Genomic DNA, 42,822 nt, shown 5'->3' with positions numbered 1-42,822 from the left:
CAAAAAGTAACGTGGCGCCTACGCTGTTCGCTTGTAAACGCGCTCACGACGCTTTGGCTTGCTAACAACTTTTTGCGGGTGCGCCTGCGGCGTAAAAGATATCTAAATTGTTCACTATTTCCAACAAAGCGAACACACCATAAGGTGTGTTCGCTTTGTTTATTCTTAAATTTATGCCCGGCCAACGCGCGTTGTGTAAAAAACAGTTGTGCGGCTGTCCTCGAAGAGGTTCTCGTGCCCCGGAGGCATTTATGCCGGAGGGGTATAACTGATTCGAGCATGACCGCCGCCAGTGGCGGAGGAAGGGAATGCGAGAATGCGCAGAAACCGGAGTCGCAGGCAAGAGCTTCGCGGCTTGACGAGACGACTTGGTTTCAAGACGCGCGGGGCCGCAGGTATCCGACCACAATTTGAGGTGACAAAAAAAGAGGCATATACATTTTGTATATGCCTCTTTTCTTTTCCTTAAAATTATGAATTAGTATTATCCCTACTATCGTTCGCTATTATCCCCGTGCCGTCCTTTAGATTTGGACTTGTACTCAATTGCCGCCGTATGGCAACCTCCTATACAGGCAGTGCTTAGAAAATATCTTTATTTGTAGGTTTCTGACGAAACCTCACTCAAGTAAAAATGAGCCTGGTCTTTCTCTGTAAAACCTTCATTTAATCCTGATACTACTACAACAGCACTGGTTAATTCGGATACTTTATCAATCCAAACGGTTGGCTTGCTGTCTTCTTCCGTATCGTTTTTCAGATTTTCCGCAGAACCAATCAGTTTCGGTATAGATTCTACGCCGGAGCCTTTTGAAACCTCAATTCCACCGAATTCATTGCCGCTGACGTCAACCACGCCTTCTAAGGTTACTTCAGCGCCGTTTACCAAAATACCGCCATCCGCACCGGTGACCGAAACGTTTCTTAAAGTGACGTTTGTTGTGCCATATGCCTGCAATGCGTAAAGTCCTTGCCATCCTGCTTTATTTCCACTGATTTCGACTATCAGATTTTCAAGCGTCACTTCACCGGCATGCACCAGCTGAATCGCATTTTTATTATCGAAAGAAAGCTTTTTCATGTGATCTTTGCCGTTTATTATAACAGAACGGTTTACCACCAGCGTTTTGTCTAATGTTAACTCTGTCAGAATGTTAATTACCTTTATATCTTCATTAGCTAAAGCTGCTTCAAGTTCCTGCTGGCTAGAAACATTGGCTGTTGTTTCTGCTAGATTCTGTCTGAGGAAGAAATAGGTCTGGTCATTGTCAGTCGGTACTTCGTTCAGGCCAGAAATGGCCACAACAGCATTGGTCAATTCGGATACTTTATCAATCCAAACGGTTGGCTTGCCGTCTTCTTCCGTATCGTTTTTCAGATTTTCCGCAGAACCAATCAGTTCCGGCATAGATTCTACGCCGTAACCTTTTGAAACCTCAATTCCACCGAATTCATTGCCGCTGACGTCAACCACGCCTTCTAAAGTTACTTCGGCGCCGTTTACCAAAATACCGCCATCCGCACCAGTAACCGAAATATTTTTCAACGTAACTTTAGATTGATATGCTTGAATCCCATAAGAGCCGTTCCATTTGTTTATTTCATCGTTCATTACAACTGAAAGGTTTCTTAACACAACATCTTGCCCATTTTCTATTTGAATGCCATCTTTAACTCCCTGACGGTAGGAAAGCGTGTGTCCATTACCGTCCAGTGTCAGGCTGTCTGCTTTTAGGACAACTGTTTGTTCTATATTCAAGTTACTCATCAGTGTTACGCTTGCTTTTTTATTCAGAGTCTGTGCCTGTGCAACTGCCTTTTCCAGTGTATCAAATGCATTTTCACCAATGGTATACCGTTTTCCGCTTACAGTAACCCTGCCGGTTTCGTCTTCATATGCACTGTTTACAATGATATCTGTAGCAGCCGCGTTTTGAATAGTTGAACCGCCCCCGCCTGAACTTCCGCCAGAACCGCCGTTTGAGCCTCCATTTGAGCCATCGCCGGAACCATTATCAGAATCACCGCCAGGATTTGAAGTACCCGGTTTGGATTCCACGTTTCCGCCCATAACGATTTGCTGGCCGGATACCGTCGTTCCCTGCAGGGTAACCGTACCTTCTTTTACACCGGGGGTAACAATCAGGTCACCGTTGATTGTCATTCCTTCCAGGATGACATCTGGTGAGTTAACGATTACAATGCCGTTTATTTCCTCTTCGACTTTATACGTTCCCGGCTTGTTATAAAAACCTTTAACAGCATTATTTACTACAGTTACAGAGCAGGCTCTCGTCATTTTGTCCTGCGGCCGGAATGAACCGTCTTCATATCCATTAATAAACCCTTTTTCTGTCATTGCTTGAATTGCGCCAACAGCCCATTCACTGATGTTGCCAGAATCGATGAAAGAAGCAGACTTGTTCTGATTCTCTTCAATACCTAACGCTCTTGCAATCATAACTAGGGCTTCTTCGCGGGTAACAGGATCTTCAGGACGAATCTGGTTATCATGCCCAAGCATGACTCCTTGTTTCACTAGTTTTAGAATTGCATCGGTGTACCAGTTATCATCTAAATCTATAAACGTATTTTCAGCCCTAACCTGATAATTCATAATACGATTTATCATAACAGCCATTTCTGCTCTGGTAATCGTATCGTCAGGACGGAACAATCCGTCAAACCCTTGTATTACTTCGTGGTCTGCCCATATTGTAATTGCATCCTTTGCCCAGTGAATGTCTGCGTCATTAAACTTTGCTGCAAAAATGTTTCCCGGCGCAGATGCCAGTATAGACAAACAAACAGCCGGTACAATCATACATTTCGTAAATTTCTTGTTCATAATCATCGCTCCTTATTTTTTTGGTTGTTTGATTGGAATACCAACATTTCTAAGTTTACATGGAAATACTATTTGATGTCAATAGAAATTAATTCTACAGCTTACAAAAGTAACCAATTTTCGGCGTTTTTTTCCATACAATGGATATACTTACAGATATTTTATAGTATATTTATGGGGATATATATTTTTTGGGGAGGCAATCATCACTAAAATAGACTGAAAAATAGAAATTTCAGGGAGAGCTGTCTGTTCTCGGAAATGTTCAGGGTTATCAAACTATTTATCGCATTTTACAAGATCTGATGGTTTAAAGACTATTAACCACTATTATCCCTGCCAAATTGACATGCTGTTTGCCGAATCTTTTTACGATTGCACCATAGCTGTTCCGCATTTTGCTTGCTTAAATTTGTTGTAACAAAAAATCGAGAAAAATAGACATAAAAATGATGTATTTAAGAAATACAGCTTCAAAATATTCAATTATTTTAACTTTTATGATACAATATGACTTGTTTTTTGTTAACTTATTTGATATAATTAATGTTACTCAGGGGGAGTAAATTGAAAAAGAGGTGATTTTATGCCGAAAATTCGACTGTTAAAAGAACCAGGGTATATTTATGATTTACTTTTTATTTTTATTCTTCGGTTCAACAAGCAGTTCTTGCTTAATGAACTTAACACCAATGGGAAGCAATCAGAAAATATTGAGTATTTTGACGATTTGCTGGAACAATTTTCTGATATTCCCGAGGATTTATACATTTTTTTTCATACTCTTGAACACGGCCGATGTTTTTTAACTACTCAGTATTTTTATCCATATAAAGAACAGTTTACGACAACCTTTAATTTTAAATTTTTTCAGAATGAATTATTGGACAAAGAAAGATTAATACGGAATTTAATTCGCTTTTATTTTTGCGAACTTTCAGAAGAAAAGCTTATTGAATGTATAAATTCAGAGACTGCAATTTTTTTATGCATCAAAAACTCAAACTATTCCGATACGGAAAAAAGCAGACTATATGAATTTTTTCTAGACCCTGAGCCATATTTACAAACGCTTCAATTTGAGTTGATGGCGAAAGAACTTATGCTTTCTCAATATTACAAAAAAAATTATCAAAAAATACTTGACGTTAACAATCAGAACCCATTTGAAACTTTGAGTGAAAATGTGAAAAAGCTAAGGGACTTAAGCTTTATTAAAAAAAACAACCAGAATTTATACGTTTCTTACTGTCTTATATCAAAATACGTCATTAACTTTTTTGGCATTCAGGAGGGTGCAGTATTTCTTCTTGGCTATGATTATCTTTCTGTTGTAGATCTCGCGAAAAGCAGAAAGGAATTGAGTCTTCTAGACTTCGGCAATGCACTATGCGAAGCAAGCCGGGTTAAAATATTAGAATTATTATTGGAGAGAGAGGAAGTTACCTGCAAGGACCTAGAAAAGATTTTCAGCTTCTCCGGCTCCACGGCATATCATCACATTACCATGATGATGAAAATTGGGCTTGTAAAAACGCGAGAAGAAGGAAAAACCATACTTTATAGTCTGAACGGGAAGTATTTTGACGCCGTTATCGGCGTATTAAGCAAATTTTCAAAAAAGCATAAAGATTTAAATAATTCTGCGTATAGGTTGGTAAAAATATAGATAATATGTCAAACCGATGTATATTAGACTAAAGTTGATGAGAACCAACCGAAAGGGCGTTTCAAAACGCCCTTTCGGTTGGTTCTTCTTTGTGTGGAGAACGTTTCTTGACTCCGAAAAGACATTCATGCGTTTTTATATGGCTTCAATATCATTATCAATCTGTTCCGGCGTTATTTGGGATTGCTTTTCTTCCGGCGCGGTATCCAATAAAAACCCAAACCGGATTAAATTGACTGTAATGACAAGTAGGCTCAGAAAGACCTCTTTCTCCTCAGGGCCGGCTTCTGAACCCGCATTTTTTGCCTCTTTTGCGGTTTGCTCTGCGATTTTATGAAACTCAAGTAAAGCATAAAGAACAAGTATTGATGCAGCAACTTGTAAGTCTAATACATCGGGGTAATTAGCCTGTGCAAATTCCTCCGGACAGAGCGCACTTGTTAGCAGCATATCTCGCTGAACATCTATGACCTTAAACCGAATCAGGAGTGACGCAAGAATGAAAGCAAGATTTTGTTCCGCACTGTCCAATAAATTGAGCTGCTGACGGACGTCATCTGGCAAACTATTCAAATTAGGTGTTTCACCGGAATTTACAAAACTTTCTATGCGTATCCCCTCCATATTATTTCATATATACATTATATGCAAGGCGGCGATAAATCGTTATAAAAACCGCAAAATAGACTGTGTTTTACATCCTTTTGCTGCGTTAACAGACCATAAGTTTTACAAAATATTTTTTATCTTATTCATAAAAATTTTCACCGGGGGAGAGAAAGCCTGATATTTTTTCATTACAATATAGGATTTTATCGACAGTTCAGGAGCAATCGGACGAAACGTTAATTTTCTATTGCCATCTATATTTACAAGATTGTCAAGACATAGCGCATAGCCTAGGCCTTTTTCAACCATAAATGTCGCGTTAAAAATCAAGTTATAGGTGGCAACCACATTCAACGCGGAGTAATCGACTCCAAACCATTCAAGCTCCTGATGCCCTAAAAAGGCTTGTTGAGAAAAAATAAGCGGCAGGTCTTTCATTTGTTCGACTGTTATGGCAGACTGTGAAGCAAGGGTGCAGTTCTTCGGCATAAGCAGTCCGTAGGTATCTTTTTGGTGAATGTCAATATAGTCATATTTTTCCCGCCGGAGAGGGCCGAGCAGCAAACCGATATCTAAAAGTCCTTTATCAAGTTTTTCTAGAACATTGTCGGCATCTGCGCTGTAAATATGAAAATGGATTTTGGGATATTCCAAATGTATTTGTTTAAACACATCTGTGATATACTCCATAACTCGGGTCTCACCGCAGCCTAAATGTATATCACCGCTGACGGTCTTGTTATCCTCATGAAACGCTGCTTCCGTTTTTTCCATCAGGTCAATCATTTCCTGTGCCTTGCTGCGCAGATATGTTCCTTCCTCTGTAAGTGTAACCGTTCTTTTTCCTCTGATGAACAGCTGTTTGCCGAGTTGATGCTCTAAATCCATAAGTTGTTTTGAAAGCGTGGGTTGCGTTATGTGCAGTGTATCCGCCGCTCTTGTTATATTCTGTTCGCGGGCAACTGCAAGAAAATAATATAAATGTCTTGTTTCAATCATAAAAAAACCCCCTCCTTTTAACAATTTACATCATAATTTTATCATTTGGGATTATTCTTGTCAACTATGGTTAGTCATTCATAATAGGTATTTGCAATTTTTTAAGACTGGTTATAAAATAAAAATAACAAATGAATTGCACAGAAGATTGGAGGAGATTCCTTTGAAAAAATAGCAGGATTTATTTTGTCAATGATCATGATGACGGCAATCGTAATGGCCTGCCCGCTGGCCCAGAGCAATGTTGCAAATCTGGCAGACAACAGCAATGTTCTTGTCGTATATTTTTCCTGCACCAAAACAACAGAGGGAGTGGCAAAAGGAATTCAAGCGGAATACCTTGAAACTATTCATCAGGAAATGAATGACGGCGCAGAAAACGGTGCAGATTTTTCTGAAGCGGAATTTAAATCGGAACTGGCTCAGGAAATTACACTGATGCCGCAAGGCTAAATTGAGATGACAGTAAAAAAGAGGCAGATATTTTCTGCCTCTTTTTTACATTTTATGAAAATAAACTTCAAGTGCCATGCCCAAAAAATGAGATACGCCGGCACCATGCCGCTTGTCAACGCCGCTTATCATCTGTGGATTGTGCAGGTAGCTGGCGATCACGATACTCCAATAATTTTTTCCATATCCAGTGTTGGACGGTGCTGTTCGTCCAGCAGATTAATCAACTCTTTTACCATTTTCTGAACGTCACTTGCGGCAACATCTTTCGTTACATCTGCTGCCAGCCGCCGTGTCAGTTCCTCATTTTTTTCTACAAAACCTTTTTCTTTAATCCGTTCCATCTTTTCCATTATCATACTGTATCATACGGCGTGAGAGTCAATCGTTTTTTGAAAAAATAAACATTCCGAAACGGACTGTTTTGGTTACCGCTTGCGCGCCTAAAAAATGTTATGTTTTGTCAGGTGTTCTTTTATTTTTTCAAAGCTTAACGAACTGATATCATGTTCAATTTTACAACTGTCCTCATAGGCGGTTTCTTCGTCAACCCCCAGAGCCATAAGCGCCTTTGCAATAATTTGGTGCCGTTCAAACATTTTTTCGGCAATGGCAAGCCCCTTTTCGGTAAGCAAAATTCCCCCGTCTGCGTCGACTGTGATGTAGCCCTCCTCACGGAATGACTTCATTGCCACGGAAACGCTGGGTTTAGTAAAATTTAAATAGTTTGCAATGTCAATGCTGCGCACGTTGCCGTTTTTGCTTTTTAGCATTAAAATTGCTTCAAGATAATTTTCAGCAGATTCTTTTATCTTCATAATCAATTGCCTTTCAAACTTTTTCGTTATGTCCAGTATAGCATATAGGGTTAGGATTGTCAAACCGAAAAAAGTAAAATACCTATTGACAAATTTAGTTAGTTATGTTAAACTAACTGTAGAAGTTAGAAATGACTAACTTAAACTGCTTAATAAAGACGGAGGGAAAATAGGATGCCATTAACACTTGCAAATGTTGGAGAAGACAACATCATTAAAAAAGTCGGCGGCAGACCCGAGGTGAAAAAACATCTTGAAAATCTTGGATTTGTGGTTGGCGGAACTGTTACGGTTATCAATGCCCTAGGCGGAAATGTAATTGTAAATATAAAAGAGGCAAGGGTTGCAATCAGCCGGGAAATGGCGCAGAAAATTATGGTTTAATTTCATTAAAATAGCAGGGAGGAATTTTTTATGCAAACACTAAGACAGGCGAAAATCGGCGACACGGTAAAGGTTGTAAAGCTTCATGGCGAAGGTGCGGTGAAACGCAGAATCATGGATATGGGCATTACCAAAGGCGTGGACATACATATTCGCAAAGTTGCACCGCTGGGCGACCCGGTGGAGGTAACGGTGCGGGGCTATGAACTGTCTTTGCGCAAGGCAGATGCGGAAATGATTGAAGTGGAGTAACCGGATAAATTTTTTTGCTTTATGGTTAGACATAACTAATTTTAAAGGAGAGACATAGAAATATGAATGTAAGAATTGCCCTTGCGGGGAACCCAAACAGCGGAAAAACAACGCTTTTTAACGCGCTGACGGGCTCGAACCAGTTTGTGGGGAACTGGCCGGGCGTTACGGTGGAGAAGAAGGAAGGAAAGCTAAAAAAGCACGAAGGTGTGACCATAACAGACCTTCCGGGAATTTATTCCCTTTCGCCTTACACCCTTGAGGAAGTTGTGGCCAGAAACTATTTAATTGACCAGCGGCCGGACGCCATTTTAAACATTGTAGACGGAACAAATTTAGAGCGTAACCTCTATCTTACCACGCAGCTTACGGAATTGGGAATTCCTGTTGTCATTGCCATTAACATGATGGATATTGTTAAAAAGAATGGGGACCAAATTAACATAACTGAGTTATCCAGAGAGCTTGGCTGTAAAATTGTTGAAATTTCCGCACTGAAAGGAACAGGCATTATGGAAGCGGCAGAGTCGGCAATTGCGGCGGCTGAAACTGGAAAGACTGTTCCCATGCACACCTTTTCCGGCGCAGTTGAGCACGCCATTGCACACATTGAAGAAGCGGCCGTGCACGACATGCCGGAGGAACAGCAACGCTGGTATGCAATCAAGATTTTTGAACGGGACGAAAAAGCTTTGGAAAAATTAAATATTTCCAAAGAGACCTTTGCACACATTGAGGCGGACATTCAAGCGGCGGAGGAAGAGTTAGACGACGACGCGGAAAGCATTATTACAAACGAACGATATGTTTATATTGCTCAGTTGATGAAAGGAAGTTACAAAAAAAGAAGTGCCGGTCACCTTTCAACGTCGGACAAAATTGACAAGGTTGTGACAAACCGGTTTGCGGCGCTTCCGATTTTTGCAGTAGTTATGTTTTTTGTTTACTACATATCGGTAACGACCGTGGGCACGTGGGCCACCGACTGGACCAACGACGGGCTGTTCGGCGACGGCTGGCATCTGTTTGGAATTGGCGCCGGCCAGTATGAGGAAGCCATTACGGATTATGCGAAGGAGAATATTTGGACAGAGGAGCTTTCCGCAACGGTGGAGGACGCTGCCGCTGCCGGTGTTGTTGGTGCCGGCGACTTATTAGGAGCAATTGAGGAAGAGGATTTCGGCGGATTTGACGAAGCCTATGGCACCTTTGGCGACTCTCTTGCCGAGGCAGGGTTTGACATATCAGAAACAGTGGAGGCGGCCATGGAGGAAGCGCCTGACACATCGGAATACGGCGTTTGGGTGCCGGGAATTCCTGTGCTGGTAGAAAGCGGCCTGAATGCCATTGGATGTGCTGACTGGCTTAGCGGCCTGATTTTAGACGGCATTGTCGGCGGTGTGGGCGCTGTTTTAGGATTTGTCCCGCAAATGCTGGTGCTCTTTATTTTCCTTGCGTTTTTAGAGTCCTGCGGATACATGGCACGTATCGCGTTTGTTATGGACCGGATTTTCCGCAAATTTGGCCTATCTGGTAAATCCTTTATTCCAATGTTGATTGGAACGGGCTGCGGTGTTCCGGGCATTATGGCTTCCAGAACAATTGAAAACGACCGCGACAGAAAAATGACCATTATGACCACCACCTTCATTCCCTGCGGCGCTAAGGTGCCGATTATCGCGCTGATTGCGTCGGCCTTGTTCGGCGGCGCATGGTGGGTTGCCCCCTCCGCTTACTTCGTTGGAGTTGCGGCCATTGTAATTTCCGGCATTATGCTGAAAAAAACAAAAATGTTTGCCGGCGATCCTGCGCCGTTTGTTATGGAGCTTCCGGCATACCACATGCCTACTTTTGGAAATATTATGCGCTCAATGTGGGAGCGGGGCAGTTCTTTCATCAGAAAAGCGGGCACCATCATCTTGCTGTCGTCTATCGTAATCTGGGCAGGCTCGTGTTTTGGGTTTGTTGACGGAAGTTTTGGATTTAGCAGCGAAATGGAATTGGAAAATAGCGTTCTTGGGTTAATTGGCGGCGCAATCAGCTGGATTTTTGCACCGCTGGGATTTAACAACATTAAAGCAACCATCGCAACCATTATGGGCCTTGTTGCCAAAGAAGAGGTGGTTGGCGTATTCGGTGTGTTAGACTTTGAGGAAATGACCCGTCTTGCGGCTTACTCCTTCCTCATTTTCAATCTGCTCTGCGCTCCTTGCTTTGCGGCAATCGGGGCCATCAGGCGGGAAATGAACAGCGCAAAATGGACGTGGTTTGCAATTGGGTATCAGTGTGTATTTGCATATGCAATGTCGCTGATTGTGTATCAGCTGGGGATGTTATTTACAGGTGCCGGAAGTGTAATTGGCGTTATATTTGCCGCCGCGGTGCTTGCATTTATCCTTTACATGCTGTTCCGTCCATATAAAGAATCGAATGTTTTAAATGCAGACAGCATGAAAATGAACGCGTGAAAAAGCTTAGCTAAAGGAGGATTTTACAATGCTGATTTGGTTACAGAATAATTTATCAACACTGATTGTGGGCGTTGTTCTGCTTGCAATTGTGGCATTTGTTTGCCTTTCTATGGTAAGAAACAAACGAAAAGGAAAATCCTCCTGCGGCTGCGGCTGCAAAGATTGTGCGCTGTCGGACAAATGCCATGGCGCCGGCAATCACGGAGGTTAATATGAGCATTGTAATTGTGGGCGGTCATGACAGAATGCACTGCCGATATAAAGAAATATGTAAGAGGTTTGGATGTAAATGTAAGGTGTTTACCCAGTGCCCCGCCAATTTTAAAAATCAAATTGGAAACCCCGACATTGTAATTGTTTTTACCGGAACGGTGGCACACAAAATGGTAAACGTGGCATCGGACCAGGCAGAAAAAGCAGGGGCTTTTTTAAAACACTGCCACTCGTCCAGCGCATGTGCGCTAAGCGATGCGCTAACAGAATATTTTGACCAGGCAAATTAATTTTTACACAGAGGTTAGCTGAAACTAACCGAAAAAGGGCGGGAACAGTTCGGCACTGGCCGACATGAAACCCGCAAAAACAAAATTAATTAGGAGGTTTTATAAATTGAGCAAAACTGCAATTATTTATTGGAGCGGCACAGGTAACACAGAGTCTATGGCCACAGCAATTTTAGAAGGAGCAAAGGAAGTAAATCCCGATACAAAGTTTTTTGCAGTGTCGGAAATTTCTGCCGCCGACGCAGCATCTTATGACACGCTGATTTTAGGATGCCCGGCAATGGGGGCAGAGGTTTTGGAGGAAGGTGAATTTGAGCCTTTCTTTGCCGAACTTGAACCAAACCTTTCGGGGAAAAATGTTGCTCTCTTCGGCTCTTACGGCTGGGGAGACGGTGAATGGATGAGAGAATGGACAGAAAGAACGGCAAACAGCGGCGCAAAATTAGTTGAGTCCGAAGGGTTAATGGCAAACGAAGCGCCCGACGATGACGCATTGTCCGCTTGCCGCGCTCTTGGGAAAAAGGCGGCTGCACTGTAACAGAAAAAAGATATTTCAACAGGACTTGACTTTTATCGCGTTTTCGATTATGCTGGAAATATCACGAAATAAACGGCACGATAAAGGAGAAACAGTCCATGGAGGATATTTTACAGGGATTAAACGATGCACAGCGGGAAGCGGTTACGTCAACCGAAGGGTTCATCCGCGTGATTGCCGGGGCGGGCTCGGGCAAAACGCGGGCCCTTTCCCGCCGTTTTGCATATTTGGTGAATGAGGTTGGAATTCTTCCGGGAAATATTCTATGCGTCACGTTTACCAACAAGTCGGCCAACGAAATGCGCCAGCGAATTCACGCACTCACAGGGGACAACGATACGGGGTTTATCTCAACGTTCCACAGTTTCTGCGTGTCTGTTCTGCAGGAGGACAGCTATGCGGTGCAGTATCCCAAAAGCTTTTTGGTGCTGGATAATTCCGATATAGATGCCATGCTGGCAATCATTTATGAAGAACGCGGGCTGACACTGAGAAACATGACCTTTTCCAATGCCCGGGACATGATAGAAATTCGTAAAATCTTTAAGGAGCCGGACTATTATCTGGACATGCTGGCTATGCCGCTTAATACCCTCTATCAAAAATATTTAAACGCGAAAAATACGTCGGACATTATTTTTTACGGCTATTTATATCAGGAAAAAAAGTGTTTTGGGCTTGACTACAACGATTTAATTAAGTTCACTCTATATATTTTTCAGCAGGATGAGGAGATAAAATTAAAGTGGCAAAAGCGGCTGGAATATATTATGATTGACGAGTTTCAGGACATTGACGAGCTGCAGTATAAGCTGATGGAGGTTTTGTGCGGCTATCACGGCAATTTGTTTGTGGTTGGAGACCCGGATCAGACCATTTATACCTGGCGCGGGGCCAACATTCGTTATCTTTTAGAGTTTAACAATGCGTTTCCCAACGTAAAAACCATTATGATGATGGAAAACTACCGCTCAACCCCGCAAATTTTGTCGGTGGCGAACTCTTTGATTGACAAAAACAAAAACCGCATAAAAAAGGATTTAATTCCTACACTGCCTAAGGGCAGCGAAGTGCTGTGCCACCACGCCGCCACTTCAGAGCAGGAAGCCGAGTGGATAGCCGTAAAAATGAAAGAGCTTCACGGGCAAAACGTTTCATATCGGGATATGACGGTGCTTTACCGCGCTCACCATTTGACCAGAACCATTGAAGAGGTGCTTTTGCGGGAGAAAATACCTTATACCATTTACAGCGGCGTTCAATTTTTCGGGCGCAAAGAAATTAAAGACGCGCTTTCTTATCTGCGCATCCTTGCATATAAGGACGATCTTTCTTTTCTGCGCATTGCCAATAGTCCAAAACGGAACTTAGGAAAGCGGCGCATGCAGTTTTTGCAGGAGATTGCTGCAACAAGGGGATGCTCGCTTTATGAAGCACTGTCGCAGGAGATTGACAACGAAATTTTTAAAGGCACGAAAGCTACTCAGTTTTTGTCCTTAGTGGAAGCCTTCGCCGCGGACTATTCGGTGCGGCCGATTTCAGAGCTTTTGTCGGCAATTTTAAATGAGAGCGGATATGAAGAAATGCTTCGCACAGAAGGCGGCCAGGAACGGCTGGACAATTTGGCGGAACTGAAACAGTCGGTTTATGAATATGAAACAAGCTGCGGCGAAGAAAGCACCTTAGAGCACTATTTGGCCCACGTGGCGCTGTTTACCAACAGCGACGCCGAAACAGACAGCGACAAGGTAAAATTAATGACGGTGCACACCGCAAAGGGGTTAGAGTTTCCCCATGTGTTCCTCTGTGCCATGAACGAAGGAATTTTTCCCTCAAAAAAGACCAACACCATTCAGGGAATGGAGGAGGAGCGGCGGCTGGCGTTTGTGGCAATGACAAGAGCGAAAACCGCGCTGTATCTTTCAGAGGCGGAGGGCCGGAATTTTGACGGCTCACCCAGATTTCCCTCCCGCTTTTTGTTTGACATTGACGAAGGGCTTCTCACCTACACCCAAAAGCCGGAGGACGAATTGGTAAAAGAGGCGCAAAGCTTTATTGCAATCAGCGACCGGCATTTAAAGCAAGACACAGAGCAAACCGCCTTTGCCGTGCAGCAGCGGGTGAAACACCCTATTTTTGGGTTGGGAACGGTGACCGATGTGGATTTTGTAAAAGGCGCCCACATTGTTCAGTTTGACGAAATAGACACGCCCCGGGCAATTTCCTTCCGGGCAAAACTGGATAAATGTTAAAACCAGCAGGCACTTTCGCCTGCTGGTTTTTTGCTGTTTATTTGCGCTCTACAAACCACTGGTCGTCGTCCCGCCACAGATAGGTGTTATGTCCCCCGATGCAGACAGTGTAGCGGATACCCAGCCCGCCGCCCTTGATTGATGCGGCGCGGCGCACATCTGCAACACTGTCGACGGTAAATACGCGCCCGTCCTCCCACTTCACGCGGAGGGGCATAACATTCCCGTCACGTTCAAATTTTGCTAAAACATCCACATAGGTTTTACAGGGCTTTGACATAACTTACAACTCCTGATGAAATCGTTTTATGTCAAATGCCACTGGTGTCAGGTTATCTTACAAAAACTTCGGGGTGAATTATGTGCTCACCCTTGGGGTCGAATCCGGAAAGCTTGGTGTCTAACAGCATAATGCCGCGCTGAATGGAAAAGTGTCCGTAGCGCCGGCGGATGGAGTCGATTACCGCTTCCTCCGCCTCGCGCCTGTGAACCTGCTGAAGCTCCGGCAGAAGGGAAAGCTGCGTTCCATTCTCCGGCACAAGCTTTAAGGCCCGCACGCCAATGCTGCGGATTGGATTGTTCGACAGGTGGTTTCCGCGGTAGAGTGCAAACGCCTTTTCAAACATCACTTGGGCCGAGCAGGTGGGACAAATCAGCGGGCCTTGCCGCTCATATTGAAACAGCCCGTTGTCCCGGAGGGAAAGCTGCACAGAGCAGCATTTTAGGCTGTGGTCGCGAAGCCGCTCTGCAACGCTTTCGCACAGGATATATAAGGGAATTTTCACATCTTCTTCTGAGATTAAATCCCGGGGCAGGGTAGAACTGTTGCCAATGGTTTTTATTTTTTGCGCCGCGTCTGCCTCGCTCACCCTCGATTCGTCGCGCCCGTTGGCAAAGTTCCAAAGCATTTCGCCCGGCTTGCCGAACTTACGCCGCAGCGCGTTTACATTCGTCTGAGCCAGGTCGCCAATGGTGCAAACGCCGGTGGATTTCAGCTTCCGGGTGGTAGCCCGGCCCACAAACAGCAAATTTTCCACAGGCAGGGGCCACACAATTTCTTGAAAGGTTTCGCGGGGAATAACCGTTGTTGCGTCCGGCTTTTTCATGTCGCTTCCTAATTTTGCAAAGATTTTGTTAAAGCTGACGCCGATAGACACCGTAACCCCCAGCTCCCGTTTTACACGCAGGCGGATTTCGTCGGCAATGCGTTTCCCATCGCCCCACAGCGTTTCGCTGTTGGTTACATCGAGCCAACACTCGTCTAAACCAAAGCTTTCCACCTGGCTGGTATATTCCTCATAAAGGCTGCGCGCCAGACGGGAATATTTTACATATAAATCATAGCGGGGCTTTACAAAAATCAGGTCGGGACACTTTTGCCGTGCCTGCCACAATGTTTCGCCGGTTTTTACACCAAAAGCCTTCGCTTCATTGTTTTTTGCCAAAATAATTCCGTGCCGCTTTTCCGCGTCGCCGCCCACAGCCACAGGTTTTCCACGCAGACCGGGGTTGTAAAGGCACTCTACCGACGCATAAAAATTATTGAGGTCGGCATGGAGGATAATTCGGTTCTTTTTCATTTTTTCGCCTCTAAATAGAACAAATGTTCGATAAACTTATTATAGCACAAGCATATGGGATTATGCAAGAGGAAAATATATGATTTTTCAAAAATTTGAAGCTTGACAGAATTTTATGAAACAGGTAGAATTGAAACAAAAAGAGGAGGGAAGCAGATTGATTATCAACACGGGAGCGCGGACAGACACGGCGCAGTATTATACAGAATGGCTGTTAAACAGGTTTCGGGAAGGGTATGTGCTCACGCGCAACCCTATGTTTCCCAATAAGGTAACGCGGTATGAGCTTTGCCCTGAAACGGTGGATTGTGTGGTGTTTTGCTCAAAAAACTATGCGCCGCTGCTGCCGCACATAGATGAGATTAAAAATAGGTTTCATATTTATTGCCACTATACCATTACGGCATATGGAAAAGATGTAGAGCCCGGTGTGCCGGACATTGAAACGAGCATTGAAACGCTGAAAAAGCTTTCCAAAGCCGTGGGCAGGCAAAGAATTTCGTGGCGGTATGACCCGATTTTGCTGACGGAAACCTATACCATAGAGCGGCACATAAAAACCTTTGAAGCAATGGCAGAGCGCCTGTCCGGCCACATTGACCGCTGCATTTTCAGCTTTGTGGAGCTGTATAAAAAGCTAAAATACAACATGCCGGAAATTATTCCCATGACAGAGAAAGATAAAGATATTTTGGCACAAAACCTTGGCGCAATTGCAAAAAAATATGGCATGACAATTCAAACCTGCGGCACCAACGGCGATTTCAGCAGATATGGAATTGCGTCTTCGGGCTGCTTGACGCTGGACATCATCGGCAGAGCCAACAACATTGCGTTCCGCAGTTTGAAGCACAAAGGCATGCGGGAGGGATGTCACTGCATAGAAAGCCGCGACATTGGCGCCTATGACACCTGTCCCAATGGGTGCCGATATTGCTATGCCAACCAAAGCCCGCAAAAAGCGCTGGAAAACTACCGGCGGCACGACCCGAATTCGCCCCTTCTGCTGGGCAGCCTGGGGCCTGACGACGTGGTAACAGCCGGCTGTCAGAAAAGTTTTCTCGTAAAAAAGTAATTATTCTTTGTGGTTTACCATGTTCTGATAGCTTGTGCCCCACAGTTCCATGGAGTTGAGAATGGGGCGCATAGACTCCCCAAGAGGCGACAAGGCATATTCTACCCGCGGCGGAACCACGGGATATGCTGTGCGCGTAATAATTCCGTCCTTTTCCATAGAGCGCAGGCTGTCGGTCAGCACCTTTTGGCTGATGCCTTCTAACGACCTGTGAAGTTCGTTAAAACGCCACGGGCGCTCAAGCAGGTTTCTTAATATGAGCAGCTTCCACTTGTTCCCGATGATTTGCACAGTTGTGGCCACCGGACAAGCCGGAAGCTCTTCTTTTGTCAGCATGAAAATGCATCCCCTTTTTTTATGTAACGTTCAAAAATGATGTTATATTAATATTATAATGCAGCAGTTTGCTCCTCCTCAAACAATTAAAAATGAGCCGGCAAATGAGTATGTTAAGGCCTTGCTCACGCGGGCCGGCAGTTAACGGCGGAGGCTAAAACATGGAAAAAACTGAATTGGTTTTAAAATTAAATGCCATGCTTTTAAACGAAATGCCGCAATACCAGGCGTTTGCGGCAGACTTTTCCGGCAATGCAGTTTCTCAAAGAAGGCTTTTGCGTTCTTTGATGAACCTGCGCCCGCCTATGCCGCTTGACGGTTCGTTTGTGAATTTGCAGGACGAACTTCTAAAAGCTGAGCGGGAAGAAAAAGGCGTGGTTTATGTTTCAGACATTACTATGAGTTTTGGTGAAAACATTTTGCTGTGGAAAGGAGACATTACCCGACTTGCGGCAGACGCCATTGTGAACGCGGCCAACAGTGCGCTTCTGGGCTGTTTTCATCCCTGTCACGGCTGCATTGACAATGCCATTCATTCGGCGGCGGGACTTCAGCTTCGAATGGAATGCGACAGCTTAATGAAGCAGCAAGGCCACAGCGAGCCTGTGGGGCAGGCAAAACGAACAAAAGCATATAACCTGCCCTGCCGCTATGTGCTGCACACGGTGGGGCCAATGGTTTTGGGCGAGGTAAGCCGCACAGACCGGGAGCTGCTTGCCTCGTGCTACCGCTCCTGCTTAACGCTTTCTGAAGAGTTGGGGCTTCAATCTGTGTCCTTTTGCTGCATTTCGACAGGGGAGTTCCGGTTTCCGCCGGAGGAGGCGGCGCACATTGCGGTGCGCACCGTGCGGGAATATTTAATAAAAGGCAAACAAGAATTAAAGGTGATATTTAATGTATTTAAAGAATCGGACTTTGACTTATACAAAAACCTGCTCGCCAAAGGAGCAGATTGAAAAACTAAAGGAACTGCTAAAAACTGCCGATGCAGTGTTAATTGGCGCAGGAGCTGGGCTTTCGGCCTCAGCCGGGCTGACCTATTCGGGCGAGCGGTTTTTAAAGGAGTTTCGCGGGTACAAAACGCGGTATGGGTTTAGCGACATGTATTCGGGCAGCTTTTATCCGTTTGAAACGCCGGAGGAATATTGGGCATATATGAGCCGGTTTATTTTAGTAAACCGCTATGACGTGCCGCAATTAAAGGTATATCAGGACCTTTTGGAAGCAGTTCAGGATAAGGACTATTTTGTGCTGACCACCAATGTGGACCACCAGTTTCAATTGTCAGGCTTTTCAAAGCGGCGCCTGTTCTACACCCAGGGGGATTATGGCCTGTTTCAGTGCTCCGTGCCCTGTTGCCAGGAAACGTATGACAACGAACCAATCATTTTGCGCATGGCGGCGGAGCAGAAGGATTTTAAAATTCCACCGGAGCTGATTCCTAAGTGCCCGGTTTGCGCACGGCCCATGATGATGAACCTGCGGTCGGACGGCAGGTTTGTAGAGGACAGCGGCTGGCATAAAGCCTTTCGCCGCTATGAAGCATATTTAAAAGCGCATAAAAACAGCGCTTGTTTATTTTTGGAGCTGGGCGTGGGGAATAACACGCCGGGCATTATTAAATATCCCTTTTGGCAAATGACTGCGGAAAATGCAAACACAGCGTATGCCTGTGTGAACTTGGGCGAGGCATTTTGTCCCAATGAAATTGCAGACAGGGCCCTCTGTATTAACGGGGATATTGGTTTTGTTTTACAGGAACTGAAAAAAATCTTGTGATTTTTTTATTTTTCGGATATACTGAAAGAGAGGTGGTTTTGTATGTGCGGAAGATATAATTTTGATAGCGATGACGACAATTTATTTGAGATTTTAAACGCGTTAAACGGCCAGGTGTTTCATACAGGCGAAATTTTTCCTACGAACAGCGCCCCGGTGCTTGTTTCAAGGGGCAATTCCCTGACTCCGGAGGTTATGTCGTGGGGATTTCCGCAGTTTGGAGGCAGAAGCGGTGTGATTATCAATGCGCGGGCAGAAACGGCGTTGGAGAAAAAAATGTTTCAAAAAGCGGTGATAGAGCGGCGGTGTGTTATTCCCAGCTCGGGCTTTTACGAGTGGAAGCACGACAAAACCAAACAAAAGTTCTTGTTCACCCTGCCGGAGAAAAGCGCTTTATACATGGCGGGAATTTTTGGTGAGTTTAACGGCGCAAAAAAGTATGTAATTTTAACCACTGAACCCAACGAATCTATAGCGGACGTGCACAACCGCATGCCGCTGGTGATAGAAAAGTCCAACCTTTTGGATTGGGTGTTTAACAACGAAGCTGCGGTTAAACTGCTGCACCAAACGCCGCCGGAGCTGATTCGCAGAGCGGTATCATAAACGCGGGGCGCTTATTGCGCCCCGCGTTGTTTTTCAAGATACAAAAAGACGGCCGCACTAAAAGGTGCGACCGTCTTGCTTCTTTCTTTTTTATTGGATTGGAGTAAATGTGGTCTTTGCAGCACATTCGATGCGATATCCATCCCCCAAAGAGCAGACATAATCTCCAACACCAATACTGGAATTTCCGAGGATGGTATTGACCTTTAAAGAACCTGATTTGTCCCACGCAAAAAAGTTGCGCGAACCAGACACGCTGTACCTGCCGGCCGGAATATCTACGCCGACGGTATATTCACCGGCCGGCAGTACCTTTGGTTCACTTTTAGCTTTCACCACATTTCCTGTCAGGATGTCTAATTCGCTCTGCTTTGCGCTGATCTGCGAATCCAGATTCTCCACCGTGGAAGTTTTTTCTGCAATTTTTTCATCTAATGTGGCTTTATTTGTTTCATATTCCTTTGCGGCTGAAATAACGCCGCTTTTATCTTTAATTTCGTTTTCAAGATTTGAAAGTTCTTCTTTTTTGGTATTAATCTGTTCATCCTGAGCCTGGCGTTCAGCCAGTAACTGTGCATTTATTTTCGCATTTACACCAGCGAAATATCCACATAATGTGCCTACGAGAAGTCCCCCGACAAGAACGGCAATAACCAAAATTATTTTTTTCTTACCAGACTGCGGCGCGGCCTGCATTCCGCCAAATTCACCATTTACATTTCCTATTTCCATAACAACCTCTCCTTTTTTATTTTTGTAGTTTTTTTTCATCACTACAATTGTGATAATATCATATGAATTTCATTTTTTCAAGCCTTTTTGTCAAAAAATATAGAAATTTATCAACTGGTGTGATGAAAAGGGACAAAAGTAATTCGTTTTTGTCCTTTGCGGCAGTTGCAAAGCGGGGAGCGGCCGTATATAATAAAAGTAAACTTGAAGAAAGGCGGTTTTCAAACATGAAAAAAGTGTTTGTTCATGAAATGAAAACAATTATTCAAAACCCCGATTCTAAATTTAATTATTTTGCCTGGCCGTCGGTGGCGCGTCTTCATGACGGAACTCTTGCCGCTGTGTGTTCGGGCTTTCGCATTGGCCATGTATGCCCTTTTGGAAAGGTGGTTATGGCGAAAAGTACTGACGACGGCAAAACGTGGAGCAGTCCTTGTGTGGTGATAGACACTCCGTTAGACGACAGGGATGCCGGAATTTTGCCGTTTGGCGATAGCAGCGTAATGATTACCTCATTTAACAACACTGTGGCGTTTCAGCAAAATACCAACAAAATGCGGGAGCAGGGAAGCCCGGAACAGAGGCTGGTTGAAGGCTATCTGGCAGGCATTGACGCAAAGAAAGCAGAAAGCAGATATTTGGGCTATACATATGTAATCAGCAATGACAATGGTGTCACGTTCGGCGACATCGGTTTTTCGCCTGTGACCGCACCCCACGGCCCCTGCCTTTTGGAAAACGGAGACATTTTATATGTGGGCCGTTCTGCGTCAGATGGTATTGCGCAAAAGGAAGACAGGATTGAGTGCCACAAGTTTGTGAACGGGGAATTTGAGTTTGTTTCTGCAATTGAAGCAATTCCAGGCGTGCTATCCTGCGAGCCGGCGGCAATTGACATTGGCGGAAAAATCATTGTCCATATTCGTGTGCAAAACGAAAAGCAGAGTGAAGACGGCGGCATGTTTACAATTTTTCAGAGCGAATCGTCAGACGGCGGAAAAACGTTTTCAAAGCCCCGGCAGATTTTATCTGACACAGGCGGCGCGCCGGCCCACCTGATGAAACATTCCTCCGGCGCGTTGGTTTCGGTTTATGGATACCGAAAAAAGCCTTTTGGCATTAAAGCCATGATAAGCTATGACGGCGGAGAAAACTGGGACACAGATTATGTGCTCTATGACGGGGCTAGTTCCTTAGATTTGGGATATCCGGCCTCGGTTGAACGAAAGGACGGAACCATTCTCACCGTTTTTTATGAGCGGGAGGAAAGCTGGGAAAACTTTTATGAAGAAACGAACGGCGGTTCTGCGATTAAACAAATTGTGTGGAGCCTGCCGCAATAAACGAAACGTTTCCTATTTGAAAAAATAGGAAGCGTTTTTTAATTTGGCGGTTGAAAACAGACTGAATTTAGCGTATAATAACGGTAAGGAACGACGAAAGGATGAAAATAATGGATTTAATTGCACACAGGGGTGCATCGCTGGTAAAGCAGGAAAATTCGGTGGAGAGCTTGGAATATGCCGCGCACATCGGTGCCTCTGCTACAGAATGCGACATCAGACAAACGTCAGACGGCGTGTTCGTTATTTTCCATGATGACAGTTTAGAGCGCCTGACAGGGGAACCCATTTTAGTAAAAGATCTTACATACTGCGAAATGAAGGAAAAGCTTGCGGAAAAGAACTACGCGCTTTTAACCTTTGAAGAGCTTGCCCGCCGGTATCGGGAAAAGACGCCGATTTTACTTCACATTAAGTTTGAAACGTTAGACGACGGGTTTGTTAACATGCTGGAAAAATCCGGCCTGCCGTTTATCTGCGGCGTGGTGAGTCCCCAGGCGGCAAACAAAATCAGCACGGCGTTTTCAAAGGAAAACGTGTTGGCATTTATGCCGGATTATCACAATATCGGCGAATTTGTGGAAAACGGCGCGGGCATCATTCGGCTTTGGGAGCCGTGGCTAAGTGAAATAAAGCCTATGGATGTGAAAATGAAGTATGATGTTAAGGTTTGGGTAATGTGCCGGGATTTATCGTGCACGGACGAAACAAGTTCCATGAACGGGAGCCCGGAGTCTTTAGATTTTATTCAGTCGCTGTCTGCCGACGGCGCACTTTTAAACGACATTGAATTGGGAATAAGGTGGAAAACAAAACAGGAAAAGGAGTGAAACTATGCTGAACATTGCAATGGTAAGCCGGTGGCATGTGCATGCCGACCAGTATGCCAAGGAGATTGGGGAAACGCCCGGTGTGAAAATTGCCGCGGTGTGGGACGACGACATATCCCGTGGGGAGCAGTGGGCTTCGGCGCTGGGCTGTGATTTTTATGAGGATTATGATGCGCTATTGGCAAACCCGGAAATCGACGGAGTGGCGGTGGTATCCTCAACAAATTTGCACCCGCAGCTGTTAATGAAAGCCGCAAATGCGAAAAAGCACATTTACACCGAAAAGGTTTTGGCCTTTTCCAAAAGTGACGCTGAAAAAATTCGGGAAGCGGTTGTGAAAAACAACATTCATTTTACCATCTCTCTGCCTCACAAAACCATGGCCGGCGTGCTTCAAGCTAAGAAAATGGTAGACGGCGGCGAAATCGGCCAGGTGACCTATATGCGGGTTAGAAACGTTCATGGGGGAAGCATTTTAGGCTGGCTGCCGGACTATTTTTATGACAAAACCCTTTGCGGCGGCGGTGCCATGATGGATTTGGGTGCGCACCCCATGTATCTTTTAGAGTGGTTTTTGGGAACGCCTCAAAAAATGGCATCGGCCTTTACACAGGTAACCGGCCGCGGCGTTGAGGACAACGCCGTTAGTGTAATGAGTTTTGAAAACGGTGCAATTGGCGTTTCGGAAACCGGGTTCGTGTCATATTGCGACCCGTTTACGCTGGAAATTAGCGGCACGAAGGGATATATCCATGTGCAGGATGGCTTCCGCTATAAAAACGAAGCATCAAACAAAGAGTGGGTGACGGAAGAACATTTGGAGCTGACCTTAGAGCGCCCCATTGCATATTGGATTTCAAGCATTTTAAACAACACGGAAAATAAGCTATATGGCATTGACGAGGCTGTGGCACTGACAGAGTTTATGGAAGCGGCCTACCGTTCCTGGGAAGAAGATAAAATTATATCATTGTGAGAAAAGGAGAGGGAACATGAAAAAAGTTTTTTGTTTATGGTTGGCGGCTGTGGTGCTGTTGATGTCCTGCATATCCATTGCGGGGGCGGAAGATTATTTTGTGTCAGATTTTTTGTATGCAGACTTTGAAACCCCACAAGCCTCCGGCACTGCCATTTACTCCGCAGAAAAGACTTGGGTTGCCGAGGGCTTCGGCGGCAGCCGCGGCGCGGTGAAAATGAAAAATAATGCAAACAACATGGGCGGGGTGCAGTTTGACAGAAACCGCTCTGTGGTGGGAGAAACCTATGAACTTTCCATTTGCGCCAAGCCGCCGGCAGACAATATAAACGCCTTAGACGGCGGATATGTAGTGTCGTATTACCGGTGTTTAACAGATGACGGAAGCGGAACATTGGTGCCGTCAAAAAACTATAGCGGCTATCATATTACATATTTAAAAAACAAAGAAGATTTGGGCGGCGGGTGGTACCGTTACTATGCAAATTATACTGTTGGCGAAAACTGTACCATTTCCGGTTCAACGCAGGCTCCGGTGTTTGGAACAGATTGTAACTTTCAATATCGTGCAAAGGCAACAGACATTGAATATATGCTGGATGAGTTTGTGTGCAGGCCGGCTTATAGCACAACCTCTGACGAGCCGGTGGTGTTAAACGCAAATTTTGACTTTAACAATCCGGAATATACGCTGTTTTCAAAAACTGCCGTTACGGTAAAAAACAACGGCGGGGCAAACCAAACGGCGAAATATGCCTATGTGGAAGCTCAAGACAAATATTCTTCCATGAAATATTCCAATCTTGCCGTTATGCCGGCCACGGCCTATAAGCTGACGTGGTACGCCAAAATCGGAAAATCAGAGAACGCGGGAAAGTATTATCTTAGAGGATATTTGGATTTTACCGGGGCGGACACTTCAGAAATGACATTGTATCAAAAAATTAATGTGGACAAACCGTTAACGGAGGAATGGCAGAAGTTTGAATGCATAATTCGGCCCTCAAAAAACGCACAAAACTATGTGGTGAATTCCCTGTCTGTCCGCCCGTCTTTTTATTTCAGAATGTCCGGCCAGGGCGATGGTTACACCGAGGTCATTGCAGACTATTGCGTGGACGAACTGAAAATAGAACGCTTAAATGTACCCTTTGGCGGCAGCTTTGACGATGGGTTCGCAGCAAAAGCCGTTTACGATGGCACCACCCAGGTGCAGGCGTGGACTGCCGGCAGCGGGGCTGTCGCGGCGGACCAGACAGAGGAGCAAAATGCATTTATTCAGGTGACCCAGGCGGCGAACAGCGGAGAAAACGGCAGGATTGCCCAGAATATTTATCTAAAGCCCAACACGGATTATTGTTTAAGCTTCCGCGCAAAATCGGACAGCGCGGGGGCGGTTTTAACGCCCTCTGTTTCAACCTATGACGGAACACAAGAAACAGTAAATGCGCTCACACCCGTACAGCTTCAAGAGGGGTGGACAGAGCATCAAATACCGTTTTCGCTTGCGTCTGCTCCTAGCACCTGCCTGTTGGGGCTGTCTTTGCTAGGCGGGGAAAACACAGAGGAAGTGCGCTATTGCATTGACGATATTCAGATTACGGAGCCGGGACTGAAAAATGCCTCGGTCAGCGGCGATTTTTCCTGCGGCAGCACAGTAACCGCAAGCGTTGAAAATGACACGGGCGCAGCAGTGGAATACCGGCTGATGACCTCTACAGACGGCGTGCATTTTGCAAGGCTCTCCGGCGGCGTTTTAAACGGCAGTGCGGTGAGCTACACCATTTCGGACAGCGATGCAGGAGCGTTTTTGCGGTTTGACTTTTTTGCAGTATCCGGCGGCGCGGTTTCAAATCTTGTTTCCACGCAGCCGCGGGAGGTTACGGGCACAAGAGTTTATTTTATCACAGACGATTTTGACACAGCCGAGACCCTCTCCGCCCGGGCGGTGATAAAAAACAAAGCGTTAGAGGGAAAAAACATGACGCTTATACTCGCAGTTTACGGCAGAAAAAATACGCTGATAAGCGTTACCAGTAAGCCGCTGTCCGGCGCGGAAACAGCGGCGGGCGAAGCTGAAATCAGCGCCGATAAGCCTGCGGGCGCGATGAGCGCAAAGGTATTTTTATGGGAGGATTTTAAAACGGTGACGCCTTATACAGAGTCTGCTGAAATTACCGCAGGGCTGTCCCTTGAGCAGATTGTTGACACCCTGCAGGCAAAAGCGGTGACAAAAACGCCGGAATATGAGGTGGTGAACACAATAGAAACAGGATATGACGATGTTTCGGCTATTTTGTTTGAAGGTCTTCCGCATAAGGGGGAAAACACCCAGGTTTTCGCCTATATGGGTGTTCCCAAAACGGCCAGCGCGGTCAATCAGGTTCCGGCAGTTGTGCTGATTCACGGCAACGCCAGCAGACTATATCCCTCCTGGGTGAAATCGTGGGTAGACAAAGGCTATGCGGCAATTGCCTGTTACATGGTGGACAGAAACACCGATTTAGACCCGGACGTTGTCTACAACATGGGGGCAAGACAGCCGTCGGGCTACTATACCGATATCGACCAGCCGCTTCAGGACCAGTATATGTATCAGGCGGTGGCAAAACCAATTCTTGCGAAAAATCTTTTGGCAAGTCTGCCTGAGGTAAACGAAAACGCCATTGGTATCACGGGAATTTCAAACGGCAGCATGATTACAAGCTATGCCATTGGTGTTGACCCCGGGTTCGCCTTTGCCGTGCCGGTTTACAACAGCGGCTATTTAAACGAGGGCGGCGTGAACAAGGGCCTTTCCGGCAAACGCCTGCTGTGGGACGCGAAAAACGTGCTTTCTAATGTGAAAATTCCTACGTTATTTATAAACGGCAACGCGGCGAACATGTATGCCATTGACCAAAACACAAAATCGGCGCTTGATGTTGAAAATTCTGTGATTTCTTATAAATATGGACTGACACACAGCCAGCCTGCGGGAGAAGCGGTGCCGGAGATTTTCACCTTTGCAGACAGCGTTGTGCGGGGCGGCCCACGCTTTACAGAGGTTGGACGGGTGTCTGTTGAGGGGAACACAGCGTCGTTTTCTTTCAAAACAGAAAACAACATCAGCAAAATCAGGCTGGTTTACAACATCTCCGGAATCAGTTACGACGGAAGCACGTCGAAAACGGTTTGGGAGCAGCCCAAGGAGATAACCGTCCCTCAAAACAAAACTGTTACCTTAACGCTTCCATCAGGGACAAAGGGTTTTTATTTTGAGTTGACGGACGATGCCTGCGGTGTTGTCACAACGGAATATGTAGAGCTTGAAACGGCAGTACAATAAAAGCAAACGGGGTGCTGATTTATGACTTGGAGCGAAAAATATACACAGGAATTTCAGCCGGATTTAAATGCAGTTGCAGAATATATAAATAGCCCGCTGTGGACGGAACTACTTAGATTTATGGAAGAAACCTATGGAGTTACGCCGAAGATTGAATACAGTAAATGCAGCGGAGCGCCAGGCTGGAACGTAAAGTTAAAAAAAGGAGGCCGCGCGCTTTGCACGCTGTATCCGGAAAAAGATGTCTTTACGTGTCTGATATGCATCGGCAGGAGAGAAGTGGCAGAGGCTGAATTGGTTTTGTCTTCGCATGAGGCGCTAAGAGTGCTTTATGAGAACACAAAACCGTTTAACGGTGCAAGATGGTTAATGATTGCGGTAACTGATGGCGATGTGTTAAATGTGGTAAAAAAATTAATCACTATTCGGGCCTGTGTGAAAAAATAAATAAAAAAGCGGCGGTTTTCATACCGCCGTTTTTTTATTTTAGCTGTTGATATAAATTCTTTAAGCTGGGGTAAAGGGACTGATAAAGCCCATATACTGCTTGATAAGCCCCATGTTCCGTTTCATTTGGCACAAAGGTTTTGCCGCCTCGAATCAGCGCCTTGCAGGCGCTTTCAACAGTGTCAAACGCCCCTGCCGAAACAGAGGCTAAAATTGCCGCGCCGTAGGCCGGGCCTTCAGAGCAGGCAACGGTTTTTATTTCTGTTCTGTAAACGTTTGAGAGCATTTGGCTCCAAAATGGACTTTTTCCGCCGCCGCCGCAAATCGTCATGTCGGAAACCTCGGCTCCGGTTTCCTTTAAAAGGTTTACACAGTCGTAAAGCGAAAAGGACACGCCCTCTAAAATAGCCCGCAGTAAATCGGCCTTGGTGTGCATGGCGGAAAGACCGAAAAATACGCCCCGTGCGTCTGGGTCTAAGTGCGGTGTGCGCTCACCCATTAAATAGGGCAGGTAAACCAAATGGTTTGCCCCGATGGGGGAGGTTTTTGCCTTTTCGTCTAATAGCACATACACGTCGGTGTTTTGTTTTTCTGCATTCATTGTTTCTAACTCACAAAAGTTGTCGCGGAACCATTTTAAAGAAAGCCCTGCCGCCTGGGTAACACCCATAACGTGCCACTTGCCCGGCACGGCGCAGCAAAAGGTGTGAATGCGCCCCTTAGGGTCAATCAGCGGCTCGTCGGTGTGGGCAAACACCACGCCGCTGGTGCCGATGGTGGTAAACGCCCTGCCGTTTTCTACAATGCCCGTTCCCACAGCGGCTGCGGCATTGTCGCCTGCACCGGCTGCCACCGGCACGCCGCGGAGACACGCAGGCACATCGGTTGATTTCACAAAGCCTGAAACCTCGGGGCTTTCATAAATTTTGGGAAGAAGTGATTTGTCAATTTCTAAAGCGTCCAGCACCTCGTCGCTCCAGGTTCTGTTTTTTATGTCCATCAACTGCATGCCGCCTGCGTCGGACACATCAGTGGCAAACTTACCGGTAAGCATAAAACGGATATAATCCTTTGGCAATAGGATATGACGGCATTTTTTAAAGTTTTCCGGCTCGTTATTCTTTACCCACAGAATTTTTGCGGCCGTAAAGCCCGACATGGCCGGAGCGGCTGTAATGGAGAACAGCTTATCTACACCTACTGTTTCCGTCATTTCAGCGCACTCTTTTCCTGTGCGCTGGTCGCACCAGATAATGGCCGGGCGGATTACCGCGTTGTTTTCGTTCAGCATTACCAAACCGTGCATCTGCCCGGTGAGGCCGATGCCGCAGATTTTGTCAATGCCCTCGCACACGGCAGACAACGAAAGCTTGGTTGCCTCCCACCAGTCTGACGGGTTTTGTTCCGCCCAGCCGTTCTTCGGCTGCTGCATGGGATATTCCTCTGTGTGGGTGCGGTGAACTGCGCCTGTTTCGTCAATTAAAACCGCTTTTGTGCCGGAGGTTCCCACGTCAATTCCAATGAAATACATGCTATCCCTCCCTGTCAAATTTAATCGTAACTGTTTCGCCTTTCTTTAAGAACACCTTTTGAAATCCGCACAGATTTTTGTGGGGAATATATTCAAACTTAAGGGCGGAATACCAGGTGTCGAAAGGCCCTTTGTTCGTCAGCTTCACGGTGTTTTCGTCAATTGGCTCTTCCGTGATTTCAGAATAGGTCAGCCCGTGGCCGAACGGGTAGAGCGGTGTTCCGCGGAAAAATTTATACGTTCTGTTTTCCATAGAATAATTTTCAAAATCGGGCAGGTCTTCTGTAGTTTTGTAAAAGGTTACAGGCAGCCTGCCGCTGGGTGAGGTTTTGCCAAAAATAATATTCGCTAAAGCTTCGCCGCCCATTGCTCCGGGATAAAAGCACTGGAGCACCGCATGGCAGTCTTTGTCCTGCTCGGTTAGGGCGATGCAGCTTCCGCTGACGTTTACAAAGATAACGGGCTTGCCCAGTTTTATAATTTCGCGGTACAGCGTTCTCTGGGAAGGCGGCAGTTCAATGTCTATCTTGTCGCCGCCGGCAGAGCCGTTGTAATTGTCGGTTTCCTCCCCTTCTAAAGATGGATTTAAGCCGCACATCATAATTACTACATCTGCATGCCGCGCAGCAATAATGGCCTCACGCAGGGGGCGCTCCACCGCACGGTGCACCTCGTCGTCAAACAGGTGGCTGCCGCGGGCATAATAAACCTTGCCCTTTGCCTGGCTTTGAATGCCGGCGAGCAGTGTTGTATAGCGGGAGGGCGTGCCGTTATAGTTGCCCAAAAGCACAGTTACATCGTCTGCAACCGGGCCGATTACCGCAATGTTTTGATTGGGCGACAGGGGCAAAATGCCGTCGTTTTTTAACAGCACAATGCTTTCCTCCGCCATTTGAAGATTCAGTTTCGTGTGCGCTTCGCACTCCACCACGTCGTAGGGAATGGCGTCATACTCACAGTCGTCATCAAACATGCCCAAACGGAAGCGGGCGGCAAACAAACGTTCCACCGCGGTGGTTATGGTTTCTTCTGAAATCAGCCCCAAGGCCACCGAGGTTTTCAGCCACTTATAGGTTTCGCCGCAGTTTAAGTCGCACCCGTTGTTCACCGCTAAGGCCGCGCTCTCGGCTTCGTTGTTCGTAATGTGGTGGTGCTGGTGAATGTCGCAGATGGCGGCGCAGTCTGACACCACATAGCCGGAAAATCCAAACTCGCCCCGCAAAATGTCTTCTAAAAGGGTTTTGCTGGCACAGCATGCTTCCCCGTTTACACGGTTATATGCTCCCATAACTGCCGACGGGTCGGCATGGTCAACGCAATATTTGAATGCCCAGAGATAGGTTTCATATAAATCTTTGTCGCTCACCTCGGCATTAAAACCGTGGCGCAGGGTTTCCGGGCCGCTGTGCACGGCATAGTGCTTAATGGTGGCGTCAAGCTTTCTGTATTTTCCCTCGCCTTGCAGGCCCTTAACAAAGGAAACGCCCATTCTGGCGGTAAGGTAAGGGTCTTCGCCGTAGGTTTCGTGTCCGCGGCCCCATCTGGGATCGCGGAAAATGTTGATGTTGGGCGACCAATAGGTAAGCCCCTGATAAATTTGCGTGTCGCCAAAGGTTTTATATTCATTATATTTTGCTCTTGCCTCGTCGGAAATGGCAGTGGCAACATCGAACATTAAGTCGGTATTAAAGCTTGCCGCCATGCCGATTGCCTGGGGAAAAACCGTTGCCGCGCCGGAGCGGGCTACGCCGTGCAGACACTCGTTCCACCAGTTGTAGGCCGGAACGCCCAGGCGCTCGATTGCCGGGGCTTCATACTGCATTTGGGCAATTTTTTCTGCCAGCGTCATTTTTGAAACCAGGTCTTTTGCGCGTTCTTCAAAAGTCATATAAAAAATCCGCCTTTCTGTTTGTTTTTACCGTTTCATTTCGTCATAACACATCAGTTCCGTAAAGGTGAGCAGCAGGCTGGTTTCGCACCAACAGGAGCAGCAAAACACACCGCCGATGTTTTGTTTTCCCTCCCAGTCGCTCATGTTGACGCGTTCACAAATAAATCCTTCAGGGAGCAGTTTTGGCGTATCGTCCCAGGAATAAATCGGACGTTTCTTTGTTGAAACGCATTGGGGAATGAAAAATGCAATATCTTTAATCAGTTCTAAATATTCGTGGTTTCCCGTATAGCGCCAAAGCTTATAAAGACTGTCGCCCGACAGGGTGCAGATACCCGGTGCAGAATGCTTATTCTGAATATTTGCAAACACACTGCCCACCGTGTTGATGCCAAGTCTGTAAAACTCACTGTTTTTTGGGAAAAGATAAGGGTATGTTACCACCCAGCTTGCGGCCAGATGCGCGCAGCTTTCGGCATAACGCAGCCATTTTTCCTCCTTTGTGACCTCGAAAAGCGTCACACAGCTTTCCAGCATGGCGAAGGCGCTTTCCGAGTCAGGTGCTCCTAAAATTTCACCCGGGCCTCCTGTGGTAACGCCGTTTTCAATATCTCTGTGATAGTAAAAATCACAGGCGCGTTTTGCGGTTTCAAGATAGACAGGTTCGCCGAAAAATTCCCATGCAAGGGCCAAACCGCCGATTGCCATTGCTCCTGCGGTGCTGCTTTTTACCACGAGTTCGCCGGTTTCGATGTTGATAAACTGACCGAAGGTTCCGAACTGCTGAAAAAGCGTTACAAAGGCGTCGGCACATTTTTTTGTGCCTGTGATCCAATGAGGTTTCGGATTCATAACCCGAAAGTGCCGGAACAGATGATACAGCACATCTGCGCTTTTTCGTATCATGTGGAGATGTTCCATACCCGGTGTGTGAAAACTGTCGTCTTCGGTAATGCCGTTTTTGATGTAACCATAGAAAAAACCGCTGTTTGCCTGGTGGGCAAACAAATAGTCTAAAGTGTTAATTGCCCGTTCCTTTGAAAGCGCGTTTCCGCACATGAACAGAGGAAGACTGGAGATGGCGCCGCCGCACCAGCCGCACTGCCAGATTTTTGTGATTTCGGCATAATATTCGCCGGAATAATTATAGCTGTTAAATTTATCCTCCTGCATGTCCCACAGTGCGTCGGTGTATAAGTTTTCGGGACGGGGACCGGAAAGCAGGCATTTTCTGTTTTTAAAAAAGCAAGTAAACAGCGCAATTATGTTTTCACAGGGAAAGGAAACTATTTTGTGTTCCAGCGTGAAGGTTTCGCCTTTTTTTACCGCAATGCCGCTGTCGCAGTTCGTTTCGTGTTCCCGGCAAAAACGGTAAGCGGTTGTTCTGTTTGCAGGATAGGAAACGGTGATGCGGCCTTTTTCTACCCGGAATCCTAAATTTTCGCCCTTTATCTCCTGTTTTGTAAACAACATAAACGCCTGTTTTTCTTTTGGATTCAGCACACAAACGCAGGGAACCGACATATCTCCTGCGGTAACTTCAATGATTCCGCTGCCGTCGGGAGCGAGTGCAGGCACATCGGTAATGAGCTGCCTGTCGGTTTCCTCCGGCTTGTACATAGGCGGATAAGACCGTTTTACTTTTTCGTATCGATTGCCGTTATAGGCACAGGCAGGCATAAGAAGATAGAATTCGTCTTCCCAGTGGTCAAAGGTGACGTTCATTTCAAAGAAGCATTGGTTCGTATCTTCTGCTGCAGTAAATGTGGTTTTGCTGCTGTCTGCCCGGCAGATTCCAAAAGAGGAAAAAGCGGTGATTTCGTAGTTCATAGGAGCACTCCTTTTTTATTTTCCGAACATAATATCGTTTAAAATGCTTTCTAAATATTCCTGCCTGCCGCTGGCTTCGTCTGCAACGCTGCCTAAAGACAGCGCATAGTCGGATAGTGCGCAAAGGTCGGTTTGTTTGTTTTTAATTTTTTCACCGATCCCCATATCAAACGAAGCATAGCGGTTTTTTGCGAACGCGTCGATGCGGCCGTCTTTTATCATTTTGTCCGCAATTTTCAGTCCCAAGGCAAAGGTGTCCATTCCGGCGATATAGGCAAGGAACAAATCCTCGTATGTATGGGAAGCACGGCGTACTTTTGCATCAAAATTCAAGCCGCCGTTGGTAAAGCCGCCATTTTTTAACACCTCATACATGGCCAGGGCCGCGTCATACACGTTTGTGGGGAACTGGTCGGTGTCCCACCCCAAAAGCGGGTCGCCCTGGTTGGCGTCGATAGATCCGAACGCACCGTTAATCCGTGCCACGCGCAGCTCGTGCTGAAAGGTGTGGGCGGAAAGGGTAGCGTGGTTTGCCTCAATGTTCAGCTTAAAGTCTTTTTCTAAACCATATTTGCGCAAAAATGCCAAAACGGTGGAAGCGTCAAAATCATACTGGTGTTTGGTGGGCTCTTTTGGCTTAGGCTCAATGTAAAAATCGCCCTTGTAGCCCTTGCCCCGGGCATAATCCACCGCCATTTCCATTAAATATGCCATGTTGTCAAGCTCAAAGCCCATGTCGGTGTTAAGCAGTGTTTCATAGCCTTCCCGGCCGCCCCAGAACACATATCCCATGCCGCCCAGCTCAAGGGTAATGTCAATTGTTTTTTTTATCTGCGCCGCGGCATAGCAATAAACGTCTGCGTTGCAGGTGGTTCCTGCCCCGTGGGTGTAGCGCGGGTGGTTAAACAGGTTTGCCGTGCCCCACAGGCACTTGATATGATATTTCTCCATTTGTTCTTTAATAAGCGGAACAATTTCGTCTAAATTCTGCTGAAATTCCTGTAAAGAATTTCCCTCGGGCGCTAAGTCCTTGTCGTGAAAACAGAAGTATTCAATTCCCAGCTTGTGCATAAACTCAAACCCGGCCAAAACTTTGTTTTTGGCAACCTCCATGGGCGTTTTACCGCCGAATGTTTTGTCTGCTGTGCCAATGCCGAACATGTCGGTTCCGTCGCCGCAGAGTGTGTGCCACCAGCTCATGGCAAACTTTAAATGCTCCTTCATAGGCTTTCCGCAGATTTCCTCCTCGGGGTTATAGTGGCGGAACGCAAACATATTTTCAGAATTTGCGCCTTCATAGGCAATTTTGGGTACGTTAAAAAACTCGTTCATATTTACTCTCCTTTTTATTCAATGAAATTCTTGTTATAAGTCAATCATACCATTGTGTTTCATTGAAGTAAACACAATTATTGTTTAATTTGCGACACTTATTGCTTTTTTATAAAAAGTGCGGTACAATGGAACATAAGAGGTGTGGCAGATGGAAAATGCTTATTTTGAAGAGGTTCACAGGGCAGAAAAAGGATATCCTTACATCAATCCCGACACGGGGAACCTAAGCTATGTGGTTCATTTTCACGACGAGGCGGAAATTGACTGCGTGCGGGAGGGGGAAACGGTTGTCGTTTGCGAAAGCGGAAGTTTTGAGGCAAAGCAAGGCGACATTTGCCTGTTTATGCCCGGCGAGCTTCACGGATTTGTGAGCCGGGGCGAAAACAATATTTTTGTAATGAAAGCGGTGGTAACGGGCGCTGAGGGACAGGAAGGTTTTTTAGACCTTTCTAAAATCAGGCTGCTGAAAAACGTTATCACAAAACGGGATGCGGTGTATCAGAAATTGCTTTCCTATGTGCAGGATATTCAAACGGAGCACGCGGGAAAAAAGCCTGGTTTTGAATATGCGGTGAACGCGCTGTCGCTGTCGGCTTTTGTGGAGGCACTGCGGGGCGTGGGATTTCGCGCCGTAACCACAAAGCAGTCGGCACAAATTGCAGAGAGCATGAAGCTTTTGCGCCACGCGGAGCGGTTTGTGGAACAGAACTATATGCGGCCGGTATCTTTAGAGGAAATGGCGGACTACTGCAACTTTTCAAAATATTATTTTTCCCACTACTTTAAAAAGGTGACGGGGGTAAGCTTTTTTTATTACCTAACGGTATATCGTTTAGAGCGTGCCATGGGTCTGATGAAATCTACAAACCACAGTATGACAGAAATTTCTTATCAGTGCGGGTTTGGCAGCACGCGGTCGTTTAACAGGCTGTTTAAAAAGCATTTTGGAGTAACGCCCACAGAGTTTCGTGACCAGTGAAATATATCTTTGTTTTACACAAAAAATAATGTGAAATGTTATGGAAGCAAGTTGAAGAACGCGATATAATGAATGGCAAATAAAAAAGAGAGCAGGTGGCATTTTGTTTGAAAATATTACCCTGGAAATGAGCCTAAAGCCGTTTAAAAAGACAGACGCTCCATTTATCAAAACCGTTTGCGAAACTGCATTTTCGCAGTGGAAACCGCTTTTAAAGAACGCCGAAACCGTTTCGGTGCTGCTTTGGTGTGCCGACGGGTCGGAGCTTTTAGACTACCGCGGCAGCTTAAACGACGAATTTGAATGGTGTTATTTTTTAGGCGGCGCCAATCAGCGGGAGAACCACCCGCCGGAAATTGACCCCGAGGGCAAGGGACTGCACACCAGAAACTATCTTTACACAAAAAATCCTCCCAAAATGACCTACCAAATTTTAAAAGAAATTATCTGCGCGTTAAAAACTGCGGGGAAAAAAGTGCTGGGGGAGGACAAACAGATTTTGGTTGGCGAAACGGTGGACCCCGGGCCGGAGTTTGCCGTTTCAGATTTTAAATATAACCGCCATAACGAAATTTGTCTGGGGCAGGACATGGGCAAGGGAACCATGATTTGCGCCCACGCGCGCCTGAAAGGCGACAACGTTCACTATGCCGGTTTTCCAAACGGCATACCCAACGGGCTTCCGTTCGGCACGTTTTTGGGCCGGCAGGCTCAGGCGTTTTTAAGCGACCTGGGGTTCGACTATTTGTGGCTTTCTAACGGATTGGGCTTTGGACGCGAAACCTGGAGCACACACGGCGCAATTTTTGATGGCGAGCGGTTCGACGCCACAGCGCTTCCTGCTGTGAAAAAGGAGGTGCTGGAATTTTGGAACCTGTTTCGTGCCGAGTGCCCCGACTTTCCGGTTCAGACCCGTGGCACAAACATGTCTTGCGGCATTGACATGGCTTCAGACGGCGTGCCTCTTTCTGCAATTTACAAAAACGCCAAAGGCGTTCTTCCGCCGCCAAACTCGCCCTGGGCGGCCCTGAATTTTGATTTTGGCTTAGAGCTTATGGGGCACATGTCGCGAATTGCGGAGCTGCCGGCCAACGAGTTTATGTTCCGCTACTACATTCACGACCCCTGGTGGGTGAACTCGCCGTGGTATGACCGGTATGGCGGCCAGCCCCACGACATTTATCTTCCCGGGGCGTTGTCGCGGATTGATGAAAACGGGAAAATTGGCCTGCCGACGCATTTTAACATTTTATCTATTGACAACTCCTTCGGCGACATGCCGGAAAGCTGTGTATATGAGCCGCTGCCCCACATTTTAAAGGCAAGAAAAGACGCCCCCGACGGGGTTTCGCCGTTGGTTTGGGTATATCCCTTTGCAGAATATGGCGAAGCAGACAGCGCAGAAGCGCTTTCCGCCATGTATCACGGCGACTGGTTCGTTCGCGGCGCAATTAATTGCGGCATGCCGTTAAACCAGGTGGTTTCCGGCGACATTTTTGCCGGGCTCAACAAGCAAATGTTTTGTGAAAGCGTGGTTATCACCCCTGTTCCCTTGGCGGGCAGCAGACACGAGCGCACGATGATAGACTATGCAAAAAACGGGGGAAAGGTAATCTTTTACGGCGGCGGGGGAAATGTGCCGGAGGCGTTTTGCGGGCTGTTTCCTACAGGGACGAAAGAGCAAAACGGCGTGGTTTGCCGCGGCAGCGCAGTTTGGGTGCAGTTCGGCGCAGAAGAAAAGCAAATGGTTTTTGCCTTAAAACACTTCGGAATGGAGCTGAGTTTCAGCAAGGCAAACAGTGCAAAGCCCCCGGTAATGACAATTCACAGGCACGACAACGCTTATATGTTTTCGGTATATTCGCCCAACACCACGGTGGAAACAAAACTGAAAATGCCCTTGGGCGCGCCGGTATTGATGGGATATGAAACCGAGGTGGAAGGCGGCACAGCCAGCTACCATTTTCCGAAGGCGGAGCACCGGGAATGCAGGGCTTTTGTAACCCAGAAAAGCGGCACGGTTGGCGCCCGTGAGGTTGCGCCGGTGAGCGCACAGTTCCGGCGCAGAATTGAGCTTTCCGGCTTAAACCACGCCACGGTGCGGCTGTTTGGTGAGCAATATTGCGCAGACAATCTTACCTGCGTGTTAAATTCCCAGCCGGATTTCTATTTTGTAGGCGACCCGTGTGAGGGAACGTATGTAACAGACGGCCACGGAACCTATTATGAACTTCGCGACGTTACGGGAACGCTGGTGTTTTCCATGCCCGTAAGGGAAGAAAGAAGTTAATAAGTTTTATTTGCATATGTCAGGTCTGCTTCACTGGGGAGTTTTGCGGAATATGCTTCGCTCATCAGCTTCACGGCAAGGTTAAAACCGTGCTGAAACATTTCTTCGCTTTCTATGGCTGACATGCGGGTATAAATAGACAGCATTTCATCAAAAAGGTCAAGTTGTTCTTCTTGGCCTATTTTTTTTGCCCATTTTTTCAAAATATTATTAACAGCTTCATCCTGTTTCCAAAATTCTATATTTTTTGGCACGTAATATTTTGTAGGGTCTAATTCTCCGCTGTAAAGTTTTTGTAAAAGTGTTTTCATTTTTTTTCACCTCAAAATTATTATAAACCTATACAAAAATTATTAACAGCGGTATTATTCTGCTGTATAATTAAATACACAGTAAATGGTATAATAAACTTGACTTAACTTTCGTTTCAAATGCTCTTAATGTCGCGTCTAGTTTATTATACCATTTTTATTTACCGTTTAAAATTGTCTAACTTTTTTGGGTGCTACATTCACGCTGCGTAGTATTTACAATATAGTTTCCATTCCAAACTTTTGCGGCTTTAAGCCGCACTTTTCATAAAATTTCTTTGCACTTTCATTACACGCCCACACGTTCAGCGTTACGTTGTAACACCCGCTATTTTTCGCAAAGTCTACAACAAATTCATAAAGCTGTTTGCCAATGTGCTGTCCGCGGAGGGCTTCGTCCACGCAGAGGTCGTCAATATACAGCGTTTTAATATCTGTCAGAATATTGTCGCCGATATGCTGCTGAAAAATGCAGAACGCATAGCCGAGAACGTTTTCACCGTCTGCGGCCACAAAAACCGGCCTTGCGTCGTCTGACAAAATTTGTTTTAGCTGGTTGTCGGTATATTTTTTTGCGTCCGGCTGAAACAAGTCCGGCCTGCCGTTGTGGTGCACCGCAAGTACTTGGCAAAGCAAACGGTTAATTCCGGCCATGTCCTTTTCTTCTGCGCGTCTAATCATCATTTGCAACCGCTCCTTTTTTACCCATATTATAGCACAAACCCACCCGAAACACAAGGGCTTCGAGTGGGTTTTACCGGGAAAAATTTATACTTCGCCCTGAATGACATTTGCGCACATGGGCGGGGTCTTTTCGTAACGGGACTCCATTTTATGATATAGCTTTTGCGTGTCGCTGGTTTTGAAAAATTCCATCATTTCTAAAACATGCAGGGCCAGCGCTCCCGACGCTTTGTTTTCTCCGCTGGACAAAATGCATTTTGCCATGTCGCTCACCCCAAGCCCACGGCTGTTTTCTGAATAGTTGTGGGTGAGGGGCACTTCGCGAAAACCCGACCCGTCTTTCGTAGCGAGCAGAACCGGCCCGCCAAAGGTGTTGGGGTCGGGAACCAGCAGGGTTCCCCGGGTGCCGTAAAGCTCAATTCTGGGAAGGCTGGTTTTCGTTACGTCAAAACTGGTGGTTATGGTGCCGATTGCGCCGTTTTCAAACCGAATCATACCGGAAATATGGGTGTCGGTTTCAACGGCCATCTTCGTGCCAAACTTCTTTTCGCTGGTTATGGTGCGGTTTGGGAACGTAATTGAACCCATGCCGCAAACTTCTTCGGCGCCGCCCATTAAGTTCACCAGCGCGGTTAAATAGTAGGGGCCCATGTCAAACATTGGGCCGCCGCCCGTTTTATAATAAAATTCCGGGTCGGGGTGCCAGCTCTCGTGGCCGGGGCAAAGCATAAACGCCGCCGCACCCACCAAATCGCCGATGAAGCCGCTGTCAATCAGCTTGCGGCAGGTTTGAATGCCCGCACCCAAAAACGTGTCTGGTGCACAGCCTATGAGCAGCCCCTTTTTCTCCGCCAGGCGAACCAGCTCTTTCCCCTCGTCAAAGTGCAGGCTTAAGGGCTTTTCCGTATATACATGTTTTCCGGCCTCTAACGCCTTTTTGCAAATGGGGTAGTGGGACTGGGGTGTAGTGAGGTTTAAAATAATTTGAATTTCAGGGCATGCAAGCATTTCGTCCAACGTCATGATGTGCGGAATTCCATATTTTTCCGCCGCCTCTTTTGCACGGGCTTCGTCTAAGTCGGCGCAGGCATAAACATTGGTGTTTAAAAACACCGTAGTGAGATTTTGAAAATATATTCCGCTGATGTTGCCGCAGCCGACAACGCCAATGTTCACTTTTTCCATTATTCTGCTCCCTCCTTTATCGCGCTGCCCAGATAAGGCCGCGCTTCATCAGTTCTTTTGCTTCCGGAATGTCGAAAATGTCCGGCGTGTGGCCTAAGGAGTTATAATAAATTTTGCCCTTGCCCCATTTTTTTGTGAACACCACGGGCACGTCAACGTGTCCGTTTGCTGCGTGGGGGCCGTCGATAACGGGGAACGAGGTGGTGGCTAAAACATGCACCGCAGGGTCTGTGTGTATGTAATATTGCTCGCTGGTAACGTCAAAATCGCATATGCCCTCCGTCAGCGGACTGTCTGCGCTTTTTAAAATGTTAACGGTGTAGTGCGCCTCGGCATTGCCCGGGTGCGCCACCCACTGTGCGCCGGTGATGAACTGCCATGTGGTGTTGTTTCGAAACGCGTCGCACATGCCGCCGTGACAGCCGGCCATGCCAACTCCTGCCGCCACCGCCTGGCTGACGTTTTCTGCATACTCGTTCGGAATTTCTCCCATGGTCCAAATGGGCACAATGAGGTCATAGGTTTTTAATTCTTCTGCTTTTGCAAAGGCGTCTAATGAGTCAGACTTGGTAACATCAAATCCGGCTTCAGTGAGCCAGCCGCCAAACAGCTCAGACAGGGGAACGGGGTAGTGCCCCTCCCAGCCGCCATATACAATCAGTGCTTTTTTCATAAACGTTGTCTCTCCCTTTTTTATTTTTTGTTACGTCAAATTATAAGCCCCGCGTATTGTAAATGCAAGACAGATGTGATATAATCATAGACAAAATTGGTTTAAGGAGGAACGGCGCATGTTTTACCAGACACAGCCTGTGGCACGGGGCGGTAATTTTTCGTTGTCAAGAATGAAGCCCTGGAACTATCCGTTACACATGCACAGAAGTTTTGAACTGGTTTGCGCAACAAGCGGGGAGCTGTGTGTTACGGTGGAGCACCGCGACTATATGGCGGCGGCAGGGGAGGCGGTGTTAATTTTTCCGCACCAGCTTCACGGGTTTCAAGAAAAAGGCGCAGGGAACGGCTTTTTATCAATTTTTGCCCCGGAGCTGTGCGCGTCGTTTTACAACCGGTTTAAAAATAGCCTGCCGGTGGAAAATCTTATGCCGTTTACATATGACTTTGATAAAATTTCAGCCTGCAGCGACATTTTCAGCATTAAGGCGTTTTTATACAGCGCTTGCGCAGCAGCTTTTAAAACATTAAAATTTGTTCCCCGGCCCGCCAGGCAAGAGCGCACGCTTTTGGACAAAATTCTTGCCTTTGTTGAGGATAACTATAAGGAACCCTGCACGCTTTATGATGCGGCCAGGGAGCTGAAATATGACTATGGCTATCTTTCCAAATATTTTTTAAAAAACATTGGCACGTCTTTTAACGACTATGTTAACCGCCGCAGAATTTCAGACGCAACCTATCTTTTGCGCAGCGGCGAAAACACAGACATTGGGGAAATTGCCATGGAATGCGGATATGACAGCATTCGTTCGTTTAACCGCAATTTTAAAAAGATTTGCGCAAAAACGCCGAAAGAATATCGCGCCGGCATTGACTAAGGTTTTAAAAATTGATATAATAATAGTAAGATTAGATAGAAAAACGCGTTTTTGGCGGGAGAAAACCAATGAAAAAACTATTAAAACGGCTTATTTTGCTGCTGCTGTTGGCCATAATCTGCGCCGGCGCATATTTTACTGCGGCAGGGTATGTGATGTATAAAAAAGCAACGCAAGCCATCAGCGTTGTTCAAAAGGTGAAAGAGGTGCGCACGGAGGACTGTTACACCACTTTAGACCAAATTCCCGATATTTATGAGGACGCTGTGATTTCAGTGGAGGACCACAGGTTTTACAAGCACCACGGCGTAGACGTGATTGCTTTAGGGCGGGCGCTGGTGAAAAACATTCAGACCATGGAGTTTTCCCAGGGGGGCAGCACCATAACCCAGCAGCTTGCAAAAAATTTATTTTTTACCAATGAAAAGAAAATAGAACGTAAGGCCGCCGAGCTTTTTGTGGTGTATCAGCTTGAAAAAAATTATGCAAAAGACGTGATTTTAGAGCTTTACATCAACACGGTTTATTACGGCGACGGATATTATTGTGTGAAAGACGCGGCCAAAGGCTATTTCAACAAGGAACCGGCGGAAATGACCGACTATGAAAGCACCATGCTTGCGGGAATTCCCAATGCGCCTTCGGTTTATGCGCCTACGAAAAACAACGATTTAGCCCAAAAGCGGCAGGAGCACGTGTTAAACCGCATGGTGAAATGCCGTGCGATAACGAAGGAACAGAAACAAAAGATTTTAGCCGAAGCTGACTAAGTGCAAAAAGGAGGAAGCCGGAATGAAAAAATTATTAACCATATTTGTATTGGTCGCAGCGATGCTTTGCATGGGAATGAACGCTGTCTGCTCTTATGAGGTGCCGGAGGCGTATATGGGGTTTTCTGTTTCCGACCAGTGGTATGTGTTTTCAAAAAATATGACAGACGAAACGCTTTTAAATACTGTGGGCCTGACAGCCGACGAGGTGAACGAAGCGCTGATTAAGTCTGACTGTGAATATTTTATTACCAACCCCACGGAGGACAGTGAAATTTATGTTAAGGTGAAGAAAAACGACTTGTCCTACGAGTTATACAATATTTTGGAAACGGACGACCAGACAATTAAAAATGATTTAGACCGCATTTTAAAAGACGGTTTTTCCGTGGACGGGTTTGAATATAACCCGGAGAGCGTTTCCATTGTGCCTTATTCCCAAATGAAGTTTATCACCGTGCCGGGAACGGTGCAGTTTGACGGGAAAAAACACGGAATGGTGTTTGGCGCAACCTTTGTAAACGGCAACGGCATTTCTTTTTTGCTGTATTTAAATAAGGAAGCGGCAGAGGAGGCAGATTTGAAAACTATGTCCGACCTGGCAGGGTCGCTTTCGTTTACGGTGATTAAGGAAAAAGGGGAAAGCGGTGAGGCTTTTAACGTTGACAGCAAAAACGGAGAAAAAGAAAAGCCGGAAAGCGCCCTTTCATACATTGCAGGCGGCTTGGGCGGCCTGGCGCTGGTGGCGCTGTGTTTATATTTCATTGATAGAATCAAAAAAACGGAGCGTAGGGAAGATCATGAAAACAGAGAAACTGGAAAAAACAAAAAATTTAATCAATAAATTAACCGACACCCACAGCCTTTTGAAAGACGAGTGGGTGTATTTGCTTCAAAATGCAGACGTGTGCCGGGATTTTGCATTTAAAAAGGCTTGCAGCATGCGGGACAACATATACGGCAAAACGGTGTTTATCCGCGGCCTGATTGAGTTTACAAACTATTGCAGAAACGACTGTTACTATTGCGGAATTCGGCGTTCAAACAAAAACGCCGCCCGCTACCGGCTGAATAAAGACGACATTCTCTCCTGCTGTGCGGAGGGCTACCGTTTGGGTTTTCGCACCTTTGTGCTTCAGGGCGGGGAGGACATGTATTTTTCTGACGATGAAATGTGCAGAATGATTTCGTCCATCAAGCAGGCATATCCCGACTGCGCGGTGACGCTGTCTGTCGGTGAGCGGGATAAAAGCACTTATCAGCGCTTTTACAACGCCGGGGCAGACCGCTATCTTCTGCGTCACGAAACCGCTACCGACAACCACTACCGTAAGCTTCATCCGGATGAGCTTACGCTCAGCAACCGCGTAAAGTGTTTGTATGACCTAAAGGAAATTGGGTTTCAGGTGGGGTGCGGCATGATGGTGGGTTCGCCTTATCAAACCAACGAACATTTGGCAGAAGATATGCTGTTTTTAGAAAAATTTCAGCCGCACATGGTGGGTATTGGGCCGTTTATTTCGCACAAAGATACGCCATTTAAAAACGAGCCCAACGGCAGTGCGAAAAAGACCATTTTTATGGTTGCGCTGACGCGTCTGCTGCTTCCGAGCGTGCTGCTGCCTGCCACAACGG

At 46.3% G+C, this 42,822-nt stretch carries 41 protein-coding genes (1 of these 41 only partly in view); 24 read left to right on the top strand and 17 right to left on the bottom strand.

Translation table 11 applies throughout. The features are described 5' to 3' along the window. Nucleotides 1-595: 595 nt before the first annotated feature. Nucleotides 596-2,848 carry an S-layer homology domain-containing protein gene (locus H8698_RS12970; RefSeq protein ID WP_249313870.1) on the bottom strand — a complete coding sequence of 751 codons (2,253 nt, stop codon included), beginning with the start codon at nt 2,846-2,848 and terminating at the stop codon, nt 596-598. 586 nt (nt 2,849-3,434) lie between these two features. On the opposite strand from H8698_RS12970, the gene H8698_RS12965 reads away from it, so the two are divergent. Further along, on the top strand, nt 3,435-4,517 hold the full coding sequence (locus H8698_RS12965) for an ArsR/SmtB family transcription factor (RefSeq protein WP_249313869.1): 1,083 nt from the start codon (nt 3,435-3,437) through the stop codon (nt 4,515-4,517). A gap of 135 nt (nt 4,518-4,652) precedes the next feature. Here H8698_RS12965 and H8698_RS12960 read toward each other — a convergent pair whose 3' ends face one another. Further along, nucleotides 4,653-5,141, bottom strand: a complete 489-nt coding sequence (locus tag H8698_RS12960) for a hypothetical protein (RefSeq protein ID WP_249313868.1) — start codon at nt 5,139-5,141, stop codon at nt 4,653-4,655. Between the two features lie 105 nt (nt 5,142-5,246). Further along, the gene (locus H8698_RS12955; RefSeq protein ID WP_283245480.1) at nt 5,247-6,125 is read right to left on the bottom strand and encodes a LysR family transcriptional regulator; all 879 of its coding nucleotides are present in this window, start codon (nt 6,123-6,125) and stop codon (nt 5,247-5,249) included. Between the two features lie 186 nt (nt 6,126-6,311). On the opposite strand from H8698_RS12955, the gene H8698_RS12950 reads away from it, so the two are divergent. Next, nucleotides 6,312-6,578, top strand: coding sequence for a hypothetical protein (locus H8698_RS12950; RefSeq protein ID WP_249313867.1), 267 nt, complete (start codon nt 6,312-6,314; stop codon nt 6,576-6,578). Between the two features lie 158 nt (nt 6,579-6,736). Here H8698_RS12950 and H8698_RS12945 read toward each other — a convergent pair whose 3' ends face one another. Together H8698_RS12945 and H8698_RS12940 are read right to left on the bottom strand one after the other, a co-directional pair. Continuing rightward, entirely contained in the window at nt 6,737-6,937 is a 201-nt protein-coding gene (locus H8698_RS12945) for a TipAS antibiotic-recognition domain-containing protein (protein WP_249313866.1), read from the bottom strand. 84 nt (nt 6,938-7,021) lie between these two features. Further along, complete coding sequence (locus H8698_RS12940) at nt 7,022-7,396, bottom strand: metal-dependent transcriptional regulator (RefSeq protein ID WP_177678568.1); 375 nt, start codon at nt 7,394-7,396, stop codon at nt 7,022-7,024. Between the two features lie 174 nt (nt 7,397-7,570). On the opposite strand from H8698_RS12940, the gene H8698_RS12935 reads away from it, so the two are divergent. From H8698_RS12935 to H8698_RS12905, 7 genes are all read left to right on the top strand, one after another. After that, nucleotides 7,571-7,780: a FeoA family protein gene (locus H8698_RS12935; protein ID WP_249313865.1), complete on the top strand. Its 210-nt coding sequence runs from the start codon at nt 7,571-7,573 to the stop codon at nt 7,778-7,780. Between the two features lie 30 nt (nt 7,781-7,810). Continuing rightward, nucleotides 7,811-8,032, top strand: a complete 222-nt coding sequence (locus H8698_RS12930) for a FeoA family protein (protein ID WP_249313864.1) — start codon at nt 7,811-7,813, stop codon at nt 8,030-8,032. A 62-nt stretch (nt 8,033-8,094) separates the two neighbouring features. Then, the gene (feoB, locus tag H8698_RS12925; RefSeq protein WP_249313863.1) at nt 8,095-10,500 is read left to right on the top strand and encodes a ferrous iron transporter B; all 2,406 of its coding nucleotides are present in this window, start codon (nt 8,095-8,097) and stop codon (nt 10,498-10,500) included. Between the two features lie 28 nt (nt 10,501-10,528). Continuing rightward, nucleotides 10,529-10,714: a FeoB-associated Cys-rich membrane protein gene (locus H8698_RS12920; protein ID WP_177679755.1), complete on the top strand. Its 186-nt coding sequence runs from the start codon at nt 10,529-10,531 to the stop codon at nt 10,712-10,714. Nucleotide 10,715: 1 nt separating this feature from the next. Beyond that, nucleotides 10,716-11,006, top strand: a complete 291-nt coding sequence (locus H8698_RS12915; RefSeq protein WP_177679754.1) for a DUF2325 domain-containing protein — start codon at nt 10,716-10,718, stop codon at nt 11,004-11,006. A 106-nt stretch (nt 11,007-11,112) separates the two neighbouring features. After that, nucleotides 11,113-11,544, top strand: coding sequence for a flavodoxin (locus H8698_RS12910; RefSeq protein WP_177679753.1), 432 nt, complete (start codon nt 11,113-11,115; stop codon nt 11,542-11,544). 98 nt (nt 11,545-11,642) lie between these two features. Next, nucleotides 11,643-13,796: an ATP-dependent helicase gene (locus H8698_RS12905; RefSeq protein WP_249313862.1), complete on the top strand. Its 2,154-nt coding sequence runs from the start codon at nt 11,643-11,645 to the stop codon at nt 13,794-13,796. A gap of 37 nt (nt 13,797-13,833) precedes the next feature. Here H8698_RS12905 and H8698_RS12900 read toward each other — a convergent pair whose 3' ends face one another. After that, entirely contained in the window at nt 13,834-14,076 is a 243-nt protein-coding gene (locus tag H8698_RS12900) for a hypothetical protein (RefSeq protein WP_249313861.1), read from the bottom strand. Between the two features lie 52 nt (nt 14,077-14,128). After that, nucleotides 14,129-15,376, bottom strand: coding sequence for a DNA polymerase IV (gene dinB / locus H8698_RS12895; RefSeq protein ID WP_249313860.1), 1,248 nt, complete (start codon nt 15,374-15,376; stop codon nt 14,129-14,131). Nucleotides 15,377-15,533: 157 nt separating this feature from the next. Between dinB and H8698_RS12890 the strand changes: the two genes are divergently transcribed. Further along, entirely contained in the window at nt 15,534-16,451 is a 918-nt protein-coding gene (locus H8698_RS12890) for a DUF1848 domain-containing protein (protein ID WP_249313859.1), read from the top strand. On the opposite strand, the gene H8698_RS12885 is transcribed toward H8698_RS12890, so the two are convergent. Then, nucleotides 16,452-16,787: a winged helix-turn-helix transcriptional regulator gene (locus tag H8698_RS12885; protein WP_249313858.1), complete on the bottom strand. Its 336-nt coding sequence runs from the start codon at nt 16,785-16,787 to the stop codon at nt 16,452-16,454. Between the two features lie 161 nt (nt 16,788-16,948). Here H8698_RS12885 and H8698_RS12880 point away from each other — a divergent pair, with 161 nt between their 5' ends. From H8698_RS12880 to H8698_RS12870, 3 genes are read left to right on the top strand one after another with little or no spacing between them, the layout of a single operon-like run. Further along, nucleotides 16,949-17,743, top strand: coding sequence for a protein-ADP-ribose hydrolase (locus tag H8698_RS12880; protein ID WP_249313857.1), 795 nt, complete (start codon nt 16,949-16,951; stop codon nt 17,741-17,743). Next, nucleotides 17,703-18,566 (top strand): SIR2 family NAD-dependent protein deacylase, encoded by an 864-nt coding sequence (locus H8698_RS12875; RefSeq protein WP_346726850.1) that lies wholly within the window; start codon nt 17,703-17,705, stop codon nt 18,564-18,566. The genes H8698_RS12880 and H8698_RS12875 overlap by 41 nt, the downstream gene beginning before the upstream one ends. 42 nt (nt 18,567-18,608) lie before the next feature. Continuing rightward, nucleotides 18,609-19,172, top strand: coding sequence for an SOS response-associated peptidase (locus H8698_RS12870; RefSeq protein WP_249313855.1), 564 nt, complete (start codon nt 18,609-18,611; stop codon nt 19,170-19,172). Between the two features lie 90 nt (nt 19,173-19,262). Here H8698_RS12870 and H8698_RS12865 read toward each other — a convergent pair whose 3' ends face one another. Next, nucleotides 19,263-19,904 carry a hypothetical protein gene (locus H8698_RS12865; RefSeq protein WP_249313854.1) on the bottom strand — a complete coding sequence of 214 codons (642 nt, stop codon included), beginning with the start codon at nt 19,902-19,904 and terminating at the stop codon, nt 19,263-19,265. Between the two features lie 227 nt (nt 19,905-20,131). Between H8698_RS12865 and H8698_RS12860 the strand changes: the two genes are divergently transcribed. The 5 genes from H8698_RS12860 (at nt 20,132) to H8698_RS12840 (ending at nt 26,828) form a co-directional block, all read left to right on the top strand. Then, on the top strand, nt 20,132-21,247 hold the full coding sequence (locus H8698_RS12860) for a sialidase family protein (RefSeq protein WP_249313853.1): 1,116 nt from the start codon (nt 20,132-20,134) through the stop codon (nt 21,245-21,247). Nucleotides 21,248-21,357: 110 nt separating this feature from the next. Further along, on the top strand, nt 21,358-22,077 hold the full coding sequence (locus tag H8698_RS12855; protein WP_249313852.1) for a glycerophosphodiester phosphodiesterase: 720 nt from the start codon (nt 21,358-21,360) through the stop codon (nt 22,075-22,077). A 4-nt stretch (nt 22,078-22,081) separates the two neighbouring features. Beyond that, nucleotides 22,082-23,053, top strand: coding sequence for a Gfo/Idh/MocA family protein (locus H8698_RS12850; RefSeq protein ID WP_249313851.1), 972 nt, complete (start codon nt 22,082-22,084; stop codon nt 23,051-23,053). A 16-nt stretch (nt 23,054-23,069) separates the two neighbouring features. Beyond that, nucleotides 23,070-26,381 carry an alpha/beta hydrolase family protein gene (locus tag H8698_RS12845; RefSeq protein ID WP_249313850.1) on the top strand — a complete coding sequence of 1,104 codons (3,312 nt, stop codon included), beginning with the start codon at nt 23,070-23,072 and terminating at the stop codon, nt 26,379-26,381. Nucleotides 26,382-26,402: 21 nt separating this feature from the next. Beyond that, nucleotides 26,403-26,828, top strand: coding sequence for a DUF3788 domain-containing protein (locus tag H8698_RS12840; RefSeq protein ID WP_249313849.1), 426 nt, complete (start codon nt 26,403-26,405; stop codon nt 26,826-26,828). A gap of 34 nt (nt 26,829-26,862) precedes the next feature. On the opposite strand, the gene xylB is transcribed toward H8698_RS12840, so the two are convergent. Genes xylB through xylA form a run of 4 tightly spaced genes read right to left on the bottom strand, consistent with a single transcriptional unit; the run spans nt 26,863 to nt 33,412 of the window. After that, nucleotides 26,863-28,359 (bottom strand): xylulokinase, encoded by a 1,497-nt coding sequence (gene xylB / locus H8698_RS12835; RefSeq protein WP_249313848.1) that lies wholly within the window; start codon nt 28,357-28,359, stop codon nt 26,863-26,865. A gap of 1 nt (nt 28,360) precedes the next feature. Beyond that, entirely contained in the window at nt 28,361-30,247 is a 1,887-nt protein-coding gene (locus H8698_RS12830) for a glycoside hydrolase family 3 C-terminal domain-containing protein (protein WP_249313847.1), read from the bottom strand. Between the two features lie 27 nt (nt 30,248-30,274). Beyond that, the gene (locus H8698_RS12825) at nt 30,275-32,080 is read right to left on the bottom strand and encodes a hypothetical protein (protein WP_249313846.1); all 1,806 of its coding nucleotides are present in this window, start codon (nt 32,078-32,080) and stop codon (nt 30,275-30,277) included. A gap of 15 nt (nt 32,081-32,095) precedes the next feature. Then, a complete protein-coding gene (gene xylA / locus H8698_RS12820; RefSeq protein WP_249313845.1) occupies nt 32,096-33,412 on the bottom strand; it encodes a xylose isomerase in 1,317 nt (438 codons plus the stop codon). 151 nt (nt 33,413-33,563) lie between these two features. Between xylA and H8698_RS12815 the strand changes: the two genes are divergently transcribed. Together H8698_RS12815 and H8698_RS12810 are read left to right on the top strand one after the other, a co-directional pair. Further along, nucleotides 33,564-34,394 carry an AraC family transcriptional regulator gene (locus H8698_RS12815; RefSeq protein ID WP_249313844.1) on the top strand — a complete coding sequence of 277 codons (831 nt, stop codon included), beginning with the start codon at nt 33,564-33,566 and terminating at the stop codon, nt 34,392-34,394. Between the two features lie 103 nt (nt 34,395-34,497). Next, nucleotides 34,498-36,684 (top strand): hypothetical protein, encoded by a 2,187-nt coding sequence (locus H8698_RS12810; RefSeq protein WP_249313843.1) that lies wholly within the window; start codon nt 34,498-34,500, stop codon nt 36,682-36,684. On the opposite strand, the gene H8698_RS12805 is transcribed toward H8698_RS12810, so the two are convergent. From H8698_RS12805 to H8698_RS12790, 4 genes are all read right to left on the bottom strand, one after another. Beyond that, nucleotides 36,681-36,995, bottom strand: coding sequence for a DUF6809 family protein (locus H8698_RS12805; RefSeq protein WP_249313842.1), 315 nt, complete (start codon nt 36,993-36,995; stop codon nt 36,681-36,683). The two genes, H8698_RS12810 and H8698_RS12805, sit on opposite strands and share 4 nt — an antisense overlap. A gap of 216 nt (nt 36,996-37,211) precedes the next feature. Then, a complete protein-coding gene (locus tag H8698_RS12800) occupies nt 37,212-37,679 on the bottom strand; it encodes a GNAT family N-acetyltransferase (protein WP_249313841.1) in 468 nt (155 codons plus the stop codon). 84 nt (nt 37,680-37,763) lie between these two features. Then, entirely contained in the window at nt 37,764-38,864 is a 1,101-nt protein-coding gene (locus tag H8698_RS12795) for a Gfo/Idh/MocA family protein (protein WP_249313840.1), read from the bottom strand. 16 nt (nt 38,865-38,880) lie between these two features. Continuing rightward, nucleotides 38,881-39,537 carry a ThuA domain-containing protein gene (locus H8698_RS12790; protein ID WP_249313839.1) on the bottom strand — a complete coding sequence of 219 codons (657 nt, stop codon included), beginning with the start codon at nt 39,535-39,537 and terminating at the stop codon, nt 38,881-38,883. Between the two features lie 118 nt (nt 39,538-39,655). Between H8698_RS12790 and H8698_RS12785 the strand changes: the two genes are divergently transcribed. The 4 genes from H8698_RS12785 to hydE form a co-directional block, all read left to right on the top strand. Continuing rightward, on the top strand, nt 39,656-40,417 hold the full coding sequence (locus H8698_RS12785; RefSeq protein WP_249313838.1) for a helix-turn-helix transcriptional regulator: 762 nt from the start codon (nt 39,656-39,658) through the stop codon (nt 40,415-40,417). Between the two features lie 68 nt (nt 40,418-40,485). After that, nucleotides 40,486-41,187: a transglycosylase domain-containing protein gene (locus H8698_RS12780; RefSeq protein ID WP_249313837.1), complete on the top strand. Its 702-nt coding sequence runs from the start codon at nt 40,486-40,488 to the stop codon at nt 41,185-41,187. 22 nt (nt 41,188-41,209) lie between these two features. Next, nucleotides 41,210-42,031, top strand: a complete 822-nt coding sequence (locus H8698_RS12775; RefSeq protein WP_249313836.1) for a hypothetical protein — start codon at nt 41,210-41,212, stop codon at nt 42,029-42,031. Further along, nucleotides 41,988-42,822, top strand: partial view of a [FeFe] hydrogenase H-cluster radical SAM maturase HydE gene (hydE, locus tag H8698_RS12770; RefSeq protein WP_249313835.1) — the 5' portion only. It continues 236 nt past the right edge of the window; 835 of the gene's 1,071 nt are visible here — the first part of the coding sequence; it begins with the start codon at nt 41,988-41,990; the stop codon falls past the right edge of the window. The genes H8698_RS12775 and hydE overlap by 44 nt, the downstream gene beginning before the upstream one ends.

This window comes from Congzhengia minquanensis (genome assembly GCF_014384785.1).
GTDB lineage: Bacteria > Bacillota > Clostridia > UBA1381 > UBA9506 > Congzhengia > Congzhengia minquanensis.
The sequence above is the reverse complement of the archived record's forward strand: the minus strand, read 5'-3'. Positions and strand labels throughout refer to the sequence as shown.

Coding starts and splice junctions, on each gene's coding strand:
- H8698_RS12970 (WP_249313870.1), bottom strand. CDS start 2,848: ATGAACAAGAAATTTACGAAATGTATGATTGTACCGGCTGTTTGTTTG.
- H8698_RS12965 (WP_249313869.1), top strand. CDS start 3,435: ATGCCGAAAATTCGACTGTTAAAAGAACCAGGGTATATTTATGATTTA.
- H8698_RS12960 (WP_249313868.1), bottom strand. CDS start 5,141: ATGGAGGGGATACGCATAGAAAGTTTTGTAAATTCCGGTGAAACACCT.
- H8698_RS12955 (WP_283245480.1), bottom strand. CDS start 6,125: ATGATTGAAACAAGACATTTATATTATTTTCTTGCAGTTGCCCGCGAA.
- H8698_RS12945 (WP_249313866.1), bottom strand. CDS start 6,937: ATGATAATGGAAAAGATGGAACGGATTAAAGAAAAAGGTTTTGTAGAA.
- H8698_RS12940 (WP_177678568.1), bottom strand. CDS start 7,396: ATGAAGATAAAAGAATCTGCTGAAAATTATCTTGAAGCAATTTTAATG.
- H8698_RS12935 (WP_249313865.1), top strand. CDS start 7,571: ATGCCATTAACACTTGCAAATGTTGGAGAAGACAACATCATTAAAAAA.
- H8698_RS12930 (WP_249313864.1), top strand. CDS start 7,811: ATGCAAACACTAAGACAGGCGAAAATCGGCGACACGGTAAAGGTTGTA.
- feoB (WP_249313863.1), top strand. CDS start 8,095: ATGAATGTAAGAATTGCCCTTGCGGGGAACCCAAACAGCGGAAAAACA.
- H8698_RS12920 (WP_177679755.1), top strand. CDS start 10,529: ATGCTGATTTGGTTACAGAATAATTTATCAACACTGATTGTGGGCGTT.
- H8698_RS12915 (WP_177679754.1), top strand. CDS start 10,716: ATGAGCATTGTAATTGTGGGCGGTCATGACAGAATGCACTGCCGATAT.
- H8698_RS12905 (WP_249313862.1), top strand. CDS start 11,643: ATGGAGGATATTTTACAGGGATTAAACGATGCACAGCGGGAAGCGGTT.
- H8698_RS12900 (WP_249313861.1), bottom strand. CDS start 14,076: ATGTCAAAGCCCTGTAAAACCTATGTGGATGTTTTAGCAAAATTTGAA.
- dinB (WP_249313860.1), bottom strand. CDS start 15,376: ATGAAAAAGAACCGAATTATCCTCCATGCCGACCTCAATAATTTTTAT.
- H8698_RS12885 (WP_249313858.1), bottom strand. CDS start 16,787: ATGCTGACAAAAGAAGAGCTTCCGGCTTGTCCGGTGGCCACAACTGTG.
- H8698_RS12880 (WP_249313857.1), top strand. CDS start 16,949: ATGGAAAAAACTGAATTGGTTTTAAAATTAAATGCCATGCTTTTAAAC.
- H8698_RS12870 (WP_249313855.1), top strand. CDS start 18,609: ATGTGCGGAAGATATAATTTTGATAGCGATGACGACAATTTATTTGAG.
- H8698_RS12865 (WP_249313854.1), bottom strand. CDS start 19,904: ATGGAAATAGGAAATGTAAATGGTGAATTTGGCGGAATGCAGGCCGCG.
- H8698_RS12860 (WP_249313853.1), top strand. CDS start 20,132: ATGAAAAAAGTGTTTGTTCATGAAATGAAAACAATTATTCAAAACCCC.
- H8698_RS12855 (WP_249313852.1), top strand. CDS start 21,358: ATGGATTTAATTGCACACAGGGGTGCATCGCTGGTAAAGCAGGAAAAT.
- H8698_RS12850 (WP_249313851.1), top strand. CDS start 22,082: ATGCTGAACATTGCAATGGTAAGCCGGTGGCATGTGCATGCCGACCAG.
- H8698_RS12845 (WP_249313850.1), top strand. CDS start 23,070: ATGAAAAAAGTTTTTTGTTTATGGTTGGCGGCTGTGGTGCTGTTGATG.
- H8698_RS12840 (WP_249313849.1), top strand. CDS start 26,403: ATGACTTGGAGCGAAAAATATACACAGGAATTTCAGCCGGATTTAAAT.
- xylB (WP_249313848.1), bottom strand. CDS start 28,359: ATGTATTTCATTGGAATTGACGTGGGAACCTCCGGCACAAAAGCGGTT.
- H8698_RS12830 (WP_249313847.1), bottom strand. CDS start 30,247: ATGACTTTTGAAGAACGCGCAAAAGACCTGGTTTCAAAAATGACGCTG.
- H8698_RS12825 (WP_249313846.1), bottom strand. CDS start 32,080: ATGAACTACGAAATCACCGCTTTTTCCTCTTTTGGAATCTGCCGGGCA.
- xylA (WP_249313845.1), bottom strand. CDS start 33,412: ATGAACGAGTTTTTTAACGTACCCAAAATTGCCTATGAAGGCGCAAAT.
- H8698_RS12815 (WP_249313844.1), top strand. CDS start 33,564: ATGGAAAATGCTTATTTTGAAGAGGTTCACAGGGCAGAAAAAGGATAT.
- H8698_RS12805 (WP_249313842.1), bottom strand. CDS start 36,995: ATGAAAACACTTTTACAAAAACTTTACAGCGGAGAATTAGACCCTACA.
- H8698_RS12800 (WP_249313841.1), bottom strand. CDS start 37,679: ATGATGATTAGACGCGCAGAAGAAAAGGACATGGCCGGAATTAACCGT.
- H8698_RS12795 (WP_249313840.1), bottom strand. CDS start 38,864: ATGGAAAAAGTGAACATTGGCGTTGTCGGCTGCGGCAACATCAGCGGA.
- H8698_RS12790 (WP_249313839.1), bottom strand. CDS start 39,537: ATGAAAAAAGCACTGATTGTATATGGCGGCTGGGAGGGGCACTACCCC.
- H8698_RS12785 (WP_249313838.1), top strand. CDS start 39,656: ATGTTTTACCAGACACAGCCTGTGGCACGGGGCGGTAATTTTTCGTTG.
- H8698_RS12780 (WP_249313837.1), top strand. CDS start 40,486: ATGAAAAAACTATTAAAACGGCTTATTTTGCTGCTGCTGTTGGCCATA.
- H8698_RS12775 (WP_249313836.1), top strand. CDS start 41,210: ATGAAAAAATTATTAACCATATTTGTATTGGTCGCAGCGATGCTTTGC.